Here is a 47553-nt window from a genome sequence, read left to right as displayed (position 1 = left end):
TGGCAAGACGCCGATGCAGACCTTTCTCGATTCCATACCGCTTGCAAAAGAAAAACTCCTCGATACATTACCAACATCTTTTGAGACTTCGAATCAGACCGACCAAACCACCGTCTGTCAGGTCTAATCGTAGCTAGTACACCATAGCACTTTCGCAATAAATGGAGAAGCTACGCGAGTTGGTCCTGTATTGAGTCTTGGAATGCCGCCCCTCCAGGGCTCGGTGTGACACAACTCGCGTGTCACGCCCTTACGCCTTTAGCTCTTTACGCCTTCACCTCTTCACCCCTTTACGCCTTTACCCCTTTACGCCTTTACCTCTTTACCCCTTCACGCAATGAACGTCCCCTTCTTCCGCTACGAATACGATCCCGCTGCACTCGCTGCGATGGATGAGTGCCTGCGCTCCGGCTGGCTGACCACCGGACCGAAAACGAAGGAGTTTGAGCAGCGTTTTGCTGACGCCGTGCGGAATGACGACGACGTGTATGCGGTTGCCGTCAACTCGTGCACTGCCGCGCTGCATCTCGCGCTTGAAGCCGTGGGAGTGCGGCGCGGGGAAATAGTGTTGGTGCCGACACACACGTTTGCAGCGACAGCGGAAGTTGTGCGGTACTTCGATGCAATTCCGGTCTTTGTCGACATCGATTCCGACACGATGAACATCTCGGTCGAACATCTCGCATACATCCTCGACGAGATCGCAGGCGGCAGAGCCGTGCCCGGACTTGACGACACCCGGCGGCGCGTACGTGCGATCCTGCCTGTGCACTACGGTGGTCAGCCATGCGATCTGCACGCGATCCACGCGCTCGCCGCACGTCATGGATGCGAGGTGATAGAAGACGCTGCGCATGCGTTTCCGGCGGCGTTGTCCGCGAGTGATGAGACGGGTGGACGATTGGACGATCAGACGATTGGACGAATAGACGATCAGACGATGAGACGATCAGACGATCAGACGATCAGACGATTAGACGATCAGACGATCAGACGATCAGACGATTGGACGATTGGACGATCAGACGATCAGACGATCAGACGATCAGACGATCAGACGATCAGACGATTGGATGATCAAACGGTTCCCAGTTCCCCGTTCCCCGTTCCTCGTTCCCCGTTCCCAGTTCCTAGTTCCCCGTTCCCACTCCCTACTCCCCACTCCCCACTCCCTACTCCCCACTCCCCACTCCCAACTCGGATCGGCGGCGGCACCTCGCGTGTGACATGTTTTTCGTTTTACGCAAATAAAACCATCACCACCGGTGAAGGCGGCATGGCCACAACGACCGATGCGGCATTGGCCGAACGGATGCGGCTCATGTCGTTACATGGAATGAACAGGGACCCGTGGAATAGATTTGCGAAGACCGGTACCTGGGATTACCAGCTTGTAGCACCGGGTTTCAAATACAACCTGACGGATATCGCGTCGGCACTCGGACTCACCCAACTTGCGCGTGCAGAGGAGTTTCGCGCCGCGCGTCAGCGCATCAGCGAAAAATACAACGAGGCCTTTGCCGATCTCGACACCGTGGAGCCGCTGGTGTGGCGGCACGGACATCTACATGCACATCACTTGTACGTTCTCAAACTGAGACTCGATCGTCTCCGTATCACTCGTGCGGAATTTATTGAGCAGATGAAGGCGCGTGGCATTATCTGCTCCGTTCACTGGCGGCCTCTGCACATGCATCCCTATTACGTGGAAACGTATGGCTACCACGCGGAGGATTTCCCGCAGGCGGCTGCCCTTTGGCCTCGCATCGTGTCACTGCCATTGTACCCTTCGATGAGCGACGCGGAGTTTGACTACGTCCGTGACGCAGTGCGTGGAATTGTGCTCCAGTCCCAACAATGATGACGGACAGGAATCGACATCTCGAATTCTGGAACTCCTGTCCGCATGCAGAAACGGTGGAAATTTGTGTCCCTCGCGATGTCCCTTCGACTGGTCATCGAATGATTGATGCGACAAAAGGTTTGGATCCCGCTGCAAAGACGTGCGGAGTCATTGAATCTGTGCATCGCCATGTGCGCGACACACAAAAAATGCTCGGTCTCGAAGACTAGCACATGCAGCGATTTCCCCGCATCCTCGACCTTGCCGCTTCCGCCGCCGGTCTGTTTCTCCTCTCTCCGGTTCTGCTCGTGATCAGTGCCTTGGTACGCTCATCCTCACCAGGACCCATTTTGTACCGCGCTCGTCGTGTAGGACAGGGAGGAGTGGAGTTCACGCTTCTGAAATTTCGAAGCATGAAGCAGGATGCGGCGGCAGTCGGCTCGGCAATCACCTCCGCAAACGACAGTCGCATTACCGGTATCGGCCGATTTCTGCGCGCCACAAAAATCGATGAACTCCCGCAGCTTGTGAACGTGCTCCGCGGTGAAATGTGTCTGGTGGGACCGCGTCCCGAGGATCCGAGGTATATACAGTACTATCCCGACGAATTCCGCAGAATCCTCGATCTCAAGCCGGGGATTACAAGCGCCGCCTCCCTCACATTTGTTGACGAAAGCTCCCTGCTTCGCGGCGAGGATCACGAGCGTGTGTACATCGAGCAGGTGCTGCCCGAAAAACTACGTATCGATCTGGAGTGGTTCGATCGGGCGCGTGTCGTGGATAATATCGGATTGATTGTACGCACGGTGTTGCGGAAGGGCGTAAAGGCGTAAAGGGGTAAAGGGGTAAAGGGGGGGACGGGGTAAAGAGGTAAAGCAGCATATATCCACTGAAGACACGGAAGAACACGGAACATGGATTGTATCAACAGACGAATGCCACGGGAGCTCACGGGCTTCCGCACAGTGGAGACTGTCCCGTCGCGCTTCGACTCCGCTCAGCGAGACACTATTGCGTTGTCCCGCTGTCCCGCTGTCCCGCTGTCCCGTCGCGCTTCGACTCCGCTTAGCGAGACACTATTGTGTTGTCCCGCTGTCCCGTTGTTGTTGGTCCTCCTCGTGCTGCTCTTCGCCGTTCCCGTGCAGACCGCGGCGCAGACGGTGATGTTGCCCTTGCGGCATCCCGCATACGAGTATCTCGACCGGATCGAAACACGGTACGGCATCGGATTGGTAGATTTTCAACGTCCGCTTCCACGCATGGACATCGCCCGCGCGCTGGATTCACTCGGCCGGATCCGTGTTCTCACCTCGTATGACCGCGAGCAGCTCGCGTTCTACCGCGAGGAGTTTGCCGAGGAACTGCGCCGCATGTATTCCTCCGACAGCACCGTGATCACACCGACGGAAGAGCGATGGAATCTGTTGCACATTCGCTCCGCGACTCCGGCCCGGAGTTATCTTGCGGTGGATCTTGTCGGTCGCGCGGGGTACACAAAACGGCAGGATGCAGACGATATCATCCGACGCTCGAACGGCATACAGGCGTGGGGGTATGTGGGACCGTGGCTCGGCGCATACATGCGCTGGTACGACAACGGAGTAAGCGGTATCACCTACGACCCGCTCGCATTCCGCACACGGGAGCAGGGGGTTGTCCGCGGCCCGTCATCGTCGGCCACATCGTACGAATACGAGGTTGCCGAGGCACAGATGTGGTATTCGAATCCGTGGCTCGTCGCGGGCGTGCAGAAGATGGACGTGCAGCTCGGCAGCGGGCGCGACGGCGCTATCATCTTCTCCGACAAGGCGCCGTCAGTGCCGATGATCAACTACCAGATACGCATCACCGACTGGCTCTATTTCGAATACTTTCATGCCTGGCTTTTCTCGGACATACTGGACACCGCGCGCACATGGGCGGGTCAGAAATTTCATGAAACGAAATACATGGCCTCCCATTCGGTGACGGCGCGTGTTCTGCCGAATCTGCAGGCCGCACTGGGAGAGTCGATCGTGTACGGCGGTGGTGATGTGAACGTGTTGTTCCTGATTCCCGTCATCTCATTCCGTGCAGCGGACAGGTGGACACGTTTTGTCTCGGGCAATTCCCAGTTTTTTGCCGACGTCAAATACTCGCCGATCCGGAACCTGACGCTCTACGGTACGGGTTTCATTGACGAGATGGATCTGAGCAAGGCGCTCGGAGGCGATCGGACAAACTTCGACTATCATGTGGCGTACACCGTCGGCATGCGTGTCACTGACGCATACACGCCATTTGTTCGGCTGCCATCCGAAACTCGTCTGGAATTTTCGCGCGTGTATCCGTACGTGTATTCGAATTCGAATCCCACGCAACAATACACATCCCACAAAGTTCTGTTGGGTCATTGGATCGGGGGGAACGCCGATCTCCTGACCCTGGTGCACACCGTACATCCCGCTCGCTGGCTCGAGGCGAATCTCTCTCTCACGCTCGGTCGTTTTGCGCGCCCCTATCCCTCGCCGCTGACAGTGCCGCGTGTGCAGCCCGCCTTCTTGGCGCGCCCCGAGTTTGGACTGCGCGTCCTGGGTGCGGGCGTGCGGTGGATGCCATTGCACGATCTGTACGCGCGCTTCGACGTGCAGCACACTGCGCGTGAGGAATGGGCCGATTACCTCGGAAGTTCCTGGGCGCCGGGAGTATCGTTCGGGGTGACGGTCTCGTACGGACTCTACTGAGCGCCCCACCGTCCGAGCCACGTGTTGTGATTATGCAGAGATGGCCGAAAAGCATACATTACGAATTATTTATTCCGGCATTTACAATTTCTGGTATGGGCACACATCGGATCACATATATGCTGATCGCGGCTCACACTGAGACAGCATGAGAGAATTCGCGTCGGTAGTCATACACATGCGCAACAGGCATTATCTGTTGTTCGACCTGCTCGCAATGACCATCGTGCCCGCGATCGCATTGATTTTGCGGCTCGACAACATGATGGACTGGCAACCCTACCTTGCGCCGCTGGCCGTTTACACGGGATTCTCCATCGTCATAAAGCTGGTGATGTATTACAAGCTGGGCATGTACAAACATCTCTGGCGATACGCGAGCATCGAGGAAGTGTCGGTGATCCTGATCGCGATTTTCACGGCGGGATTCACGTTCAACATCATCTACCTGCTGCTGCTCCCGCTTTTTCCAAAGATACCGCACGCGATTCCACGCTCTGTGCCCGCGATCGACCTGATGTTGTCGCTGGTTATTCACGGCGGCATTCGCCTGCTGGGGCGCATGTACAGCACCGAACAGAAGAAACGTGAACCCGCCCTCGACACCACACGCAGCGTTCTCATCATCGGCGCCGGAAACTCGGGCACAATGATCGCGAAGGAACTGCTCCGCAACCCCGCGGGAGGTTTGACGCCGGTCGGCTTCATCGACGACGATCCACGCAAACGGGGCGGTGTGATTTACGGGATTCCGGTTCTTGGCGACAGGGAGAAGATTCCCGAAGTGTGCAAACGCATGAAGATCTCGCAGGTGCTGATCGCCATGCCCTCGGCCTCGGGCAAGACGATTCAGTCGATACTGCGCATCACCGAACCGTTGAAGATCAAGACGCGCACACTCCCGAGCGTCAGCGAGCTGTTGAACGACACGGTGGAGCTGCGCCAGTTCCGCGATCTTCGCATCGACGATCTCCTGCGGCGTGATCCGGTAAAAACCGACATGTCGCGAGTGAAGGAGATGCTCTACGGACAACGCGTGCTTGTGACCGGTGCGGGCGGATCCATCGGATCCGAGATCTGCCGCCTCATTGCGCAGAGCCAGCCGGCGTCGCTGTGTCTGCTCGGTCATGGCGAGAATTCGATACACGCGATACACAGGGAACTGAGCGAGAAACACCCGTCGCTGAGATTGCAGACGCTCATCGCCGACATACGGGACGAGGAGCGCATATCGTCGATTCTTCGTGAGCACGAACCCGCGTACATCTACCATGCCGCCGCGCACAAACACGTGCCCCTGATGGAGGACAATGTCGTGGACGCACTCACGAACAACGTGCTCGGGACGATCACGATGCTCAAGTGCGCGCGTGCGCGGCAGGTGCGGAAGTTCACACTCATTTCGACCGATAAGGCCGTTGATCCGCGCAGTATCATGGGTGTTACCAAGCGCATGGCAGAGATCGCGTTGCAGCTCTACCGGCGCGAATACGACGCGCCCTACGTCGCCGTGCGGTTCGGCAATGTGCTCGGCAGTCGCGGCAGTGTCGTGCCGATATTTATGGATCAGATTTCGGCGGGGGGACCTGTCACGATCACCGATCCCGACATGCGCCGCTACTTCATGACTATTCCAGAGGCAGTACAACTGGTGCTGCAGACGTCGGCGCTGCAGGGCAGCGGGGAAATCTACGTGCTCGACATGGGTGAACCGGTGCGTGTGCTCGATCTGGCACTGGACCTCATCTCGCTCGCAGGACAGAAACCCTTCAAGGATGTCGACATTGTGTACACGGGACTTCGACCCGGTGAAAAGCTCGTCGAGGAGTTGTTCCGCGAGGGAGAAATCATCACACGCTCGAAACACGAAAAAATATTCTCTGTTGTGGATCCAAAATTCGACAGCACCGGGTGGGGCGGCCTGCCGATTGACGGCAACGGGCAGGGTACACGAATCGCCACACTCGACGAGTACGAGGAGTATCTCCGCTCGGCACTGTCGGGTATCGATCATTCCGACCGCGCAGCATTTGTGCGGCTGATAACCACCATCGTTCCCGAATACCGGGATGGCATCGGTGATCCTGACCGTATGTCCCCCGATGAGCATGTGGAGCGGCTGCGCGTTTCGTCGTAGCGGACGATTGGACGATTAGACGATTAGACGGTTAGACGGTTAGACGATTAGACGGTTAGACGATTAGACGGTTAGACGATTGGATGAGTAAAGGAACAACGACATGGTGTCACCCCGAGCTTGTCGAGGGGCGACGATGCTACGCCGCAAGGTCTGACGATTAGATGATTAGGCCACTCCTACGCACCTCGACACACTCGGTGTGACACAACTCGCGTGTCACGTCTTTACGCCTTTACCTCTTTACGCCTTTACGTCTCCCGTCTCCCGTCTCCCGTCTCCCGTCTCACGTCTAACAACAGTACATCATGAAAACCGCACTCGTCACTGGTATCACCGGTCAAGACGGCTCCTATCTTGCAGAGCTGCTTCTTGAGAAGGGATATATAGTCCACGGATTGATCCGTCGCAGCAGTTCTTTCAACACCGGGCGCATCGATCATTTATACAACGATCCCGCGGTGTTGAACTCACGGCTCTTTCTGCATTACGGGGATCTGACCGATTCGAGCAATCTGAACCGCATGCTCGAGAAGGTGCAGCCCGACGAAGTATACAATCTGGCGGCGCAAAGCCATGTGAAAGTGTCGTTCGAGGTGCCGGAATATACCGCCGAAGTGGATGCCATAGGGACCCTGCGCTTTCTTGATGCAATCAAGGAGACGGGTGTGTCCACACGATTCTACCAGGCCTCCACGAGCGAGCTGTACGGGAAGGTCCAGGAAGTACCTCAAAGCGAGACCACACCCTTTTATCCGCGGTCGCCGTACGCGGTCGCCAAGATTTACGGATACTGGATCGTGGTGAACTATCGCGAGGCATACAACATTTTCGCGAGCAATGGCATTCTGTTTAATCACGAGTCGCCACGGCGGGGTGAGACCTTCGTGACGCGGAAAATCACACGGGCGGCGGCACGCATCAAGGCCGGCCTTCAGCCGTCGCTTTCGCTCGGGAATATGAACGCAAAACGCGACTGGGGCTACGCCCCCGAATACGTCGAGGCCATGTGGAGGATGATGCAACAGGACAGTCCCGACGATTTTGTCATTGCGACAGGTGAAACCCATACAGTGCGCGAGTTTGTCGAGGTGGCCTTTGGTGAGCTCGACATGCCCATCACATGGGAGGGTGAAGGTGTGGAGGAAGTCGGCCGCGACACGCGTACCGGCGCCGCCATCGTCACTGTCAATCCGTCGTATTACCGTCCCACCGAGGTCGATCTCTTGATAGGCAATCCCGGAAAAGCAAAGAGTCTGCTCGGCTGGGAGCCCCGAGTCCGCTTTGATGAACTTGCACGAATGATGGCACGCGCAGACTACGACAAGGTTGTGAAGCGTGGGTACTAGGTGTGAGAGAGTCGGTGGTAGATGGTAGATGGTAGGTGGTAGATGGTAGGAGGAAAAAGAGCGCGAGGAGGCGGGTCGGACGGATCTTTTGCGCGTCTCACTTTGTGTCCCTCCAAAATCCTGTTGTATTGACTCGAGGTACTAGCACGGGCGATTGCACATGACACAGAAATCAAGAATATACATCGCCGGCCATACGGGCATGGTCGGTTCGGCGATCACACGGCGCCTGCGCAGTGAGGGATATACGGATCTGATACTCCGTGATATGTCGGAGCTGGATCTGACCAGGCAGAGCGCGGTCGAATCGTTCTTTGAGGCGGAAAAACCCGAGTACGTGTTCCTTGCGGCGGCGCGTGTCGGCGGTATCCACGCAAACAACGTCTTCCGCGCGGAGTTCCTGTACCAAAACCTCCAGATCCAGAACAACATCATCCACGCCGCGTGGCAGCATGGAGTGGAAAAGCTGCTGTTCCTCGGTTCCTCCTGCATTTATCCCAAACACGCGCCCCAGCCGATCAGGGAGGAACATCTACTCACCGGGGAACTCGAGCAGACCAACGAGCCCTACGCCATCGCAAAGATCGCGGGATTGAAGATGTGTGAATCGTACAACCGTCAGTATGGGACGCGTTTCATCAGCGCGATGCCGACAAACCTGTACGGGACAAAGGACAACTTCGATCTTCGCAGCAGTCATGTTCTGCCGGCTCTGATTCGCAAGTTTCATCTCGGGTCGCTGCTCGCCGCAGGCCGTCATGCCGACGCCGCGGCAGATTTGGGCCTGCCCGTCGGCGACGAAAGCACAGTGCGTGACACGTGTGCCGAATTCGGCGTGTACGCCGACCACGTCGCCCTCTGGGGCACGGGCACTCCCCGCAGGGAATTCCTCCATGTGGACGACTGCGCGGCGGCTCTTGTACACATGATGCAGCATTACGAAGAGACACTCTTCCTGAATGTGGGATGTGGTGAGGATGTGAGCATCCGCGAGCTGGCCGAACGTGTTTCATCGGTCGTCGGTTATGGCGGCGAAATCCGTTTTAATCCCGCGTACCCCGACGGCACGCCACGGAAACTGCTCGACGTGTCGCGTATCCGCGCAACGGGTTGGTCGCCCGTTATTCCGCTCCGCGAGGGCATCGCGGCAACCTACGCATGGTATCGCGACCGGAGGCGGATGGACGCGGCCCGCTGAGCCGCTGTCGTTGCGCAGGGTATGCGCCATCATCACCTGGAAATAAAAAAAGGACCGCACGCGGTCCTTTTTCCATTCTCGGATTTTCCACTCAATCAAACATGTGTTCGATTGCCTGGTACTTTGTGTGGACATCTTCGACCGAGCCCGCCGTCGCCGTGAAGTCCTTCCCCTTCGACACTTTCTGCAGCTCGGCTGTGGCCTTCACAAGTTCCGCAACGGCGGCCTTGAATTCCGGCTCGCGGGCCGCCAGTTTCTTCGGTGTGGCCGCAGCCGACAAGGCTGTCGCCGCATCCGCCATCTTATCGGCCATCGCGCGGATCTTCTGGGCGTTTTTCTCGGGCAGGTAATAGTGATAGACCTTATAGAGGTGCACGTGATACGCCTCGAGTTCCTTCATGCGCGGACGGATGACACGCACGAGCTTTTCATACGACGAATGCAGCTTTTCCACTGCATCCAGCATGCCCTTTTCGTCGTTCTTTTCCACGGCGGCGGATACAGCCGCGGTATGTCCTGCGAGCGCCGCGACTTCGGCGTCCCACTTGTTCTTTTTGTCGCGGAGAATCCCCGGCAGTTCGAGCTGCTGAAGCTCCTGCGTATATTTCTGCACCTGGGGCAGAAGCTCCTTGATCAAGTCGTATTTTTTGTTGGGCCACGCATCGTGCCAGAGCGGCGCGATTACGTCGTGAAAGTCCGCAAGAACAGGAACCTCGGCCTTGGTTTCGGCGGCGATGTCGTGTTCCTTTTTCTGCGCAGAGGCAGTGAACACGAATCCGAGAAGAAGGACAGGGATGAAAAGCCGTAGCGACATAAGGTGCTCCAAAACTGTGAAGAATCCCGCGACCGGTGTATCCGTCTCGCGAAAGCAATCAACAAAAATCCATGATTTATGTGACTTTATCAACTATGCCCAACATTCCACACACGCTGCAGATGCCTGAGAAACAGACCCCGTATGGACACGCTGTTTTCTCCTGAGAGTCTGGCCCTATATTCCATTCTGGCCCTCATTACCGCGGCACGTTCTGTCGCGTGGTTCACCGTCGATGCGGGAATCACGCGGACGCCTTCGCGAGGCGCGACGATGCTCGCCGCAGCGCTGCTGTGTCTTTCACCCGTCCTGCAGCTTGTGTACGCAGGACACCTGCCGCCCGACAATCCGCTGGCCCCGGGGGGATCGCTACGATTTCTGCTGATTGCAGCCACCTGCGGTGCGGGCATTGTGGCTGCACAATTTCTTATCACGGCACTCCCGCTATTTGTGCTCCGGGCGGCGGCGCGTAAACGCACGGGACGCTGGTCCGCCCGTACCCGTCGCACCGTTGCTGTGATCGCTCTGTTGTTATACGGCACCTGTCTTGTGGTTGTACCGGCGCGATTCGTCTCGGAGGCCCGCACCATTCGAGTCGGCCGGGCCGACATTCGGGCGGGTCTCGGCGCACCGATACGTATCGCCATTCTCGGTGATACGCAACTCGACGAATACCTCAATCCGTCGAGCATCAGAGCGGCCGTGGATTCACTGAACAACTTCGATCCCGACATCGTGCTGTTTGTGGGAGATGTCGCCCTCGCGACACGGCGGATGACCTTTGTTCCGGCAGGCGCTGCACTGCTGGCACCGTTGCGTGCGCGACTGTTAAAAGCGGCCGTGCTCGGTGATCACGACCTGTGGGCGGGATGGGCGCAGAAAGACAGCGTCGCCGAGCAGCTCAGGGCCGCGGGATTCACCGTGCTCGACAATACTGGTACACTGGTGGTGCGCGGAACTGACACGGTGCGCGTGGTTGGGATCACGCAGCTCACCGATGCCGATATCGGGGATGCTGCGCTGCGTGGGCTGCTTACACAGGACACGACACATCCGATCATCGTGCTTGCGCATCAGTGTCCGGCAGAGTTGCTGAAGACAGCCGAGGAAGCAGGCGTCATACTCGTCGCAGGCGGGCACACGCACGGTGGACAAATTCGATTCTGGTTTTATGGCCTGATGCTCTCGAGCGCAAGTCTGCGGTATCCTGTTGTATCGGGATACGACCGGCGTGGATCAACCCTGGTGTATGTTTCTCCTGGCATCGGATACTCCCTTGTACCGCTCCGCTACAACGCGTCCGGCGGTGTCGGCTGTGTCACACTCCGCTGAGCATTTACCTCCCCACGCGTTGAACGAAATAGTATATTTCGCAACCATGACACAACGCCGGCTCCGCATCGGATACTCCGCACGCGCGGAAACAGGGGCGCACCGGAACACCATGCTGTTCCTGGTCGCACTCTGTCTCCTTGCCTGCAGTGCCGTATCGTTTGCGCAGCCGGTGCTCTCGCTTCGAGGGCTCGGATTGAACTGGCCCTCGATCCGCATCGATTTCTCCGTGAAGTGCAAGGGCGTCTGGACCCATGCCTTCGACAAAACACGCTTCCGTGTGTTTGAAGACAGCGTCGACATGGGTGAGTTCGAGCTGCGCTGCCCCGACGGCACGGCCCGCTGCGGCGTTGTTGCTGCGCTCGTGCTCGATGCGAGCGGAAGCATGGGCGGGGAGAAAAACATGTACGCCCGCATCGCGGCGGGCAACTTCATCGAGAACATGGACGGTGTTCAGGACCGTGCCGCGGTGATCTGGTTCCAAAGCCGGGATACGCTGGTGCAGCCCCTCACTTCGGACAAACTCCTGTTGAAGGCGGCGGTCGACAGCCTGCCCGCCGCTGGTACAACGGCCGTGTGGGATGCGACCTGGAAGGCCATTACCGAACTCGTGAACAACGGCAGCGGGTACGACACCTGCGGCGCGGTAATCGTGCTGACCGACGGCAACGACAATGCAAGCGTGCGCACCCTGGGCGAAGTGGCCGCCTACGCTGTCTCACGGCGTATGCGTGTGATCACCGTGGGTATCGGAGCCGACGTGAACGATGTAGCGCTCAACTACCTTGCGACCGCCACGGGGGGTGTGTTCCATCATGTTCAAAACGCAGATCAACTGCCCGGAGTGTACGAAGACATTTTTATGGACGTGGCCGGCATTGAGGCGTGCGAGATCGTCTACCGCTCCGCCTGCGCCGACGGCACGCTCCGTACAGTCGAATTACGCATCGAAAATTTCTGCGGCGGATCGGACAGGAAGACGTGGACGTTTCGAGCGCCGGTCGACGGGGCTCCCGCAATTCCGATAGAGGTGCAGCCACGCGGCGGCACAGTGAAGGAGGGCGACACGCTTGTTGTTCCGGTCGATCTGCTCACTCCGCTCGCACAGGCGCCGTTCCCCGTATCGGAAGTAACGATCCGCTACGACACAACACTGTTGCGGTATGTGGGCATCGCCTCGCGGGAAGGGTGCCTGTTAAAAAATGCGGAGCTTGTTTCGACCACACTGGGTGACGCGGTGATTGTGAACACGCGCAAAAAAGTGATGGTCGAAGGAAGCGGCACCATGTTCCGGCTCGCTTTTGTGGGCAGGGAACAGGATCAGACGCGTTGCGCACCGCTGTCGGTAAATGCCTGGACGTTCACAGCCGGATGTCTCGCGGCCAGGACGGGGTCTGCCGAAATCTGCGTCGAAACAAAGCGGCCGAGCGTGCGCTGCACCATCGACGCTCCAGCCGTCCTGGTATGGGACGCATCCCTGCGGCGGTATAGCCCCGACACCGTCACACTCGTCGCGCACTACACAAATACGGGCGAGAAGGTGTTGCGCTCGGCGCGCTTCCTTCTCGAAGCAGCGCCGGATGCCTTCGAGATACTGTCGCCGGCATCGTTGACACAGATGCTGCCCGGAGGCGACCTCGCCGTCGGCGACACGGCCACGATACGATGGCTCGTGCGAGCCCTGCCGCGCGCATCCCTCGATTCGCTCGCCTTGTGTGTACGCGGCCAGTTCGGCAATCATCCCGACATCGTGTGCTGCACTCGCGTGATCGTGCCCGATGCCGACGCGGGTATCCGTTGCTCGGTCAGTGCACCGGTTCTTGTGGCCGACACAGTGCGACGGCGTTACGATCCCACTCCCACATCCGTCGTTGTGACAGTGCGGAATGAAGGCGGACGTGACACGGACACCATCCGCGTAGTCCTCGAGCTGCCCGCATCCATCACGCCGTACACAACGGTCGATCACCCGGTGGGTCTGCTTACACCGCCGGTCCTTCGACGTGGCGAGAGCGGCGTATTTATCATGCGTGCGCGTATCGCCGCCGAGCCGCGCGGCGCAACACTCCGCTTTTTCTCGCGGGCGATACAAGGCCGCGACACCTCCGTCTGCGCAACAAATCTCGACGTCCCGCCTCTGCATGCGCCGAAGCTATTTCCCTCCTGCGAAGTGCCCCTCGCTCTGCCGGTCGATTCCATGCGCGGCGTCTATATGTCCGACACGTTTGATGTAACACTGTCGCTAGTCAATCCGGGCGACCGGACAGCAACTCGGATTGTCGCCCTTCTTCTTCCTCCTCCGGGTGTCGTATTAGCCGATGCCGCGCAAACACTTCGGCGTAATGCCGTCCCCGCGTCCCTGACTCCGCGCAGCACCGGGGGCGGGGAAGCCCGCATCACCTGGCGTGTCGCATACACGCGCAGGCCTACCGACACAACGGCGCTGCAATTCGGCTGGATGGTCTGGGGCGAGGATGCGTACGGCGCGCCGACGGACACGGCGTACACCTCCTGCTCTACCATCGCGCCTCCGCTTCCGGAGCGCCTGCGTTGCACGCTTGCGTCTTCCGTCACCGACTTTGTCATGGATTCCGGAACAGTCAGCATCGATCCGGCACAATTTCTTTTGACCGCAAGACTCGCAAACGGCACCGCGCAGCCGCTCCGTGATGTCCGCGTCACCGTGCGTCCCACAGCCGCGGGTGGATCCGATCCCTTCGAAGCGGATCCGGCGGCAGGGGACACGTCCGCCACACGAACCATTCCAATTCTGTTCCCTGGTGAGTCGCGTGAATGTGTCTGGAATCTGCGTACCCGCTCTTCATTTCTTTCACCGGCCGCCACATCGGTCGAGTATACTCTCGACATCAGTGTCGACGGTCAGGTTTCGGATTTCGGGAAATGTGCAACACAGATAGTGATACGCGGCTCGGACGGCCGCGCGCCACAATTGTCCTGTTCCCTGACCGTGCCCGACACGGTGCGCTACGACGACACGGGGTATGTGCCGCTCCCCATTCCGGTGCAGGTACGATTGAGAAACACGGGAGGCGCGATCGCCCGCTCCACACATGTGTATCTTCTGCAGGGCGCCCTCTTCACCGCCGCATCACCTGCCGATATCGCGGTGGGGGATCTGCCGGGCGGCAGTGAAATGGATTCGACGCTCTCACCACGTTTCCTGCTTGTACCGCAAGCGGTCGACACGCCGACGATCGACACGGTACGCGTGCTTGTCGTGTCGCCCGACGCGGCACCAGCATACTGCTCGGCCGTGCTTGTTGTGCAGCGGCGGCGTGTGCCGCGCTTGCAACTCGTGTGTGCAGTATCACCCGACACCGCGCGCACAGGCCGAGGAACTGCGGGGTCCGGCCCCGACACAGTGCGGGTGACCGCGACACTCGTGAATACGGGAGACGCCCCGGCATACGACTGCCGGCTGACGGCCAGCGCGGGCGGACACCTCCTTCCGCTCGATGCAGTTTCACCACGACAGACTCCCATGCTGCTGCCGAACGCGCGCGTAACATTCACCTGGTTTTTTGCGCCGCTCGACGGAGAGGGCATCGTCACCGACACGATTCGCATCGGCGCCATTGCGCGGGATCTTCCCGCAACACATACCACGGATGACTGGTGCACAGCCGCTGTGACCCTTGAACGCGGCGTTGCGTCTGTGCTGAAACTTGCATGCAGCGCACCCGACACAATCCCGACCGGCCGCAGCACGTCCATCAGCTTTCGCGCCGCGGTGCGGAATGAGAGCAGCGTGTCCGCGACAGGCGGTACACTGCGGCTCGTATTGCCGCCGTACACACGACTCGATGCGGGCGAGACGGCGGACAAGCCCGTGCCCGTCCTGCCGCCAGGCGGACAGAGTGAGGCCGTGTGGCGGCTTATCACCGATTTCCCCTCCGTCTCGGGAGACACAAGAATCTGCGCCACAGTGCAGACGGATAGAAACGACGGTCTTTCGTGCTGCGCAACGCCGCGCCTGCTTCCCGCAGGATCGGACGGCCTTGAAACAGGATGCGAGGCGCCGGATTCGCTGCAACTCGACGCCCAGCGCGCGCAGTACCTCCCCGCACAATTCGAGACGTGCCTGGAAATCCGGAATACAGGACCCGATACTCTTGATTCCGGCGAGGTGCGGATTGTTCTTCCAACAAGCGGTCTCGAACGGCTCTCTCCCGCCGCCGATACCGTGGCGTTTGTGCTGGCTCCCGGCGCGGCGAAGCGGTTCTGTTGGACGCTGCGCGCCGTGCCGCAGCCGCGCGCGCGTTTCGAGCGACTGCTGCTCGTCGTTTCCCGCGGCGGAAGCACTCTTGCGGAATGCGAGCGCCGAATAGGCGTCCCGGCCACCGATGCCGTGGCGATCGGGGCGGTTCTGGCGACACACCCTGCCGATACGCTTCATTTCAACTGGACGGTGGACGACTTTGAAGGAGAGGCCTCTCCAACGGGTTCTCACACGGTGTTCCGCGTCGAGGGCACTGTGGACGGACGGCAGGCACGCGGGGTTACCGCCCTGCTGCTGCCTCCCGACGGCATCACCTTCGACGAGGGCGAGTCCGCAGAGAAACAAGCCGACTCGGCTGTTCTTGCGCAGGGACTGCAGGATCACATCGTGTGGCGCATGCGGGCCGCGCGTGCCGCCGAGGGTGCGACACGCACATTCGTGATGTCGGTGCGCGCGACAAACGCACACGAGACGCGGGCGGAAACATCCTTGTTCGTGCAGGGCGCGCCGCGGACGGCGCTGTTGACGCTGCCGCGCGACGTGAACGCGAGACGGGGACAGCGGATCGTGGTTCCCGTGTCCATCGACGCATCCCGCGTCGGCGCCATTTCGTCGTATGCGGTGAACATCACGTTCGATCCCGCGCTGCTCGCCTTCGCGGGTCTGCGACAGCAGGGCACACTCACAGCGGACGGGTGGCGTGGCGCGCGCGTGCAACTGACAGTGCCGACGGATCCAACGCGGCCCGCAGTGCTGTCACTTCGAGACACGGCGTTGACGCTCCCCATCCCGCGCCTGCGCACAGGCGTGTTTGCGGAATTGTTGTTTGATGCCGTGTACGACGGCGGTGTGAACGGACTCGATATTGCGGCAGCGGATCTGCGTTTTCTCGATACCACGACGACGGCGGGCGAGTCGTTCACCGCGGGGGTGAACGGATCGGGCTACCGCGCTGCGAGCGAGTTGCGGCTCGAGTATGAACACGGCCGCGTTCTTCTCACAGGTGACTGCCTCGTTCCCGTGCGCAGCGCGGCGGAGGCGGAACCGCTGCTGGCCGCTCCGAATCCATTCACCACATCAACACGCATCGATTTTCGTATCACACGCCGAGGCCCTATTCGTCTCGACATTCTCGACGCGCTGGGAAGGCCGGTACATATGGCCGTTGAAGGCGTGTATGATGCGGGCAGGCACCGTATCGTTTTCGACGCAGGCACACTGCCGGGAGGCATGTACCGGTGCCGGCTCGCGGGTCCTGATGGTATACACGAAACAGCGGTGCTACTTATACGCTGACACACGACACGCAGGACAGGAAAGGCCGTTCCGACGAATCGGAACGGCCTTTTTGTTTTACCGGAATCGTGGACCGTCTAATGCACGGGAGTGCCCGGCGGGGTTCCCATGAACATCTGACCGGGGTCTCCTACGATTTTAATCTCGCCGAACTTGCGCTCGTACTTGTCGATGTTGTCGTGCATCGCGTTAAGCAGCAGCTTCGCATGCACCGGGGTCATGACGATGCGCGCATGTACGCGCGCCTTGGGCACGCCCGGAAGTATGCGCGTAAAATCGATAACAAACTCGGCGTTCGAATGCGTGATGATGGCCAGATTCGAATAGATTCCCTCGGCTTCCGTTTCGCCGAGCTCGATGTTTACCTGTTGCGTTTGTTCCGGTGGCTGGTTCATGACTCTGTCCTTGAATGGCCTGCTGTGTGGACCGCGCGGGGTTGTCCCACGCTGCCGCATTATTTTCCGCGAATCGCGTCCGCTTTTTTGTAGACGTCCTGGGCTTCGTTTGTCATACCGAGCGAAGTGTAGATCTTGCCCGCAAGCTCGAGGTTCGGCAGTGCGTCGGCATTTATCGTGAGGAGTGTTTTCAAGAGCGGGAGCGCCTTCTCGAGAATGGGTTTGTGTCCAACCGGCTGCTTCTCGGGATTCGCGGCTGATTCCGCGTCGCGCACCTGCAGAGCGTAGCGCAGCGACGCCACGCAGTAATTGTACATGGCGTTCTCGAACTTCGGATCGAGCGCGTAGGCCTTCTCGAGATACGTGAGCGCCTCTTTGTAGTCCTTCGTCTCGAGCAGCACCGTGCCGTAGGCGTACTGCGCGTTTTTATCCTTCGGATTTGCATCGGCGTAGGCCTTGAATTTCTCCTTCGCTTCGACGATGCGGTTCGCGGCGACGTATGCGTTCAACAGCTCCTGATTCAAGTCGGGATTGTCGGGGAATTTTGCGACCGCGCCATTGAGGAACGCGATTGCCTCGTCAAGCTTCTTTGTCGCCTCGTCCGTTTTCCCGTCTTTTTTCAACTGGGCGGCGCGCGTTGTCTGGATCTGTCCGATCAACCTGTGCGCTTCGGCGTGCGGCTTGAATTTGTTCTGTTCCTCGAGAGCCGCCAGTGCCGCGGCTTCGTTCCCCGCGGACAGTTCCGAATACGCGAGAATGATAAAGGCCTCGTATTTGGCCGATGTGTCGGGGGCGAGGCGCGTTGCGGCGCGCAGTGAACGCGAGGCCGACTCGTAGAGCGCCTTGTCTTTTTTCATGCCCGCCTTCTTGTACTTGGTGGTTCCGTCGAGATAGGCCTGCTGCCAGAAATACGGTGAATTGTTGGCAATTTCCGACTGCATCTGCGGTCCAAGGTTCTTGGCCTTCTCCCACGCTTCCTGGAGACGGCCGTAATCCTTTTTCAGACCGTGGCTGAATCCGAGCCAGTACCACCCCTCGGCACTGTTGGGCTTCTCGTTCACTTCCTTCTGGAATGCGTCGATGGCGAGGTTCAGCTTGGTGCTGTCTTTCGACGACTGATACTGCTGATAGTACATTTTCCCGCTCGTGACATTCGGCGACGAACACTGGAAGCCGGTTGTCGCGAGCAGCACAACACCCAATGCGGTGACGGCAAGGGCGAGGCGATACGTGCGATTCATTGTTTCCTCGAATGGAATTGGGGGCGGGTGACGCGGCAAAGCGCGGATCGTGAAAAATTACCCAAAGACACAGGGAGAAACAAACGGACTCATCCTCAGCGCGGTATATTAAACGCCTCCGCTCGCGCGTCTTCGAGAAACGAAACAACCGCATCAATCACCACGTCGCGTTTTTCCAGGTGCGGCACATGCCCGCAGGACGGGAGCAACAGCGTGCGCGTCGGACCACTGCATCGCTGCGCAATCGCGCGGACCTGTTCAATCGATCCGTATTGGTCGTCTTCTCCCTGCACCACGAGAACGGGATCACTCACAGCGCGCAGATCGTCGAGCATGTGCCAGTCGCGCGCACGCGGGTCGAGCCAGGTGTCGGCCCAGGCCTTGAAAACACCTTCGGTGTTGCTGCCGTGATACCGTTGCAGCTTCTCACGGAGGCCTCCGCGCTCGAAGGCGTCGCGGGCTGCACGAATGCCCGCAAGCGTAAGGTCCTCGATGAATACGTGCGCCGCCTCCGCGACCACCGCCCGCGCACCGCCGGGGAAGCGCGCGGCAAACGCGAGCGCGATGGTTCCGCCGTCGCTGTGCCCAAAGAGCACGGGCCGTTCGATGTGCTGCTCCGCGAGAAGTGTGCGCAGGGTCTCGCATTCTTCATGGTAAAAATCGATGCGACGCGGAGCGTCGAGCGGGTCGCTCGATCCGTGCCCGCGACGTTCGTAGACGAAACCCTCACAGCCGAGGGCCTCACAAAGCTGGCGTGGAAACGCCTTCCACTGCCCGATGCTGCCAAGCGCTTCATGCAGAAATACGACCGCGGGCATCCCGCTGCGCGGCAATGCCGGTGCGAAACGCGCTGCACGCAGGCGCGCGTTCTTCGTGACGATGTCGAAGCTCTTCATGCAGGACGAGGTGGCAATCGCCGCGAGGCGGATTCAGAAATACCAGATGGCGCCGATCGAAATTGCCTGGTAATTGTCGTTGTCCTTCGCGACCCAGCCGTCGAGATTATCGTTCAACGACAGTGTTTTTACGAACGTGTACGTGATGTCGAGATTACGCGTGACGGTCCAATGTATTCCGACCATTATCGGGACAATGAGCGCCATGGTCTCGTCCCTCTGATATTGAGCGATCTGGTCCTTGATGCGCGGACTCATGTACGTGACATTCGGTTTGAAAAAGGCAACCCCGAAGCCGCCTCCCACAAAGGGCCGCAGGGGAACACGATTGAAGAATTCGATCTTGCCGATGCCTGATACGCTGATGACTCCGGTCCGAAATTCGTAGTCCGAGGACATGGCCTTCTGCGGAGAGTAGCTGATATATGCCAGCAGTGAGCCAGTCATAAAACTCCCGAGAGTGAACAGCTTTGCCTGGGCGTATAGATCGACCCCAAGATCCCATTTATGATCGGCATCCGGAAACATGGCGCCATGGTCGATATCGCCCGAGTACAGTGTCATGCCGAAATTGGCACCCACGCTGAACGTTCCGGGATGTAATTCCTTGATGGGAGAAAACTGTCCCTGCGCCGCAACTGTGTGCGTACAAACAAGGAGGGCCAGGATGGCAACGAGGGTGCGGAGTGGGTGGCTCATAATGCGAGGGCTAAGTGGGGTTCGGCGACGGATCCGCAGCCCAAATGTACGACACCGCCGCCTGCGAGGGAAACGCATCGAGGACCGCGAATGGTGCGCGGCACTCCGCACACTTCCGGGCAGTGATCAAAATACTTCGTGAATAAAAGCCGGCACCGCGTCGGGACGCAGCACCGCGGTCAGGGCAAGACCGGCCAGCGCGCCGTACAAATGTACGTCGTGTCCGATATTATCGCGCTGATGCCGGGCGCCATACCAGCTTCCCGCCAGGAAAAGTACACCGAACAGCGGGTACGGCAATCCGACGGGCAGGAAGAAGAGGTAGATCCTGTGTTCGGGATAAAACAACATGCCGCTGAAAAAGAGACCGGCCACTGCGCCCGACGCCCCGAGCGCGCGGTACCCCGGATCCCCCCGGTGCGAGATTACGGAAGGCAGCGCCCCGAGGATAAGACTGCCGAAGTATACAAAGAGAAATCCTCCCTGCCCGAGCGCCGCTTCGACGGCAGGGGCGATCGAGAAATACGAGACCGCGTTGAAGAGCAGGTGCCCGACGCTGCCATGCACAAATCCGTAGGTGACGAGTTGATGCCAGCGGTTCCGTTCCATTATCCCGTACGGATGGAGCATCCACGCCGACCATAGATCCGTCCACAGGAATGCGAGCGCACTGATCCCCACAAGGAGAATCAGCACAATCGTTGATGCGGACAGTGTGTCGAATGCCATCGGGGAGTATACTCAGATCCGTTCTCAGTACGAAACGGATCCGCCCGATGTCCGCCTACGGGACTTACAGGTTCAGAATCCGACGGCGACGCCGAAGGTCACGCCAAGCTTGTAGGTTTTATACCAGGACCCTTCCACGACATAATTGAGCATGGTGCCCTCGAGCCCGAGGTTGAACATGGAGTAGTTGGTCGGATACATCTCGAGTCCGAAACGTACCTTGGCCAGCGGTCCGAGTTTGGTGGCGCCAAGCACTGTGCGGGTGTAGGGATAGACAAAATGGAGGATGCCGAGATCGGGCAGCGAGAGCTTCCATACCGCGCCGTACCAGTCGAGCATCTTGTTCCGCTGAACGACGGACGGGATCCATGGGACGGGAGGATCATACACAACGCGTATCGGTTCCTTCTCGGCCAGGTTCGTGGCAGGATTCATCATTTGAAATTCCTGACCGAAGGTCTCACGGCCGTATTCGAGTCCGAACGCATGAAGATCCGATACCTTGTACACGGCGCTTATGGCCATGTCTTTGAACAGGTCGTGTGAATTGTAGGGCAGATCCACAGATGGATGTGAGCGGCTGTTCAGCAGGCGCATCTCGAAGACAAGATTGGAGAGGAAGGCGCCCTCGGAGTTGTACACGAAGAAGAACCGCCCCTTGGTGTCGACCGATGCGAGTTGCGGCTCCACAAATGCAACGGGCACGATTGACGGTCGTGCAGATACATGTGCGGCCTCATCGGTCGCCTCCGCACTCAGGTCCGCCTGTGCTTCCTCCATGTAGTTCAGATCAACAAATGCCATGCTGGTCGCGGGGGTCCGGACCTCCACAAGCCCCGCCGCATCCGCAACAGACGCAGTTTGTACCGCGGGAAGGTGTGTAACGGGCACGGAAGCTGGCTGGGCCTCCGTCTGCAGGTACTCGGGCGTCGGTGCTGCCGGTTGCGGTGAAGCTGTTTCCGGTGCGTCCCCGACCGCGACAGGCGTTGCTGCGACGGAGCGCGCAGCATCCGCCTGCCTGAACGCGGAGGAAGGTGTCGGGGAGTCTGCCCGCTCACGTGTTGCCACGGGAGCGGTTTCATGCTGCCGGACGGACGCGGCAGCGGGCGACGAGGTGGCGGCAAGATCGGCGGTGGATTGCTGCGTGTATGTCGAGATAAAAAATATCGATGTAGCGACGATGGAAAACAGCGACGTGGCGAGATACGGTGCGGCGGAGCGAAGCGCGTGCCAGACGGCTGAACCCGCAACAGGAGCGGACGATGACGCCGCGGCCGGCGCGGCAGCGGGGGCTGCCGATGTGGCGGCGAGCGCCGAGGGAGCGGACAGGCCGAGCCCTGTGAAGAGTGCGGCCGTGACTGCTGCCGGCGGCGTGATGCTGCGCAGGTCGTTCTGGACGAAGGAATGCAGTCGGAGGTGTTCGTTGAACTCCCGCCTGAGCTGCGGATCGGTATTCAGCGCCGAGAAGAGAAGATCCTCCTGCACGGCGTCGAGCCCTTCGTCAAAGTACTGGTGTACGAGATGTATCGGTGTCATGGTCTTGATGCCTCCGCCTTGAGCGCGCGGAAAGCTGCGTGGTTCAGGTGTGTTTTGTTACGTCTGCGATGTATGGTGCCAAAATGCCGCGTATCTGTTCCTTGGCGCGCATCACGCGCACTTTGAGCGAGGCGACGGTATCACCGGTGATGGCGGCGATATCCTTGTAGGAAAGTCCCTGATAGAAGCGGAGAATGAAAGCCTCGCGATATGGTTCATCGAGCAGATCGAGAGCGCTGCCCACCATGTTGAACAACTCTTCGCGCTCGTAAGGGGGCGTGCTGCCCGCCATGTCGTCTTCCTCGAACGGCGACCAGCGCGAGGTGGTGCGTCGATGATTCAGATGGATGTTTCGCGCGCTCGTCAGCAGGTACGCGAGAATATTCGCGACCACGGCACGGGAGAAATCATGGTGAAAAAACCTCGTGAACGCTTCCTGGAAGAGGTCGTTCGCATCGTCGGGATTTCCGCTCATGCGGAGGCAGTACACGTACACGCGCTGGGAGTGTCGTGCGTAAAGCTCTGCAAACGCATCATTCTTTTCCTCCGGTGTTCCCCGGAATACCTGGAAAAGTTCGGCGTCGTTCAGTGTGGAATACTTGCGTTCCATAGGCCTTCTGCCGTCGCACCGCGGTGCGTCACCGGTCCGCGCGGGGATTTCCCGCCGGCACCGGTATTATCGAGACACAGCGCTGCGTAAAGGGTTACAAACCAACGGTGTACGCGACGGGCCGCCTGCGGTTTCATTGCCGGCCCACAATTGCCCGAAAGGCCCGTGCGGCCGCCCGAAACGAGGTGCCGTCGAAACGAAGCGCAAAACGGAGCATATTTCCAAAGATCGACCACAACAGCCAGCGCCTCAAGGCAGGGGTATACACACCGCGCTTACGCCGAAGATGGCGAAGTGCGACTATTCGCCGTTCATGCGCCACGGCGCGCACAAGCCGGTTCTCACGCGCCCGGTGATGCAACACCCTGAGCGTGGGGAGAACGGTGACCGGAGTTGTTCCCGGAAAACCGAGGGCAACTCCGTAATTATCACCGATGCCATGTACGTCGAGTTGTTCGTCAAAAGGAGATGCGAGCAGCCACTCCCTGCGCACAACCGCCGCGCCCAGGCCGTACACTGCCGTATGAAAACTTCCGGCGCCAACCTGGGTGACAAGCGGCCACCCCGCCAGCGTAAAGGTGTTTCCGCGCCTCCGGTACCAGCGGAGGATCGGACTCAGCAGCAGCGATTGAATCGGCGGGAGACGGAGCGCATCGAGATCCGCCCATACGGTCAGTTGGAAGAAAAAACTCCACATTAGTGCTCGCGGATTCGGCGGAGGGATCCCGTCGGTGAAACCGCCCGATTCATCCGCTTCCAATACCACGCCGCTTACCGCGCCGCAGTCGGGGTGGGTCTCGAAATGGCGTAAAATAGTCTCGAGATATTCCGGCGGGACTTCGATATCGTCGTCGCAAAGGAAGACAAGCGACCCGTGCGCCTCGGCAATACCCGCATTACGCTGTACACACACCGAGGCGTTCGTTCGCACACAGCGCAACGACGACGCAGCATACTGAGACACCAGGGCGTGCCGTGTGACGGGAATGTCGCTGGCATCAACAACGATGACCTCATCGGGGGGCCGTGTCTGTGCGGCGATTGCACACAGAGCGCGACGGAGATGCTCGGGCCTGTTGCGCGTGGGGATGACCACGGAGATTGTGAGCGCGTCCGCCATCACATGGCGCTCCGCTGCCGGGAGATCGCCGTCTCGTACACTGCGAGCAGCGCGGCCGCGGCCGCATCGATGGAATTGTGTTCCGCCCACGCGCGCGCCGCGCGTCGCATCCCCTGCGCGCGTGCGGTGTCGGCGGCGCATGCAAGAATCGCCTCCGCCAGAGCGCCTGGATCTCCGGGCGTGACGGCACACGCGGCGTGGGGATGCAGATCGCGCACGAGTCCCGTGTCCGTTCCCACAATCATCGTCCCCGACGCGGCCGCCTCGGCCACGGCCACGCCGCCCGCCTCGTGCAGTGAGCTTTGCACAAAAATATCGGCGGATCGGTACAAGCCGGGAAGGACCTCGTGCGGCAGATGACCGAGGAAGGATACACACCCTGCGGGAAGGCACTCGTCTGCAAACGCCTGCAATCGACCTTCGAGATGATCGGCGCCGACGATGCGCAGTGAGGCCGGAATCCGTGCCGTTACCTGCGCAGTCGCGCGGATCAGCGTATGTTGATCCTTGACCGGAGTAAGATTCGCGACATGCAGCAGCGATAGGTCGCCGCGGCGTGTGGCGGACTCGTGATAGGAAAACATATCGGTGTCGACACCCGGCGGTATGAGGTGTATACGCGAGGGATCGAGTCCGCGCGCCTCGAGGACGCCCGCCTGTTGCCGCGAGAGCACCGTCACCGCGTCACTGGACGCCGCGCAGCGCAGCAGCAGGGCGCGCGCGGCAGGAACACGAAAGTGACCGTAGCCGATGGCGGGCAGGTTTGCCGTCTCGGCGCCGTGAAAACTCGCGCAGACCGGACGTCGCAGCACGGCTCCCAGCGCGGTGGCCGCCAGTGCTCCCGGGTGTCCCCATATCCCGTGGAAAAGATCGAAGGGTACACGCCGGTGCGCGGCAGATGCCGACGCGAACAGGTGCGCGTAACGAAGGGCCGGATTTCGGATAGGGAGGTCCGAAACAAAGACCACCCGGGCGTGTGTCAATGCCGGACTCTTCTCCGTTCCGCGCGCGGAGCGCAACGTAAAAATTGTGAGGTCGATCTGCTTCGCGGCACGCGCGAGCAGACCGGTCAGAAACGGGATGTCTATGCCCGTCCCGGCGGCTTCCAGTCCGCCGTGTACCAGCACGGCAACACGCGGCCGGCGGGGGCCTGTCGAGTTCATCTCGGGCCTCCAGCGGCTCTACGGTGCCGCGTTGCAACCACTTCCGCATACGCGGCGCGCACGCGCGCGGCAACCGCGGGCCAGGAGAGATGTCTGTCGAAGAAGACGCGCACGTCCGCGGCCGGGGGACGTCCTGCGGCCGCCGCAAGCAGCGCGCGCGCGCAGGAGCCGGCATCGCCTGGTTCCCAGAGCGCGCCCATTTCGCCGTTGCGCGTCAAAACGCGGAAGGGCGGGATGCCGGTTACCGCGGGGTACACACCGCAGGCCATGGCCTCGAGCAGGGCGAAACCGCAGCCCTCGGCATGGCTCCCCAGCACAAAGATGTCGGCCTGCGCATACAGCGCCGGCATCGCGTTGTGCGGCACCGTGCCCCGAAGCCTCACGGCGCCGGTGATGCCCAGCCGTGCAATCTCCTCGCGCACACGATCCAGCATTGGGGCGTCGGAGTACGCCATCGTGAGAAACGCGCGGGGCGACTGTACGCGCATCTCCGCAAATCCGTGCAACACGGTGATGGGATCCTTGCAGGCATTCAACCGGCCCACCCACAGCACATGGGGTGCTCCGGCACCTGAATCACCGAATTGCGGCGCGGACGGGCATTCCATGTATGTCGACGCTTCCTGCACGGCGAATATCGCTGCTCGAAAAGGGAGCAGGCCCCGACTTTTCCACGCCTCTCCCTGTTCACGCGAGGTGAATATCGCGGCATCGGCGCAACGGAGGAAGGTGGCATAGATCCGGCGTCTTGGGAAAGCCGGGTCGGGTCCGCCGTGATGCTGCCAGACCAGGGACGTGGAGCGAGGTGTAATGCGGCGCAGAGGGACAAGCGTGGTCGGACGCCCGTTTACGTGGATCAGATCGGGTTCGTGGGAAGCGGCCAGACGGAGTGTCCGGAGCGGCATCGCCCACGGCGGCAGGCGAGGCGGAAGGCCGTCGGAGACGAAATGATACGATACACCGTTGCGTTCAAGCGCCGCGTCGGTCCCGAAGCGCTGCACACACGTCACACGTGTATCCATCGCCGCGAGAGCTTCACACCATCCTGTGGATGCGGTGTAGCGCGCGAGCAATTCGTCGGGACCACGTATGCCTGCGTCGTAGTGGGGATTCATGTACACGATGTGCATGAGGAGCGCCGGACGACTATTCGAAACGCTCGAGTACGATCACGAAGTGATCGCCGAGTACCGAGAAAATAGGAAGCGTGTCGAGACGCCGCTCCATCCGCCGCGCCAGCGCCATGAGCCGCGGGGCGCGCTCGTGGAAATATGTGAACGACGGCGGCGGAGTAAGGACATTGAGTCCGACAACACGGACGATCGTGAAACGACCGCGAATCATCCGCTTGATCGAGCGCAGCGAGTGGTACCAGGTCAGCACATGGCGATGTCCGACGGGAACGCTCACGCCGTTCCACCGCCAGCGACGGAACGCCTCCCGCAGGCGTCCGCGTCGGAGATATGCCACTGTTTCCGTGATGGAAAATCTGTTCATCAGGCAGAGGATTGCAACGCCGTTATCGGGAAGAACGTGATAGATATCGCGCAGCACCGGTTCAAGGTGACGGACGCAGTTGAGCGCGCCGAAATTGGAGAACACGCCGTCCACGCCGCGGTCACGCACGCACGCAAGATGTTCTGCGGGCATACGCAGCGGATACACGGTTGGCAGATCCTCGCACGCCGCGCGCGTCTCCGCGAGCATACGCGACGAGGGATCGCTTGCAACCACCTCCCAGCCCTCTTCCGCGAGCAGGCGCGCGTCCACGCCCGTGCCGCAACCCAGTTCGAGGATGAGTCCGCGTTTCGGGAAGAACTCCCGCGCCAGGGCGTACACGCGTTCGCGCAGCCGCCGGACCTCCGGCAGCGCGCTGAATTCCGCATCATACGATGCGGCGATATCCGAGAATGGCGAATCAGACATGGATGTTTCCGAGAATACGGATTTTGTGTGAGTAACAGTAGCGCGGGGCGGCGGCGGGCGGAGCACTCTTTCAGGGCATCTTGCGTTCGATTAAATAATATGCTATGTTTGTTCGAACAACCGCATGTAATTAAGGCAACCACACAAACTAACCTAATTAATTGAAGTGCTGGATTCCATCGATATCACCATCCTGAACGCCTTGCAGCAGAGCGGGCGGAAGCGCAGGAACGAACTGGCCGAAGAGACCGGCCTGTCGCTGCCCGCGATCAGCGAGCGTTTGCGCAAGCTCGAGGAGCGCGGATACATCGAGCGATACACCGCGGTTCTCAACGCGAAACTGCTCGGCAACGATGTGACGGCCTTCGTGTCGGTCACCATCGATTCCTCCAAACACTACGAGGAATTTCTGCGCCACGTGCTGCAACACCCCGAGATCCTCGAGTGCCACGCCGTGACCGGCGACGGTTCACATCTGCTCAAAATCCGCACGGCAAACACCGCATCCCTCGAGGGGATACTGTCGGCGATACAATCCTGGCGCGGTGTGCAGGGCACGCGCACCAGCGTGGTGCTGTCGACGCGGAAGGAAACACTGTCTATTTCACTTGCCTCACACGACACTCATCATACGGAGAAAAAACACGCATGACCCCGCATCGCCCCGAAGACGTGTCCCGCGTGCTCGACCTCGTCGCGCGCGAAAACGTGAAGATGATTGATTTCAAGTTCATGGATTTCCCGGGCCAGTGGCAGCACACATCGATACCGGTGTCACACTTTTCTGCTGGCACCTTCGATGAAGGCCTCGGCTTTGACGGATCGAGCCTGCGCGGCTTCAAGAGCATACACGAGAGCGACATGGTGATCATTCCCGATCCCGCGACGGCCATCATCGATCCGTTTGTCAAGGAAAAGACCTTGAGTCTCGTCTGCGACATCTACGAGCCACTCACGCGCGAAAAATACGAGCGCTGTCCCCGGAACATTGCGCAGAAGGCCGAAGCGTATCTGCAGCAGACCGGGTTGGCCGACACGGCGTATTACGGTCCGGAGGCCGAGTTCTTCATCTTCGACGACGTGCGGTATGCAAACAATCCGAATCACTCCTTTTACATGCTCGACTCCGTGGAAGGCAGTTGGAACACCGGACGAGACGAGGGGCCGAATCTCGCCTACAAACCGCGTCCAAAGGAGGGTTATTTCCCCGTGCCGCCCACGGATCACCTCAACGATCTGCGCAACGAGATGGTGCGTGTGATGATCGAGTGCGGACTCGACGTCGAGGCCCAGCATCATGAAGTCGCCAGCGGCGGTCAGGCCGAGATCGACCTCCGTTTTCAGCCGCTCGTAACGGCGGCGGATCAGCTTCTTCTCTTCAAATACATCGTGAAGAACACCGCGCTCAGGAACGGCCGTACGGCCACATTCATGCCGAAGCCGATTTTCGGCGACAACGGATCGGGCATGCACGTGCACATGAGTTTGTGGAAGCAGGGCAAGCCGCTTTTTTACGGCGAGCACTATGCGGGCCTCAGTGAAATGGCCCTGCACTACATCGGCGGCCTGCTCAAACACGCGCCCGCGCTCTGCGCACTCGCGAATCCGACGACCAACTCCTACAAGCGTCTCGTGCCGGGGTACGAAGCGCCGGTGAACCTCGCATACTCGCAGAGGAATCGCAGCGCGTCCATTCGCATTCCAATGTACTCGTCGAGCCCCAAATCGAAGCGCATCGAATTCCGTACGCCCGATCCCTCCTGCAACCCGTACATCGCCTTCAGCGCCATGCTCATGGCGGGTCTCGATGGAATCATCAACCGCATCGATCCCGGCGATCCGCTGGACAAGGACATCTACGATATGAAACCCGAGGAACTCGCAAACGTGCCGAGCACACCGGGCTCACTCGAAGAGGCGCTCCGCGCGCTCGAACGTGATCACGACTTCCTCCTCAAGGGCGGTGTGTTCAGCGAGGACGTCATCGGCACGTGGATCGACTACAAGATGAACAAGGAAGCAAAGCAGCTTTCGCTCCGGCCGCATCCGTTCGAATTTGGGATGTACTTTGACGTGTAGATGGTAGAAAGTAGATGGGTAGGTAGTAGATGGTAGATCGATCTATGAAGGTCGTGTAAGGAGTCAGGAGACAGGAGTCAGGAGACACGGGTTAACCGGATGACTGTCTCCTGATTCCTTTTTCTTGTCGCCTCACTCTCGCTCAACAGAACACACATCTACCATCTACTCAACTACCAACTACCCATCTACCTTTCACTCATCTACCAACAACTCTCAGAAACGTAATTGCAGCATCACGCCGCGTGGTGCGGGCAGAACCGTGGCCGACAGTGTCTCTGAGACGTCGAAGTCGTAAAGATGTGCATCGACGAAGGCGTCGGCGCATTGAACGAGGTAGAGCACAAGAAACCACCAGGCGTAGGTGTCGCGGTTGTCGCGATACACCTCGCGCAACTGCTTGAGGCGAAGGTCGCCGCTGCTGTTCTCGGGTGTGATGCTCGCGGCGTATCTGTCGCGGTAATCAAGAAAACCGTTGTTCTCAACCACCACACCGCGTATCAGGAATACACCAAGTCCGACAACCACGGGGACCTTCCAGTACGATTCGTTGTACCACTGCCCCAGACCCGGCAGAAGTGCGGACCGCAGTACCGCTCCCATGGGCGATTTGGTCATCGTGTAGCCGCTGTCGGCGGATTTCCGTTCGGCGGCGGAGCCACCGGACTCCTGCGCATGCAGCGCGGGGCAGGACAGGACAACAACGAGGGTGCACAGAGCAACGAGTTTCATGAGTGAAACATAGCACCAGACCTTGGGCCAAACAATCCGCGAATCCGTGACCGGGCCCGTGTGGCGTTGGTTTTTCAGACACAGCACGCTAGTTTCAACGTCAACAGGACAGGCACCCATGAAAAAAATACGTATCGGTGTGATTTTCGGCGGACGATCGGGTGAACACGAAGTGTCGCTGGTCTCGGCTTCCTCCGTGATGCAGGCCCTCGATCCTTCGGTGTACGACGTTGTGCCGATAGGGATCACCAAGGACGGCCGCTGGTTGACAGGGCCCGATGTGATTACACATCTCGCGGGATCTGGCGGCCGACCCTCACCATGTATGCTGGCGCCGGAGCCGGGCCGGGGTTTGCTCGTCGAGGAAAGCGGGCAGTGGACCGATTCGGCCCTCGACATCATCTTTCCCGTGCTGCATGGCACATACGGGGAGGACGGAACGATACAGGGCGTGTTCGAGATGGCGGATCTCCCCTACGTGGGATCGGGAGTCCTGGCCTCGGCGGCCGGCATGGACAAGGTCCTGCAGAAAAGACTTCATGCGGCGGAAGGCCTGCCCATTGTGGAGTACACCTGGTTCCGTGCCGAGGAATTCGACGCGGATCGCGAGGAACTTCTGGAGGATATCCAACAGACACTCGGATACCCCGTCTTTGTGAAACCGCCAAATCTCGGATCCAGCGTGGGCATCTCGAAGGCGCGAACGCGTGATGAACTGGAGCGTGCCATCGAACTCGCGCGTGCGTACGACCGCACGGTGTTGGTAGAACGTGCCGTGCCTGATGCGCGCGAGATCGAAGTTGCCGTGCTCGGCAACGGCGAAGCGATAGCGTCCGTTCCCGGCGAAGTGGTCCCGAGCAATGAATTTTACGACTACAACGCGAAGTACGTCGACGGCGCCTCCGCCACCATTATCCCGGCGTCACTTGACGACGAGACGGCGGAGCATGTGCGTGTGCTCGCGATTGCGGCCTTTCACGCGACGGGGTGCGAGGGACTCGCGCGTGTGGATTTCCTGCTGTCGAAATCGACGGGCGCCCTGTACCTCAACGAGGTGAATACCATGCCCGGATTCACCAGCATCAGCATGTACCCGAAACTGTTCGAGGCATCCGGTATCGCGTATCCCGCGCTGCTCGACCGGCTCGTGCAGCTCGCCTTCGAGCGTCACGCGCAACGCGCGGCGGTACGACGCTCCTTCGAGCCGGACGTGCGCTGGTTCACCGGCGGAGCCGGGTCTTAAACCGACGATCCGGCGAGGCGCGACACCATCATTCCGAACCGCGCGGTGCGGGCTTTTGCCCACAGCAGCGGGAGCCGCAACACATTTTTCCGAAGGGCGGAGAGCGCCCGCCCCACCGCTGCTTCGTTGACGACAAAGCGGTTCGCAAACCAGTAGTAGCGGTCCGAATATCGTCCGGTCACGATATGGTTGCGGTCGTTCCACGTCTCGAAGGGCTGCGGGGGAACAACGGCGTGTGCTCCGAGTTCGATGTGATACCGGGTTCCCTTGATCGGATACGCAATAGTGGTCAGCACAATGTCGGGTCGTGATCGTCGCAGGTAGTGAGCAGTGGCGAGGATGTCCTCGTCTTTTTCGCCCAGATACCCAAGCATGATGAAGGTGCCCACTTCGATGCCATGTTCCCGGCAGACACGGGTCATTGCTTCGACCTGCTCGACAGACACGCCGCGGCGCATCGCGTCGAGGACACGCTGCGAGCCGGACTCCGCCCCGAGCCATACGCGCCTGCAACCCATCGACGCGAGCGCGCGCGCGACGTCGGGCGTGAGCCGGTCGGCGCGTGTGATACACTCAAAGGGCACGGACAGGGCTCGCGCGCGCAGCTCACGTTCGAGCTCGAAAATCCATGCATGATTGATGGTGAACACGTCGTCGGCAAACCAGAGCGCATCGGGTGTGTATCGTGCCAGGAGGCCCGCGATCTCCTCGGCGACCAGGGCGGGGGAGCGGCGACGGTAACTTTCTCCGTACACGGTGTGGCTGCACCACGTACAGGTGTACGGGCAGCCGCGCATCGTGACGATCGACATGACGCGCACACCGTGGTGTTCTTCCCAGCACCGGAAATAGGGCGTGTAGTCGATGGCGTCACGGTCGGGTTCCGGCAGATCATCGAGAGATTTCCGCAGCACGCGCGGGGTATTTCGTCGCGTATTCCCGTCAGTGTCGCGCCAGATCACACCCGCGATATCCTCGAGCGAGGTCGATCCATGGAGAAAATGTGCAAGCACCTCCTCGAGTGTTTCCTCGCCTTCACCCGCGACAACAACATCGGCCCCCGCGGCGAGGTATTCCTCGGCGTATGATGCTGGTTCGGGTCCGCCGAGCACCACACGGCATCCCGCTGCTTTTGCCGTTTTAAGCATGCGCAGGGCGGCAAACTTCGTCACCATGTTCACCGAGATTCCGACCACGGGGGGCCGCAGTTCCTCAATCGCGCGCTCGAAGTCGCCCTCCGCCGCAAACGTCGCATCGAAGACGGACGCGCGGAAGCCGCGTCGTTTTAACCACGCCGACAGGGAAAGAATGCCCAGCGGCGCGAACGGTTTCATGACGCGCTGCTCCGCGGCATCCTCGCGGAGAAAGTACGCGTGCGCGAGCATGATGTCGATCATGACGGCAGAACAGCTACGCGCGGCGGGAGGGAAGGCGGCAAGCGGCGCAGCAGCGCCATGCGCGCGCGCGCGTACACCCACTGACAGAAATTTACCGGAAGAAGGACAAGGCGCCTCGGGCTGCGTTTTCGCAGGGCCTGCCTCATGCGGAACTCCTTGTGCACGGCCGTGTGCAGAGCCCGGTAATACGCGGGCCGGTAGGTGCCGGGGTACATCAGATCGAGGTCGCCCGACTCGGCCCAGTTCCTTTTCTCACCGAGACGCGCGGCGACCCGCTCGTAGAACGGCGTGCCGGGAAGGGGATACGAGACAGAGATGCCGATATCGTCGGGGCGTCCGCGTCGCAGCAGGCGAAGAGTGGCGCGCACGTCATCCCCCGATTCGCCGAGGTAACCGAACTGGAGAAACCAGGCGACGTCGACTCCCGCCTCCTGCAGCCGTTGTGTGGCTTCCAGGATTTGCTCGGTGGTCGTGCCCTTGTCCATTGCGTCGAGAACATGCTGCGAGCCGGACTCCGCGCCGATCCACACGGTGCGTGCCCCGGCGCGGGCGATGTCGCGCGCGTTGTTGTCGCGCAACATCAGGTCGGCGCGCGTCTGGCAGGAAAAAGGGATGAGACAGTCCTTTTCTTTGACACAATCGGCGTAGCGGGCCAACCAGCCGGGTTTCAGGCCGAGAATGTCGTCGCAGAACCAGATGTGGTCCGGCGCGTAGTTTTCCCTGAGCAGGGCTACTTCCGCGGCCACATTCTCGGGGGAGCGGGAGTGGTACACCTGTCCGTACACAGGTTTTGCGCACCAGTTGCAGGAGTACGGGCAGCCACGCGTGGTCACGACATTGAGACTGAAGAGCCCGTGCCGTTTCCGCCAGGCGGCGCGGTAGCGCTCCATGTCGACAAGATCCCATGCGGGGAACGGCAGCGCATCGAGATCCCGTATCAGCGGCCGTTTCGGTGTGAAGACGATTCGGCCACCTTCGCCGTAGTAGGCCAATCCGCGAATGGACGCCGCGTCACGCAGAACGCCGCGCGACACGGCGCCTACCGCTTCTCGCGCCGTCTCTTCACCTTCGCCGCAGATCACCGCATCGACTCCACGCCCGAGATACTCTGCCGCGTGATCGACGGGATCGGATCCCTGCGCCAGCACCACGGCCCCGCGGGTCCGGGCCATGCCGGCCATGCGCAGGCATGCCTCGCGCATACGCGTCAGGCACATCTTGTTCAGGTAATGAAAATTGTCCTCATAAAAGATAACGATATCCGGATTGTGTCCGTCAAGGGCTGGCACGAATTCGTTCTCGTCCGCGGCGAACATCGCGTCGAACAGCGCCACATCGTGACCGGCGTCGCGAAGCACGGCCGCCGCGTACAGGGTGCCGAGGGGAGGATACGGCTGCATCTGCGCGCGCGCCTTCGCGTCGAAGCGAAGGAAATAGCTGTGCGCGAGCAGTATCCGGGCCATACGGGTTCGCCGACGTTCAGGCACTGCCGAGCGGAAGGACGTACGGATCGAAGCCGGCGTCCTGTATTCCGGAGTGACGGAGTTCGGGCGCGGATGTCGGGCGTGTGTGATCCGCTGCAAACACAACCGATTCCTCCGACAGCGGCGCCGCGGCGCTGACACTGTGGCGCGCGCAGCGCTCCTCGTAGGCGCTGAGGATGCGCGTCTGAAAATCCGGTCCATGCGCCCGCGAGACGGAACGGTCCACTCGAAACAGCGTATTTCGTTTTTCGTCGGACAGTTCCGGATAACGCCGCTTCCACATCTTCGCCCAGCCGCGCATCAGGCGCAGGTCCAGCCTCGCTCCGGCGTCTCCGAGAAAAGGAAGCTCCGCGAGGCGTGCGAGGATACTGCGCCGGTCGTTCGAAGGCACCTGCGGCATGTTCTCGGCGGACCATCGCGGAAGGAAATGTCCGAGCCATGCGTTTGCAGCCACAAAAGTCCGGTACCATTCCGCACCGTGCAGCACCTTCACATGGGCGATCTCAGTCGCGGTAAAGACATTTCTATCGGGAATAGCGAGAGCGTCGGTGGCGACGAAATAATTCAGGCAGAAGTACTTTCTGCTGTTGAAGAGAAACAGCTTTTTGAATACTGTCAGGAAACTCCGCGCGATCCACAGCCGGCCGGGATCCGTCACAATGAAATAGTCGATGTCGAGCGCGGGGGCGCTCAGGTTTTTACTCAGAGTGCCGGTGATCATAACGGCACGAACAAAAGGGCAGCGCTTGATCACGTGTGTCATGATCCTCGCCGCGATCCAATGCCTCCGCGCGTAACGCTCCATCGAGTGTCTGCGCCGCACGTTCGCCTCAATGTCGCGGGTCATCCCGTAATACGCGCCATCGGTGTACACCTCCCCGGTACGGACGGCTGTATGCAGGGCATCTGTCAACACACCCCGCGCTTCACGATGCAGCAGCACATCCAGTTCCGATTCCGTGAGCGGATACGCAAAAATATCGTAGTACAACAGTGTCGACAGGATCGCCTCACGCAATCCGCCGTTGTGTTGGCCACGGCCCTCGGGCGGGGTCGCGAATGAATTCTCGATTGTGTGCATCTTTTGTGCTTCGCAAACGTGTACGCCCCGTGAGGCAGGGGGCGGCGTGAAGGATGTGACGGCGGGAGGCATGTATTACAACACGCGTCCGGGTCCGTCGGTTCCTATCGACACGTGCTCACCGCGTATTATGGCGCGGAGTGCCGCGCTCAGGAAGGGATGGTTATCGGCGCCCGTCTTGATCCCCATGAGCCGGGCCGCGCATCCAAGATTCCCGCGCAGCGCGTCCCGCATTTCGGGCAGGCGCCCTGCGCATCGAGTTGCCAGACGGTGATGTCGTAGGCCTCGCGACGGATAAGTGTGTGGCCGCAGGTGTGACACGAGGTGGTCGATCCTTCGATGTCGCGAATGTTGCCGATGTACACGTGGTACAGCCCTCGTTCGCGTGCGATGTCGTACGCGCGGCGCAGCGTTGTGATCGATGTCGCGGGGCGGTCGCGCATGCGGTAATCGGGATGGAAGGCGGTGAAATGCAGCGGTACATCGAGTCCGAGTTCTGAGGCGATCCAATCCACGAGAGCGCGTATTTCGAACGGGTCGTCGTTGAGCTCCGGGATCAGCAATGTGGTGATCTCGAGCCAGACGTTTGTCCGGATCCGCAGATAGCGGAGCGTGTCCTTCACAACCGACAGTGCGCCTCCGCATTGACGGGAATAGAAATCCGGCGAGAACGACTTGAGATCCACATTCGCGGCGTCCATGCAGGAAAACAAATCCTCGCGCGCTCCCTGTGTGATGTACCCGGCGGTGACCGCGATGTTTCTGATCCCGCGGGCGCGGCACGCGAGGGCGGTGGCGGTCGCGTATTCGAGGAACACCACCGGATCATTGTACGTGTACGCGACACTCCTGCATCCGTGCTGATCCGCCGCGGCGGCAATCGCGGCCGGGGTCGCAGGCGTCCCCGCGGTGTCGATGGTGCGTGATGTGCTGATATCCCAGTTCTGACAGAATCGGCAGGTGAGATTGCAGCCCGCAGTGCCGAACGAGAGAACGGCGCTGCCAGGCAGGAAGTGGTACAGCGGTTTCTTCTCGACAGGATCGATGCAGAATCCGCTGCTGCGCCCGTACGTGTCGAGCACAAGCACTCCGTTGTTGTTCATACGTACGAAACACAGTCCGCGCTGCCCCGGGCGCATGACACATTCCCGTGGACACACGTCACACTGCACGGAATCGGATCCGTGTCTGTGCCAGTGTCGCGCGATGTGGGGTACAGGATTCATGATCGCGAGCGGAGCATGGTCCGCGAAAGTATTATTGGATCATTCCTCATCCCTGCGGCGACGACACAGTATACTTCGGGCGGCAAGTTCGGTCACGCCGCGACGGTGTATGGAGCCGGCGCCGTGTCAGGGACGATACTCGAAGGCGCCTTCTGTCTCGAGAGTTCCGTGACCGTTCAGCGACACACCCTCTGCGGCAACGACAAAATCGATCGGCCCGGAAATTTTCATGCTTGCAGGCCTGCAGGTCTGTACATCGACAAGTGTTTCACCCTGCAACTTCATTTGGAAGGCGGCGGGTTCTTCATCGCGAAAAAAATCGAGGAACATCTCGAAACGACCGTACTGCCTGCCCTCGCGCGTGACAACCTCGCGCAGGTGAATCGAGAAGCTGCGGACTCCGCTTGTATCCGCGTTCGGGAGTGAACTGATGAGTCCTTCTGCCATGTCGGCCGACAGAGCGATACTGTCGCCCACCTTGAGGGTTTTGCCGTTCAGCGCGCGCGCCAAACCGCGGTCCATCTCGGTATCCGTGTATTCCGACTCGAGGAAGGCGCGCTCGGCGATGGTCAGAGGCACACTGTCGTCGCGTGTGATTGTGAGCGAGTCAGTCATGGTGAGGAGATACAGAATACCGAGCGCGGGCTCGGGTTTTTCCTTCCCCTCCATCTCCATCGGCGCCTCGTTTTTCATGTCGTACTCATGATACACAACACGCAGCGAGCGCCATCTGCTGCCGTCCACCGTCACGATCGATTCCGTCTTTTTCATTTTCATCGTGGTTCCGAACTGCATCTCGCTGCTCTCCGTGCCTTCCTCCACCTGGAAGCCCAGCGACATTTTCATCGACACGGCCTGTGTACGCTGCTGGCCTGTCTGCGGCGCCGTATAGGTGAAGGAATATTCCTGCGCGAACGCCGGCGCAAGGAACGCAGCGTAAAGCAGTGCGAGAATGATGCTGGGGCGAGGACGCATGAGCTTCTCCATGAGGCCGGATGAGAGGCGACGTGCCACGCGGACGATACCGCGCGGGAACAGGACGAATGATGGAGCGAAATGTCCGTGCAGCCACATTAAAAAACAACCGGTGCTCGGGCGCTGCCGTGTTTCGACAGGGCCCGCAGCACCGGTGTGTGCATCGGGTGCGGTATCAGCGACGCGTTATCGCGCCAGGATGCACTGTCGAGTTGTGACGCCCGCGGGTGTTGTGAGCGTGTAATTGTAGATGCCGACGGGCAAATGCGCCGCCTCAAACCGGGCGGTATGTGTGCCTGCGTCATACAATCCGAGGGCCGGAGTTGCGACGATGCGGCCGAGCGCGTCAGTCACCACGAGCGTTACATACGACGGCTCCGGCAGTGTGAAGCGGATTTGTGTCGAAGGCATGAACGGATTCGGCGAGTTTTGCTCGAGGGATGTTGCCGCCAGACGATCCGCGGCGAGTTCCACGACATCGGAGTACGTCTCGGTGCCGTCGCGGTCACGCTGAATGAGCCGGTACGCGAGATGTCCGGCGTGAGCATCGTCCGGCTGGTCGACATAGGTGTACGTGCGCGTGTGATTGCTGGTCCCAGCCCCGGGAATAAAGCACAGATCGGTCCAGTCCATATTCCGTCTCCGCTGAACCTGGAAACCGAGATTATTCCTTTCCGTGGCGGTCGTCCATGTGAGTGTCACTCTGTCGAAGACGCGGTGCGCGGTGAAGGTGGTAAGCTCGACGGGCATCGTGCCGTTATCGTCCCAGTATTCATACGCGCCCATATCCGTCGCGCCGTTGCGGGGTGCCCCGCGCTCATCGGTGGTTGGAACGCTGACACTGCCGTTTGTACCCGTGGCTCCGGCATTGATCGCAACACTGCCGCTGCTGAGTTTCAGGGTATACACCCCGTTGGTCGCGTAGTTGATTTCGAGCGTGCCGCTCAGATTGAGGTTTGCCTGATTGCCCGTCAGATCACCTGCGGCCGCAAAGGAGTAGGTGCTGTACTCGACAATGTTATACCCGTTGTCGACCACCGAGCCGGTGTTGTTGTAGCGCGAAAAATCCTTGCTGGTGGTTTCGTTCACCGAGCTGTTCTCGGCGAGAATCGTGTTCTTCATCGTGACCATGTTCGATCCGTACATGACGACACCGCCGCCCTTGTCACCCGCGCTGTTGTGGGCGATAGTACAGTTCGTGAGTGTTGTGGACCTCGAGAGAAGCAACCCGCCGGCGTCGTTTGTGGTCGAGTTGTGAGAGACGGTACAGTTGGTGAGGGTGAGGCCGTTGCTCCACCAATTGCTGATACCACCAGCCACCCCCGCGTAATCCTTGTCGAAATCGAAACTGTACGTGTACGTCGCAGCATTACCGGAGATCGTGCAGTTGGTGAAGCTGCCCGGTGCTTCCGCGTAGTATGAGTGGAAATACACTCCGGCCGCACCATACAGAGCAATCGACGCGGTGTTGTTGCGGATGGAGGAATTGGTCATGATCAGTTTCCCGTAATCATGCACCATAATCCCTCCCCCGCCGTAATATGTGCTGCTCGAAACAGCGAGATCGTTCTCCTCGATCGAGCAGCCGTCGACGTTCAGGGTGCCGTTGTTGATTGTGATCCCTCCCGCGCCGTATGTGCCGGAAGTGTGACGTCCGTATCGGACGGTCAGCGATTTCAGGTATGCGACGTTTGCCAGTCCGCCGAGATCCACCGAGAAGACTCTTCGATTCGCGGTGTTCCGCGTGGCTGCCGCCTGTACAATGGTGACGCCTGCGCCGTGCCCCTGAATCGTCACGCGTTTGTTGAAACTGATTCCTGTCGTTGCACTGCCTTCACCGGTAAATGTACCCGTAATGTCGATAATGTCTCCGTTGGCGGCCATCGATATACCCTTGGTGATGGTGCGCCAAGGGGCGCCTGCGGAACCATTGCCCGTGACATCATCTCCTGTGGATGAATTCACATACCACGTTGCTGCATAGATCCCTTCGCATGTGCATGCCATCAGCAGAAGGAATACCAAACTGAAACCGCGCCTCATGTTAACCTCCGTTTGTGTGTGGCAATCTGTATCAGAACAACCCATGTCCTTCGTGGCGAACTATCATACTCGCTCTATCTGGAACCGGACTCCGGACACGCGGCGCAGCGTGTTCCATCGTGGGCCCACCCACACATTCTAACGCGGCTTATATCGCACCCGCACAACATTCAAAAAACATGCCGAGCGGTGAATAGGAGTTAAACAGAACATTATTATCGTTTTATTGCTGTTTGCCTCAGACTGCAATGTAAATCATTGTTTCTGCGGCAATTAAGACTGCCCTATGAGAAAAAATTATGAAATTCCCGCGCTGAGAAGGAAAATATCGCAGCTCGCGATAGGGAGTGCACAGCGGGCCGTGTCGGCGATTTTTCGTGTCTGTCGTGGCTGTGGATGTGTGCATCGAGTATATTTCGCGCGGCAGGACGCAACTGCCCGCGGAGTGAGCAGCCGGCGTGTTTCCGCGAACGATGATTGAGACCATGGAGGCGGGTCATGCCCGGAAAAGTACCCTTTGATCGTGTCGGCCTCGGTATGCTTGCGGTGTTCACATTGTTTGTTCTCGGCAGTGTTGTGGCCGGTATGCTCTATGCCGAATGGCTGACCGAGAACACGGAACACAATGCCCGGACGCAACTGACAATTATTGCGGAACAAAAGGAACAGCAAATCCGGGGCTGGTATGAGGAACGTCTGGGGGATGCGCGATTCCTGTCGCGTAATACGAAAGGCAGGGAGAGTCTTGCCGAAGGAAATGTCAACAAACTCCAACGATTCATCACGCACGACGTCCACCCTATCGTCATGCCGATGTTCGCGAATGGACATTATTCGCACATCATTCTGTTTGATACGCTAGGTCGCACACTCTTCTCCACGAGTCCGCATCGCGGAATTGCCAGCCGCCGGACACGCAGTGATCTCGTGCGAGTCGCTCGCCGTGGAGAAATCGCCTTCGGTGAACACAGATACGATTCACTTGGACGCACACGGATCGTGCTTTTTGTGCCCTTGTATATGGATGAGAAGATCGACCGGCGATGGGTCGGATCGTACGCCATGGTGATCGATCCCGCGAAGGAGTTGTTGCCGATCGTGAGATTCTGGCCTGTTCCTTCGAACACCGCCCAATGCAGCATCGCGGAGACGAGGAACAACGATTCAGCGTTCGTGATTACCGCTACGAGTTCGGAAAACCGACCTTCCGAGACTGTGTATTCTTTGAGGGACACCACCAATCCGGTAGTACGCGCGGCAACAGGCGCGCGCGGAATCATGCGCGGACTGGACACATATGGCGAACCGGTGATGGCGGCGCTCACGCCGGTTCATGGCACCGCATGGACGCTCGCGGCTTCTGTGTCCGAAGGAGAAATCTTCGGTGATCTCCAGCGGCAAAAGATAATGATCTACATTCATGTACTGGGTCTTGTGATCAGCGCCGGTGCCATGCTGCTTTTCTTTTTCGCCCGCCAGAAGGCGCAATTTTACCAGGCACAGCTCAACGACGAGCGGGAACGTCAGGCCCTCCGGCTCCATTACGAGAACCTCATCAAACATGCGAACGATGCGATGTGGCTCGTTGACACGGACATGAACATCGTCGAGTTCAATGACAAAGCGCTGGCGATGTACGGGTATTCCGAATCCGAAATGCGCAATATGAATCTCCGCGCCATCAGAGCGCCCCGCACGCACGAGCAGCTTCTCAGGGATGTTCGTCAAACGCTCGATCACGACGGTGCGATTTTCGAAACGGTGCACCTCACAAAATCAGGCACGGAAATCCCCGTGGAGGTGAGTACGCGCCGCATTACGAGCGGCGACAGGATGTTCCTGCAGGGGATCATCCGCGATATCACCGAACGGAAACGTGCCGAATTGCGCATTGCACAGCTCAACCGTCTGTACACCGTGCTCAGCTCGATCAACCGCCTGGTTGTGCGCGCGGTCGACGAGCAGGAGATTTTTAACGAAACCGCTCGCATCCTTGTTGAAGAAGGAGGTTTTGCGATTTCAATGATATCGCTGCGCGACGCAACGACGAACACCGCGCACAGGGTTGCATCACACGGATTCAGGCAGGTTCTTGAGCGCGCCGCTCCAATCACGATCGAGGTGGGTACGACCGCAATGGGGCCCACGGGTGTGGCTCTGAGGGAGGGCAGAACGGTTGTGTCCGTAATCGATGTCGAGGATCCCCACTTGCAGGTGTGGAGGGAACACATTGTTGCGACCGGTGTGCGTTCCGCGGCGGCGCTCCCGCTCATCATTGATGGCGAAGTCGCCGGTGCCATCTCGATCTATTCGACGGAGCGGCAGTTCTTCGACGAACAGGAGCTTGCCCTGCTTCGCGATCTTACCTCCGACATCTCGCTCGCACTGCAGGCGCGGAAACTCGAGAAGCAGCGGCTCAGATCGGAAGACGCGCTCAGGCACGCGGAGGAGCGGCTGCGCCTTGCCTTGCGTGCAACAAAACAAGGAATGTTCGACGTGGACATGCGGACAGGCGAGGCCTTCGTGAGCGACGAATATGTGCGCATGCTCGGTCACGATCCGGCGACGTTTGTCTATTCCATCGACGAGTGGCGTATACTTATTCACCCCGAGGACAGTCGGCATGTGCTCTCCGTGTTCGAGGCATGCGCCTCAGGCGCGAAGCAGGAGTACTCGATGGAATACCGGCTCCGCACTGCATCCGGCGCATATATCTGGCTTCTGTCGATGGGTGCAGTCGTTCCCGACGAGGAGGGTGGACGGCCGTGGCGGCTCATCGGCACACATATCGACATCACCGCACGTATCGAATCGGAGAGGGCGCTCTTTGTCGCGGAGGAACGACTGCGTCTCGCCTTGCGCGCATCGAACCAGGGCTTGTACGATCTGAACGTACAAACCGGTGATGCGGTGGTGAACGAGGAATACGCCAAAATGCTTGGGTACGATCCCTCCACCTTCCGTGAAACGAACGATGCCTGGATCGATCGCTTGCATCCCGACGACCGTGAGGTCTGCGCCACCACGTACCGCGCATATATCGCCGGAGAGATCCCGGAATACCGTGTTGAATTCCGACAGCGCATGGCCAGTGGTGATTGGAAATGGATACTGTCGCTCGGCGCCATTGTAGAACGCGATGCGCAGGGCGCGCCGCTTCGTATGCTCGGGACACACACCGACATAGACGCCCAACGGCGCGCGGAGGAGGAATTGCGCGCGAGCAGGCAGCGATTCCAATTGTTCATGGATCACCTCCCGGGTTTCGCCTATATCAAGGATGCGGACGGCAGACACGTGTTTGTCAGCAGGAGCTTCGCGGATCTCTTTCACACGCCCATCACGTCGATGTTGAACAAGACTAATCGGGAGATGTATCCACCCGACGCCGCGGCGGAGTTTGATGTAAACGATGCAAAGATGTTCCAGACACACTTGCCCATGATCGCGGAAGAGAGCATGACGCTGGACGGGCAAAAACGGATATTTCAGAGCTACAAGTTTCCCATCCCGCATCCCGGCGGAGGCATGATGCTGGGCGGAATCTCGATGGATGTGACGGCACAGCGTGTGCTCGAACGCGACCGCGAACATTTTTTCGCAATGACCGAGGATCTGCTCTGCGTGGCCGACTTCGACAACCGGCTCAGACTCGTGAACAAAGCGTGGGAATTGTTGACCGGACGGCCGATGAGCCACATTGTCGGCACACGATTCAGCGAACTGGTGCATGAGGACGATCTCGACTCGACGCTTGGAGCGATGCAGAATCTTGGTGCGGGGCAAACAGTCAGGGGATTCATCAACAGGTATCGGACGCGTGATGGAAAATTTCGCTGGCTCTCCTGGAATGCAGTACCGCTGGTCGACGAGGCGCTCGTGTTTGCCGTGGCGCGTGACGTCACCGATCAGAAGGAGGCCGCCGAACGCCTGCAAGAATACAACGAGCAACTCCGCACCTTGAGTACGCGCCTCGCCGAAACCGAGGAGGCCGAACGCCGCGCACTCTCCCGCGAATTGCACGACGACGTGGGGCAGAATCTCACCGGACTGCTGCTTAACCTCAACATCGTGAGGAATCAACTCCTGCCGGACTCGCTCGAAAGGGTCGGCAAACGTCTCGAGGAATCGCTGCGGCTGGTCGAGGAAACCGTAGACAAAACGCGCAACATCATGACGGCTCTGCGTCCCTCGATGCTCGACGACTACGGACTCGAGACCGCGCTGAGCTGGTACGCGGGAGTGATGTCGCAGCGGATAGGCATCCCCGTCGAATTTGTCGCCGATACATCCGCGCATCCAGGACGCGTCGATTCGGGACTCGAGACCGCTTTCTTCCGTATCGCACAGGAAGCGTTGCATAACGTCATGAAACATGCGCGTGCATCACACGCACGATTGCACCTGACCATCGACGCATCCACCTGCACACTCGTCATCAGTGACGATGGAATCGGATTTTCCGCCGAAACGCCTCCGAGGCCCAACGACAGGTCCGGCTGGGGCCTGATTACCATGCGCGAGAGGATAGAGTCATACGGAGGACGTTTCCAGCTCCGTTCGGCCCTCGAAGCCGGGACAAGTATCATCGTTGCCGCGCCGCTTCAATTGCAGCTTTAGGATGCCGCTCAGAGTTGTCCAACAGCCCTCGATGTTTCGGAATCGAGGGCTGTTTCGCATGGAGAGATGTTCCACAAGCACGTCTTCTCTGTCGGCCGGGTGTGTGTTCTCGCGTATCACTATCATCCTTTTCGACCAGGTTCGTCAAGATATCCTGACAACACCCGACATTCCTCTCCTGTATTATTGCTCCCGTCAGGTCGGTATCGTCATCAACACCGATCGCAGAAGGAGAGCGAGTATAACAATGAGTGAAGAGGTTGTAAACGACGGCATGGGTACAGTTGCCGCCACGAGCGATGCTGCATCCCATTATATTCAGGATGTGAATCGAAGTGTTGCGACGCTTGAGGCGGATCCTGACACGAATAGCATCGCCGCCGGTTCGGATGTGGCCACCCTGTCACTGCTTGGCGATATTGCACAATGGGCCAATATTGTTGCTCTTGAGCAGAGTCCGGCCTCAATCGTCATCACTGATACGCGTGGTGCGATCGAATACGTCAATCCACATTTCCAGAGAATCACCGGGTATTCTGCCGCTGAAGTGCTAGGACAGAATCCGCGCGTCCTCAAGTCCGGTTACACTTCGGACGAGCAGTACAAAGTGCTCTGGGAACAGATCAGCCAAGGGGAAGTATGGCGCGGAGAATTCCATAACAGGCGGAAAAACGGTGAACTGTACTGGGAATCAGCGACGATATCGCCGATCAGAGACAGTGATGGTATCATTCGCCATTTTATCGCTGTCAAGGAAGACAATACCGATAAAAAGCGGTGGGAACTTGAACTGATCGCTGCCAAAGAGAGAGCTGAACGTTCGGATCGCCTGAAAGACGCCTTCATCATGAACATCTCCCATGAAGTGCGCACACCACTCAATGTGATACTTGGGTACACCGAATTGCTCGGGATGGAAGTGGGACCTGTTCTTGCTGCGGATCAGGCGGAGTATTTCCAGCACATCGTGCGTGCCGGAAAGCGGTTGCAACGGACTATCGAGAATATTCTCTACATCGCGACCCTTGAAGTCGGTGAACCGATATTCGAACGGCAGCCGGTGGACCTGATCAGCGAACTCTTCACCCTTGTGACCGATATGCGCCTGCTGGCGCTTGAGAAACAGCTCATCCTCGAATTCCAGAACGATATCGACACCGCGTGGATTCTTGCCGATCCCATCACACTCAGAGACGCGCTCGCGAATGTCATCGACAATGCGATAAAATTCACGGATGAAGGGGGCGTTGTTGTCCAGGCCTTCAGGGAAGATGGTGCGATCTGCATTTCCGTGAAGGACACGGGCATCGGCATTTCAGAGGAATACGCCCAGTCGCTGTTCAGCACCTTCTCGCAGGAGGAAGTAGGCACCACGCGCCGCTTCGAAGGACTGGGACTGGGGATGGCCCTGACTAAAAAGTACCTCGATATCAACGGAGCGACCATACGTGTGGAATCTGTCAAATCCGTGGGAACAACGTTCTGGATACGCTTTACGGAGGCGCTCGCGCCTTTTGATGTGTTCGACCAGAGTACGGCTGTGAACTGGGCAAAAATCTGAACCGCGGCGCTTGCAATTCGTTTCGTGCCGGTCGTAGTTTCCCGTACGTCTCACATGTGCCCGACCTATCTCGGGCGCGGTCGCACTGCCCCCACAGCTTATGGCCATCACGGTTTATATCGCCGACGATCATGCCGTCGTACGCGACGGCCTTCGGGCTCTCCTCGAGAATGTCGGGGGGATCGCCTACATCGGGGGCGCCGCGGATGGTCGCACCGCGGTGCGTGAGGTGTGCGAATTGCAGCCGGATGTCGTCCTTATGGATATTTCGATGCCTGAACTCAACGGCATCGAGGCCACGCAGCAGATACGCGAGGCGGTACCGGCGGTGCGTGTCATCATCCTGTCGATGCACTCAACCACGGAGCATGTCTATCGAGCGCTGCAGGCGGGTGCGCGGGGGTATCTCCTCAAGGAGTCGGCAGGCAAGGATCTTGTCGCCGCGGTGCAGGCCGTCGCGCAGGGAAAGCGATTTCTGAGCGAAAAACTGTCGGAACTGATGATGGACGACATCGCCGTGCGGGGAGGCGCGTTCCGCGATCAGAGTCCGCTCGAGCGCCTCAGCGCGCGTGAGCGGGAAATCCTGCAGCTTGTGGCCGAAGGACGGACCAGCGCCGAGATTGCTGCCGTCCTCTTTCTGTCGCCCAAATCGGTCGACACATACCGCAGCCGGCTCATGCAGAAGCTCGGCATCAAGGATTATCCCGCGCTTATCCGCTTCGCGCTGCAGCACGGATTGACCCGTCTCGAATAAGGGCGGGACGGGGCAATCAGGCGAAGGGTGCGCCGGATGTGTCCCAGGACGGGTTGGATGTCGAATCGTGCACCGTTCATCTGTCAAGATTTCCTGACAACACGCGGCAACCGGTCTGCGTAGTATTGCATCAGCAGTATGCATGACACGACAGGATCTTCAGGATTGTCGAAGATGAACATGAGCGGCACGATTCACATGAAAAGAGCAATCGATCAGAGGCGGGTTTCGCGTCCCGGCGTGATGTTCTCCCCGCCCTTTGATTGAAATCTGCCGACTGCACCCAGTGATGGTGATTTGGTGCACATAATGAGGACCGCTTTTTCCGGAAGCGGGCATGGTTCACGCGGCGATCACGCATGTCCGCAGACCCGGGGCGCAAAAGGCGGTCCTCATTCGCACCAAGAATTCTGCAGCCAGACCACAGAACATATATGAAACACGCAACTGCCTGCGTGAGCCAAGAGGTTTTTTGATGAGCACTTCGATGAACGGCACGCACCTGAATATCAGAAACAATGGAAACGGTGTGGTAAAACATGGCGCGGCAAACGTACCGCATCAATCGATACTCGTCGTGGAAGACGATTTCGAAACCCAGCAGATGATGAAGGATATTCTTCGAAACGAATATTGTGTGCTCACCGCGAAATCCGCCCGTGAGGCCATGGACATTCTGGAAAACAGCCAGGTTGATCTTGTGTTGATGGACATGATGTTGCACGAGAGCGAATCGGGTCTGGAACTGACACGCCGTATCCGGCATCGCTGGCCGCAGCAGCGGCTCCCGATCATCGCCCTGACCGCACACGCCTTCAAGGCGCAGGGCGCGAGCTGTATCGCCGCAGGGTGCGACGATTACGTCACAAAACCCTTTCATATCGTGGAACTCCGTCAACTTCTGCGTCGCCATATCGATGCCGTCTCGCATTCGGAGAATCCCACATGATGCCTCTCGCGGTACCCGAGCGCAGGACGATGTCCATGAATATCAGCAGGCCGCTTATATACCTCGTTGACGATCATCCCATTGTTCGTCAGACTATACTCGACTGGCTTCGTGTTGAATTCAGCGTGGGGAGCTGCCGTGGATATGCCTCGGCGGAGGAAC

35 protein-coding genes and 1 pseudogene (1 of these 36 only partly in view) are annotated in these 47553 nt (G+C 59.4%); 16 read left to right on the top strand and 20 right to left on the bottom strand.

The window, feature by feature from the left end:
- Positions 1 to 337: 337 nt before the first annotated feature.
- The 6 genes from HY962_17995 to HY962_17970 all read left to right on the top strand — a co-directional run bounded on the left by HY962_17995 (position 338) and on the right by HY962_17970 (position 9250).
- Positions 338 to 1861, top strand: a complete 1524-nt coding sequence (locus HY962_17995; GenBank protein ID MBI5648825.1) for a DegT/DnrJ/EryC1/StrS family aminotransferase — start codon at positions 338 to 340, stop codon at positions 1859 to 1861.
- Between the two features lie 215 nt (positions 1862 to 2076).
- Complete coding sequence (locus tag HY962_17990) at positions 2077 to 2676, top strand: sugar transferase (protein ID MBI5648824.1); 600 nt, start codon at positions 2077 to 2079, stop codon at positions 2674 to 2676.
- A 270-nt stretch (positions 2677 to 2946) separates the two neighbouring features.
- Positions 2947 to 4566, top strand: coding sequence for a hypothetical protein (locus tag HY962_17985; protein MBI5648823.1), 1620 nt, complete (start codon positions 2947 to 2949; stop codon positions 4564 to 4566).
- A gap of 148 nt (positions 4567 to 4714) precedes the next feature.
- The gene (locus tag HY962_17980; protein MBI5648822.1) at positions 4715 to 6703 is read left to right on the top strand and encodes a polysaccharide biosynthesis protein; all 1989 of its coding nucleotides are present in this window, start codon (positions 4715 to 4717) and stop codon (positions 6701 to 6703) included.
- 308 nt (positions 6704 to 7011) lie between these two features.
- The gene (gene gmd, locus HY962_17975) at positions 7012 to 8052 is read left to right on the top strand and encodes a GDP-mannose 4,6-dehydratase (GenBank protein ID MBI5648821.1); all 1041 of its coding nucleotides are present in this window, start codon (positions 7012 to 7014) and stop codon (positions 8050 to 8052) included.
- A gap of 160 nt (positions 8053 to 8212) precedes the next feature.
- Positions 8213 to 9250 (top strand): GDP-L-fucose synthase, encoded by a 1038-nt coding sequence (locus HY962_17970; protein MBI5648820.1) that lies wholly within the window; start codon positions 8213 to 8215, stop codon positions 9248 to 9250.
- 91 nt (positions 9251 to 9341) lie between these two features.
- Here the strand turns inward: HY962_17970 and HY962_17965 are convergent, their stop codons facing one another.
- A complete protein-coding gene (locus tag HY962_17965) occupies positions 9342 to 10064 on the bottom strand; it encodes a hypothetical protein (protein ID MBI5648819.1) in 723 nt (240 codons plus the stop codon).
- Positions 10065 to 10208: 144 nt separating this feature from the next.
- Here HY962_17965 and HY962_17960 point away from each other — a divergent pair, with 144 nt between their 5' ends.
- Both HY962_17960 and HY962_17955 read left to right on the top strand, forming a co-directional pair.
- On the top strand, positions 10209 to 11396 hold the full coding sequence (locus HY962_17960) for a metallophosphoesterase (protein MBI5648818.1): 1188 nt from the start codon (positions 10209 to 10211) through the stop codon (positions 11394 to 11396).
- 112 nt (positions 11397 to 11508) lie between these two features.
- Entirely contained in the window at positions 11509 to 16932 is a 5424-nt protein-coding gene (locus tag HY962_17955) for a VWA domain-containing protein (protein ID MBI5648817.1), read from the top strand.
- A gap of 77 nt (positions 16933 to 17009) precedes the next feature.
- Here HY962_17955 and HY962_17950 read toward each other — a convergent pair whose 3' ends face one another.
- The 11 genes from HY962_17950 to HY962_17900 all read right to left on the bottom strand — a co-directional run bounded on the left by HY962_17950 (position 17010) and on the right by HY962_17900 (position 27247).
- Entirely contained in the window at positions 17010 to 17327 is a 318-nt protein-coding gene (locus HY962_17950) for a DUF3467 domain-containing protein (protein MBI5648816.1), read from the bottom strand.
- A 59-nt stretch (positions 17328 to 17386) separates the two neighbouring features.
- On the bottom strand, positions 17387 to 18568 hold the full coding sequence (locus HY962_17945; protein MBI5648815.1) for a tetratricopeptide repeat protein: 1182 nt from the start codon (positions 18566 to 18568) through the stop codon (positions 17387 to 17389).
- Between the two features lie 95 nt (positions 18569 to 18663).
- Entirely contained in the window at positions 18664 to 19464 is an 801-nt protein-coding gene (locus tag HY962_17940) for an alpha/beta hydrolase (GenBank protein MBI5648814.1), read from the bottom strand.
- 33 nt (positions 19465 to 19497) lie between these two features.
- Positions 19498 to 20163 carry a hypothetical protein gene (locus tag HY962_17935; GenBank protein ID MBI5648813.1) on the bottom strand — a complete coding sequence of 222 codons (666 nt, stop codon included), beginning with the start codon at positions 20161 to 20163 and terminating at the stop codon, positions 19498 to 19500.
- 126 nt (positions 20164 to 20289) lie between these two features.
- Positions 20290 to 20892 carry a rhomboid family intramembrane serine protease gene (locus HY962_17930; GenBank protein MBI5648812.1) on the bottom strand — a complete coding sequence of 201 codons (603 nt, stop codon included), beginning with the start codon at positions 20890 to 20892 and terminating at the stop codon, positions 20290 to 20292.
- Between the two features lie 72 nt (positions 20893 to 20964).
- On the bottom strand, positions 20965 to 22428 hold the full coding sequence (locus HY962_17925) for a hypothetical protein (GenBank protein MBI5648811.1): 1464 nt from the start codon (positions 22426 to 22428) through the stop codon (positions 20965 to 20967).
- A gap of 43 nt (positions 22429 to 22471) precedes the next feature.
- The gene (locus HY962_17920; protein MBI5648810.1) at positions 22472 to 23038 is read right to left on the bottom strand and encodes an RNA polymerase sigma factor; all 567 of its coding nucleotides are present in this window, start codon (positions 23036 to 23038) and stop codon (positions 22472 to 22474) included.
- A gap of 133 nt (positions 23039 to 23171) precedes the next feature.
- Positions 23172 to 24158, bottom strand: a complete 987-nt coding sequence (locus HY962_17915) for a glycosyltransferase family 2 protein (GenBank protein ID MBI5648809.1) — start codon at positions 24156 to 24158, stop codon at positions 23172 to 23174.
- The gene (locus tag HY962_17910) at positions 24158 to 25321 is read right to left on the bottom strand and encodes a glycosyltransferase family 4 protein (protein MBI5648808.1); all 1164 of its coding nucleotides are present in this window, start codon (positions 25319 to 25321) and stop codon (positions 24158 to 24160) included. The genes HY962_17915 and HY962_17910 overlap by 1 nt, the downstream gene beginning before the upstream one ends.
- A complete protein-coding gene (locus HY962_17905; protein ID MBI5648807.1) occupies positions 25318 to 26451 on the bottom strand; it encodes a glycosyltransferase family 4 protein in 1134 nt (377 codons plus the stop codon). Before HY962_17905 ends, HY962_17910 begins: the two co-directional genes overlap by 4 nt.
- Before the next feature lie 16 nt (positions 26452 to 26467).
- Entirely contained in the window at positions 26468 to 27247 is a 780-nt protein-coding gene (locus tag HY962_17900; protein ID MBI5648806.1) for a methyltransferase domain-containing protein, read from the bottom strand.
- Between the two features lie 166 nt (positions 27248 to 27413).
- Between HY962_17900 and HY962_17895 the strand changes: the two genes are divergently transcribed.
- Together HY962_17895 and glnA are read left to right on the top strand one after the other, a co-directional pair.
- Positions 27414 to 27899 carry an Lrp/AsnC family transcriptional regulator gene (locus tag HY962_17895; GenBank protein ID MBI5648805.1) on the top strand — a complete coding sequence of 162 codons (486 nt, stop codon included), beginning with the start codon at positions 27414 to 27416 and terminating at the stop codon, positions 27897 to 27899.
- Positions 27896 to 29326, top strand: a complete 1431-nt coding sequence (gene glnA, locus HY962_17890; GenBank protein ID MBI5648804.1) for a type I glutamate--ammonia ligase — start codon at positions 27896 to 27898, stop codon at positions 29324 to 29326. Before HY962_17895 ends, glnA begins: the two co-directional genes overlap by 4 nt.
- Positions 29327 to 29542: 216 nt before the next feature.
- On the opposite strand, the gene HY962_17885 is transcribed toward glnA, so the two are convergent.
- Positions 29543 to 30058: a hypothetical protein gene (locus HY962_17885; GenBank protein MBI5648803.1), complete on the bottom strand. Its 516-nt coding sequence runs from the start codon at positions 30056 to 30058 to the stop codon at positions 29543 to 29545.
- A 118-nt stretch (positions 30059 to 30176) separates the two neighbouring features.
- Here HY962_17885 and HY962_17880 point away from each other — a divergent pair, with 118 nt between their 5' ends.
- Complete coding sequence (locus tag HY962_17880) at positions 30177 to 31301, top strand: D-alanine--D-alanine ligase (protein MBI5648802.1); 1125 nt, start codon at positions 30177 to 30179, stop codon at positions 31299 to 31301.
- Here HY962_17880 and HY962_17875 read toward each other — a convergent pair.
- From HY962_17875 to HY962_17850, 6 genes are all read right to left on the bottom strand, one after another.
- Complete coding sequence (locus HY962_17875) at positions 31298 to 32698, bottom strand: B12-binding domain-containing radical SAM protein (GenBank protein ID MBI5648801.1); 1401 nt, start codon at positions 32696 to 32698, stop codon at positions 31298 to 31300. The two genes, HY962_17880 and HY962_17875, sit on opposite strands and share 4 nt — an antisense overlap.
- Positions 32695 to 34161, bottom strand: a complete 1467-nt coding sequence (locus HY962_17870; GenBank protein MBI5648800.1) for a B12-binding domain-containing radical SAM protein — start codon at positions 34159 to 34161, stop codon at positions 32695 to 32697. The genes HY962_17875 and HY962_17870 overlap by 4 nt, the downstream gene beginning before the upstream one ends.
- Before the next feature lie 16 nt (positions 34162 to 34177).
- Entirely contained in the window at positions 34178 to 35263 is a 1086-nt protein-coding gene (locus HY962_17865) for a hypothetical protein (GenBank protein MBI5648799.1), read from the bottom strand.
- A 149-nt stretch (positions 35264 to 35412) separates the two neighbouring features.
- Complete coding sequence (amrS, locus tag HY962_17860) at positions 35413 to 36489, bottom strand: AmmeMemoRadiSam system radical SAM enzyme (protein ID MBI5648798.1); 1077 nt, start codon at positions 36487 to 36489, stop codon at positions 35413 to 35415.
- 126 nt (positions 36490 to 36615) lie between these two features.
- Positions 36616 to 37464: a hypothetical protein gene (locus tag HY962_17855; protein ID MBI5648797.1), complete on the bottom strand. Its 849-nt coding sequence runs from the start codon at positions 37462 to 37464 to the stop codon at positions 36616 to 36618.
- A 186-nt stretch (positions 37465 to 37650) separates the two neighbouring features.
- Entirely contained in the window at positions 37651 to 39507 is a 1857-nt protein-coding gene (locus tag HY962_17850; protein MBI5648796.1) for a hypothetical protein, read from the bottom strand.
- A gap of 498 nt (positions 39508 to 40005) precedes the next feature.
- Between HY962_17850 and HY962_17845 the strand changes: the two genes are divergently transcribed.
- From HY962_17845 to HY962_17835, 3 genes are all read left to right on the top strand, one after another.
- A complete protein-coding gene (locus HY962_17845; protein MBI5648795.1) occupies positions 40006 to 44127 on the top strand; it encodes a PAS domain S-box protein in 4122 nt (1373 codons plus the stop codon).
- A 247-nt stretch (positions 44128 to 44374) separates the two neighbouring features.
- Positions 44375 to 45688 (top strand): PAS domain S-box protein, encoded by a 1314-nt coding sequence (locus tag HY962_17840; GenBank protein MBI5648794.1) that lies wholly within the window; start codon positions 44375 to 44377, stop codon positions 45686 to 45688.
- A 100-nt stretch (positions 45689 to 45788) separates the two neighbouring features.
- A complete protein-coding gene (locus HY962_17835) occupies positions 45789 to 46442 on the top strand; it encodes a response regulator transcription factor (GenBank protein MBI5648793.1) in 654 nt (217 codons plus the stop codon).
- A 392-nt stretch (positions 46443 to 46834) separates the two neighbouring features.
- Here the strand turns inward: HY962_17835 and HY962_17830 are convergent.
- A pseudogene (locus tag HY962_17830) lies at positions 46835 to 46945 on the bottom strand (hypothetical protein).
- Between HY962_17830 and HY962_17825 the strand changes: the two are divergent.
- Together HY962_17825 and HY962_17820 are read left to right on the top strand one after the other, a co-directional pair.
- Positions 46918 to 47391 (top strand): response regulator, encoded by a 474-nt coding sequence (locus HY962_17825; protein MBI5648792.1) that lies wholly within the window; start codon positions 46918 to 46920, stop codon positions 47389 to 47391. The pseudogene HY962_17830 and the gene HY962_17825 overlap by 28 nt on opposite strands.
- On the top strand, positions 47388 to 47553 hold the start of the coding sequence (locus HY962_17820; protein MBI5648791.1) for a response regulator transcription factor. 272 nt of this gene lie beyond the right edge of the window; 166 of the gene's 438 nt are visible here — the first part of the coding sequence; its start codon is at positions 47388 to 47390; its stop codon lies off the right edge, out of view. The genes HY962_17825 and HY962_17820 overlap by 4 nt, the downstream gene beginning before the upstream one ends.

Source organism: Ignavibacteriota bacterium (assembly GCA_016218045.1).
In the GTDB taxonomy this organism is placed as follows: Bacteria; Bacteroidota; Ignavibacteria; order SZUA-365; family SZUA-365; genus JACRFB01.
This window is presented reverse-complemented; position numbering and strand designations above follow the sequence as displayed.

Bases quoted from the DNA above. Each gene is read 5' to 3' on its own strand.
- HY962_17995 (MBI5648825.1), top strand. From the start codon at position 338: ATGAACGTCCCCTTCTTCCGCTACGAATACGATCCCGCTGCACTCGCT.
- HY962_17990 (MBI5648824.1), top strand. From the start codon at position 2,077: ATGCAGCGATTTCCCCGCATCCTCGACCTTGCCGCTTCCGCCGCCGGT.
- HY962_17980 (MBI5648822.1), top strand. From the start codon at position 4,715: ATGAGAGAATTCGCGTCGGTAGTCATACACATGCGCAACAGGCATTAT.
- gmd (MBI5648821.1), top strand. From the start codon at position 7,012: ATGAAAACCGCACTCGTCACTGGTATCACCGGTCAAGACGGCTCCTAT.
- HY962_17970 (MBI5648820.1), top strand. From the start codon at position 8,213: ATGACACAGAAATCAAGAATATACATCGCCGGCCATACGGGCATGGTC.
- HY962_17965 (MBI5648819.1), bottom strand. From the start codon at position 10,064: ATGTCGCTACGGCTTTTCATCCCTGTCCTTCTTCTCGGATTCGTGTTC.
- HY962_17960 (MBI5648818.1), top strand. From the start codon at position 10,209: ATGGACACGCTGTTTTCTCCTGAGAGTCTGGCCCTATATTCCATTCTG.
- HY962_17955 (MBI5648817.1), top strand. From the start codon at position 11,509: ATGCTGTTCCTGGTCGCACTCTGTCTCCTTGCCTGCAGTGCCGTATCG.
- HY962_17950 (MBI5648816.1), bottom strand. From the start codon at position 17,327: ATGAACCAGCCACCGGAACAAACGCAACAGGTAAACATCGAGCTCGGC.
- HY962_17945 (MBI5648815.1), bottom strand. From the start codon at position 18,568: ATGAATCGCACGTATCGCCTCGCCCTTGCCGTCACCGCATTGGGTGTT.
- HY962_17940 (MBI5648814.1), bottom strand. From the start codon at position 19,464: ATGAAGAGCTTCGACATCGTCACGAAGAACGCGCGCCTGCGTGCAGCG.
- HY962_17935 (MBI5648813.1), bottom strand. From the start codon at position 20,163: ATGAGCCACCCACTCCGCACCCTCGTTGCCATCCTGGCCCTCCTTGTT.
- HY962_17930 (MBI5648812.1), bottom strand. From the start codon at position 20,892: ATGGCATTCGACACACTGTCCGCATCAACGATTGTGCTGATTCTCCTT.
- HY962_17925 (MBI5648811.1), bottom strand. From the start codon at position 22,428: ATGACACCGATACATCTCGTACACCAGTACTTTGACGAAGGGCTCGAC.
- HY962_17920 (MBI5648810.1), bottom strand. From the start codon at position 23,038: ATGGAACGCAAGTATTCCACACTGAACGACGCCGAACTTTTCCAGGTA.
- HY962_17915 (MBI5648809.1), bottom strand. From the start codon at position 24,158: ATGGCGGACGCGCTCACAATCTCCGTGGTCATCCCCACGCGCAACAGG.
- HY962_17910 (MBI5648808.1), bottom strand. From the start codon at position 25,321: ATGAACTCGACAGGCCCCCGCCGGCCGCGTGTTGCCGTGCTGGTACAC.
- HY962_17905 (MBI5648807.1), bottom strand. From the start codon at position 26,451: ATGCACATCGTGTACATGAATCCCCACTACGACGCAGGCATACGTGGT.
- HY962_17900 (MBI5648806.1), bottom strand. From the start codon at position 27,247: ATGTCTGATTCGCCATTCTCGGATATCGCCGCATCGTATGATGCGGAA.
- glnA (MBI5648804.1), top strand. From the start codon at position 27,896: ATGACCCCGCATCGCCCCGAAGACGTGTCCCGCGTGCTCGACCTCGTC.
- HY962_17885 (MBI5648803.1), bottom strand. From the start codon at position 30,058: ATGAAACTCGTTGCTCTGTGCACCCTCGTTGTTGTCCTGTCCTGCCCC.
- HY962_17880 (MBI5648802.1), top strand. From the start codon at position 30,177: ATGAAAAAAATACGTATCGGTGTGATTTTCGGCGGACGATCGGGTGAA.
- HY962_17875 (MBI5648801.1), bottom strand. From the start codon at position 32,698: ATGATCGACATCATGCTCGCGCACGCGTACTTTCTCCGCGAGGATGCC.
- HY962_17870 (MBI5648800.1), bottom strand. From the start codon at position 34,161: ATGGCCCGGATACTGCTCGCGCACAGCTATTTCCTTCGCTTCGACGCG.
- HY962_17865 (MBI5648799.1), bottom strand. From the start codon at position 35,263: ATGCACACAATCGAGAATTCATTCGCGACCCCGCCCGAGGGCCGTGGC.
- amrS (MBI5648798.1), bottom strand. From the start codon at position 36,489: ATGAATCCTGTACCCCACATCGCGCGACACTGGCACAGACACGGATCC.
- HY962_17855 (MBI5648797.1), bottom strand. From the start codon at position 37,464: ATGCGTCCTCGCCCCAGCATCATTCTCGCACTGCTTTACGCTGCGTTC.
- HY962_17850 (MBI5648796.1), bottom strand. From the start codon at position 39,507: ATGAGGCGCGGTTTCAGTTTGGTATTCCTTCTGCTGATGGCATGCACA.
- HY962_17845 (MBI5648795.1), top strand. From the start codon at position 40,006: ATGCCCGGAAAAGTACCCTTTGATCGTGTCGGCCTCGGTATGCTTGCG.
- HY962_17840 (MBI5648794.1), top strand. From the start codon at position 44,375: ATGAGTGAAGAGGTTGTAAACGACGGCATGGGTACAGTTGCCGCCACG.
- HY962_17835 (MBI5648793.1), top strand. From the start codon at position 45,789: ATGGCCATCACGGTTTATATCGCCGACGATCATGCCGTCGTACGCGAC.
- HY962_17825 (MBI5648792.1), top strand. From the start codon at position 46,918: ATGAGCACTTCGATGAACGGCACGCACCTGAATATCAGAAACAATGGA.